General features: G+C 31.7%; 36 protein-coding genes (1 of these 36 running past the window's edge). 11 read left to right on the top strand and 25 right to left on the bottom strand.

Annotated elements, in window-relative coordinates:
* The 19 genes from Q1A15_RS14930 to Q1A15_RS15020 all read right to left on the bottom strand — a co-directional run.
* Window positions 1-774: the 5' portion of an ATP-binding protein gene (locus tag Q1A15_RS14930; protein WP_299625638.1), read on the bottom strand. 576 nt of this gene lie to the left of the window's left edge; the window shows 774 of its 1,350 coding nt (coding positions 1-774); it begins with the start codon at window positions 772-774; the stop codon falls past the left edge of the window.
* Window positions 762-4,538: a contractile injection system tape measure protein gene (locus Q1A15_RS14935; RefSeq protein ID WP_299625641.1), complete on the bottom strand. Its 3,777-nt coding sequence runs from the start codon at window positions 4,536-4,538 to the stop codon at window positions 762-764. The genes Q1A15_RS14930 and Q1A15_RS14935 overlap by 13 nt, the downstream gene beginning before the upstream one ends.
* Window positions 4,535-7,408 (bottom strand): hypothetical protein, encoded by a 2,874-nt coding sequence (locus tag Q1A15_RS14940; RefSeq protein ID WP_299625644.1) that lies wholly within the window; start codon window positions 7,406-7,408, stop codon window positions 4,535-4,537. The genes Q1A15_RS14935 and Q1A15_RS14940 overlap by 4 nt, the downstream gene beginning before the upstream one ends.
* 65 nt (window positions 7,409-7,473) lie before the next feature.
* On the bottom strand, window positions 7,474-8,232 hold the full coding sequence (locus tag Q1A15_RS14945; protein WP_299625647.1) for a hypothetical protein: 759 nt from the start codon (window positions 8,230-8,232) through the stop codon (window positions 7,474-7,476).
* A 24-nt stretch (window positions 8,233-8,256) separates the two neighbouring features.
* On the bottom strand, window positions 8,257-11,895 hold the full coding sequence (locus Q1A15_RS14950) for a hypothetical protein (protein ID WP_299625650.1): 3,639 nt from the start codon (window positions 11,893-11,895) through the stop codon (window positions 8,257-8,259).
* A 25-nt stretch (window positions 11,896-11,920) separates the two neighbouring features.
* Window positions 11,921-12,436, bottom strand: coding sequence for a GPW/gp25 family protein (locus Q1A15_RS14955; protein ID WP_299625653.1), 516 nt, complete (start codon window positions 12,434-12,436; stop codon window positions 11,921-11,923).
* Window positions 12,437-12,439: 3 nt separating this feature from the next.
* Entirely contained in the window at window positions 12,440-14,236 is a 1,797-nt protein-coding gene (gene vgrG / locus Q1A15_RS14960) for a type VI secretion system tip protein VgrG (protein WP_299625656.1), read from the bottom strand.
* 7 nt (window positions 14,237-14,243) lie between these two features.
* A complete protein-coding gene (locus Q1A15_RS14965) occupies window positions 14,244-14,924 on the bottom strand; it encodes a LysM peptidoglycan-binding domain-containing protein (protein WP_299625659.1) in 681 nt (226 codons plus the stop codon).
* Window positions 14,925-15,083: a DUF5908 family protein gene (locus tag Q1A15_RS14970; protein ID WP_299625662.1), complete on the bottom strand. Its 159-nt coding sequence runs from the start codon at window positions 15,081-15,083 to the stop codon at window positions 14,925-14,927.
* Window positions 15,084-15,085: 2 nt separating this feature from the next.
* Window positions 15,086-15,532 (bottom strand): phage tail protein, encoded by a 447-nt coding sequence (locus Q1A15_RS14975; RefSeq protein WP_299625665.1) that lies wholly within the window; start codon window positions 15,530-15,532, stop codon window positions 15,086-15,088.
* A gap of 3 nt (window positions 15,533-15,535) precedes the next feature.
* Entirely contained in the window at window positions 15,536-15,997 is a 462-nt protein-coding gene (locus tag Q1A15_RS14980; protein WP_299625668.1) for a phage tail protein, read from the bottom strand.
* Between the two features lie 89 nt (window positions 15,998-16,086).
* Window positions 16,087-17,745: a phage tail sheath C-terminal domain-containing protein gene (locus Q1A15_RS14985; RefSeq protein ID WP_299625671.1), complete on the bottom strand. Its 1,659-nt coding sequence runs from the start codon at window positions 17,743-17,745 to the stop codon at window positions 16,087-16,089.
* An 18-nt stretch (window positions 17,746-17,763) separates the two neighbouring features.
* Complete coding sequence (locus tag Q1A15_RS14990; protein ID WP_299625674.1) at window positions 17,764-18,792, bottom strand: hypothetical protein; 1,029 nt, start codon at window positions 18,790-18,792, stop codon at window positions 17,764-17,766.
* Window positions 18,793-18,794: 2 nt separating this feature from the next.
* Window positions 18,795-19,373, bottom strand: coding sequence for a DUF4255 domain-containing protein (locus Q1A15_RS14995; RefSeq protein WP_299625677.1), 579 nt, complete (start codon window positions 19,371-19,373; stop codon window positions 18,795-18,797).
* A gap of 6 nt (window positions 19,374-19,379) precedes the next feature.
* Window positions 19,380-19,703, bottom strand: a complete 324-nt coding sequence (locus Q1A15_RS15000; protein WP_299625679.1) for a hypothetical protein — start codon at window positions 19,701-19,703, stop codon at window positions 19,380-19,382.
* 14 nt (window positions 19,704-19,717) lie between these two features.
* A complete protein-coding gene (locus tag Q1A15_RS15005) occupies window positions 19,718-21,562 on the bottom strand; it encodes a glycosyl hydrolase family 18 protein (RefSeq protein WP_299625682.1) in 1,845 nt (614 codons plus the stop codon).
* 395 nt (window positions 21,563-21,957) lie between these two features.
* Entirely contained in the window at window positions 21,958-22,572 is a 615-nt protein-coding gene (locus Q1A15_RS15010; protein WP_299625684.1) for a thioredoxin family protein, read from the bottom strand.
* Between the two features lie 5 nt (window positions 22,573-22,577).
* On the bottom strand, window positions 22,578-23,099 hold the full coding sequence (locus Q1A15_RS15015) for a TlpA disulfide reductase family protein (protein ID WP_299625686.1): 522 nt from the start codon (window positions 23,097-23,099) through the stop codon (window positions 22,578-22,580).
* Between the two features lie 105 nt (window positions 23,100-23,204).
* Complete coding sequence (locus tag Q1A15_RS15020; protein ID WP_299625688.1) at window positions 23,205-23,987, bottom strand: S1/P1 nuclease; 783 nt, start codon at window positions 23,985-23,987, stop codon at window positions 23,205-23,207.
* Between the two features lie 116 nt (window positions 23,988-24,103).
* On the opposite strand from Q1A15_RS15020, the gene Q1A15_RS15025 reads away from it, so the two are divergent.
* The 5 genes from Q1A15_RS15025 to Q1A15_RS15045 all read left to right on the top strand — a co-directional run bounded on the left by Q1A15_RS15025 (window position 24,104) and on the right by Q1A15_RS15045 (window position 26,069).
* Window positions 24,104-24,964 carry an SPFH domain-containing protein gene (locus Q1A15_RS15025; RefSeq protein WP_299625691.1) on the top strand — a complete coding sequence of 287 codons (861 nt, stop codon included), beginning with the start codon at window positions 24,104-24,106 and terminating at the stop codon, window positions 24,962-24,964.
* Window positions 24,965-24,975: 11 nt separating this feature from the next.
* Window positions 24,976-25,134, top strand: coding sequence for a DUF4177 domain-containing protein (locus tag Q1A15_RS15030; protein ID WP_299625693.1), 159 nt, complete (start codon window positions 24,976-24,978; stop codon window positions 25,132-25,134).
* Between the two features lie 2 nt (window positions 25,135-25,136).
* The gene (locus Q1A15_RS15035) at window positions 25,137-25,307 is read left to right on the top strand and encodes a DUF4177 domain-containing protein (RefSeq protein ID WP_299625695.1); all 171 of its coding nucleotides are present in this window, start codon (window positions 25,137-25,139) and stop codon (window positions 25,305-25,307) included.
* 2 nt (window positions 25,308-25,309) lie between these two features.
* Window positions 25,310-25,804, top strand: coding sequence for a hypothetical protein (locus Q1A15_RS15040; RefSeq protein ID WP_299625697.1), 495 nt, complete (start codon window positions 25,310-25,312; stop codon window positions 25,802-25,804).
* A gap of 97 nt (window positions 25,805-25,901) precedes the next feature.
* Complete coding sequence (locus Q1A15_RS15045) at window positions 25,902-26,069, top strand: Arc family DNA binding domain-containing protein (RefSeq protein WP_299625699.1); 168 nt, start codon at window positions 25,902-25,904, stop codon at window positions 26,067-26,069.
* A gap of 14 nt (window positions 26,070-26,083) precedes the next feature.
* On the opposite strand, the gene Q1A15_RS15050 is transcribed toward Q1A15_RS15045, so the two are convergent.
* Window positions 26,084-27,856 (bottom strand): CocE/NonD family hydrolase, encoded by a 1,773-nt coding sequence (locus Q1A15_RS15050; RefSeq protein ID WP_299625702.1) that lies wholly within the window; start codon window positions 27,854-27,856, stop codon window positions 26,084-26,086.
* Between the two features lie 138 nt (window positions 27,857-27,994).
* Here Q1A15_RS15050 and Q1A15_RS15055 point away from each other — a divergent pair, with 138 nt between their 5' ends.
* The 6 genes from Q1A15_RS15055 (at window position 27,995) to Q1A15_RS15080 (ending at window position 39,616) form a co-directional block, all read left to right on the top strand.
* The gene (locus Q1A15_RS15055; protein ID WP_299625705.1) at window positions 27,995-31,204 is read left to right on the top strand and encodes a hypothetical protein; all 3,210 of its coding nucleotides are present in this window, start codon (window positions 27,995-27,997) and stop codon (window positions 31,202-31,204) included.
* 609 nt (window positions 31,205-31,813) lie between these two features.
* Entirely contained in the window at window positions 31,814-35,464 is a 3,651-nt protein-coding gene (locus tag Q1A15_RS15060; protein WP_299625708.1) for a T9SS type A sorting domain-containing protein, read from the top strand.
* Window positions 35,465-35,605: 141 nt separating this feature from the next.
* A complete protein-coding gene (locus Q1A15_RS15065) occupies window positions 35,606-36,283 on the top strand; it encodes a DUF2490 domain-containing protein (RefSeq protein ID WP_299625710.1) in 678 nt (225 codons plus the stop codon).
* A gap of 63 nt (window positions 36,284-36,346) precedes the next feature.
* Entirely contained in the window at window positions 36,347-37,615 is a 1,269-nt protein-coding gene (locus Q1A15_RS15070; protein WP_299625713.1) for a DUF819 family protein, read from the top strand.
* Window positions 37,616-37,650: 35 nt separating this feature from the next.
* A complete protein-coding gene (locus Q1A15_RS15075) occupies window positions 37,651-38,370 on the top strand; it encodes a DUF4369 domain-containing protein (protein WP_299625716.1) in 720 nt (239 codons plus the stop codon).
* Window positions 38,371-38,494: 124 nt separating this feature from the next.
* A complete protein-coding gene (locus Q1A15_RS15080) occupies window positions 38,495-39,616 on the top strand; it encodes a hypothetical protein (RefSeq protein WP_299625719.1) in 1,122 nt (373 codons plus the stop codon).
* 54 nt (window positions 39,617-39,670) lie between these two features.
* Here the strand turns inward: Q1A15_RS15080 and Q1A15_RS15085 are convergent, their stop codons facing one another.
* From Q1A15_RS15085 to Q1A15_RS15105, 5 genes are all read right to left on the bottom strand, one after another.
* Window positions 39,671-40,318, bottom strand: a complete 648-nt coding sequence (locus Q1A15_RS15085; RefSeq protein WP_299625722.1) for a peroxiredoxin-like family protein — start codon at window positions 40,316-40,318, stop codon at window positions 39,671-39,673.
* A gap of 108 nt (window positions 40,319-40,426) precedes the next feature.
* A complete protein-coding gene (locus tag Q1A15_RS15090) occupies window positions 40,427-42,259 on the bottom strand; it encodes a DUF885 domain-containing protein (protein WP_299625724.1) in 1,833 nt (610 codons plus the stop codon).
* A 92-nt stretch (window positions 42,260-42,351) separates the two neighbouring features.
* On the bottom strand, window positions 42,352-44,316 hold the full coding sequence (locus tag Q1A15_RS15095) for an OmpA family protein (RefSeq protein WP_299625727.1): 1,965 nt from the start codon (window positions 44,314-44,316) through the stop codon (window positions 42,352-42,354).
* A gap of 11 nt (window positions 44,317-44,327) precedes the next feature.
* A complete protein-coding gene (locus Q1A15_RS15100; protein ID WP_299625729.1) occupies window positions 44,328-45,269 on the bottom strand; it encodes a type IX secretion system membrane protein PorP/SprF in 942 nt (313 codons plus the stop codon).
* Between the two features lie 21 nt (window positions 45,270-45,290).
* Window positions 45,291-52,142: Ig-like domain-containing protein (locus Q1A15_RS15105; RefSeq protein WP_299625732.1), on the bottom strand; the 6,852-nt coding region annotated here is incomplete at its 5' end.

The following is a 52,142-nucleotide window of genomic DNA, read 5'->3' on the forward strand; positions in this document are numbered from 1 at the left end:
TAATGTTGCTGCTAAAGTTTTTCCAGTTCCTGGAGGTCCATAAAATAAAACTCGATATCCTGGTTTCAGGTTTTTATTTAACTTCCAATCGTTTAAAATTAAATTACTGTGCTTTAACCATTGTTTTACTTCTCCTAGTTGAGTTTTAGTACTAATTTCTAACACTAAATCTTCCCATTCTAAATTGGTTGTAATCTCTTCTGCCGGAAACTTAGAATTATATTTTGGCACAAACTTCTTGTGCGTTATAATCAGATTCAAATATTCTTCAGACAAAACTAAAGGTTCATTCAATAAAATCGGATGGTTTTGAGCTTTAAGAATTCTTTCTTTATACAATAAACTACTGTCATAAATCATGTGCATAAATTGCATACGAATATTGAGATTATCAGCTCCTCCTAGTATAAAACTAACCGTTTCTAAAGTTGGTAAAAATCCTATTTGTTTCTCATCTTTAATCCCTCCAAACTCAGAAAAATTTGCATCGATTGATTTATTTTTCAGTAGAAACAAGTCTAAACTTTGCGGTTTTATATATCGCGCTAAAGTCATAATCAATATCAAACGTTCTTCGAACACTAAATTATAAGTTCTTAGCAACTGAGCATATCCAGAAGTATCATTCTCTTCTACAAGAGGCATAGCGACTTCTTTTACACTACGAAAAACGGTATCGTTCTCAAAATATAAAGCTAAGCCTGTTTCAATAACAGTTTCTAACCACGCTATATCTTGTTGAAGTGTCGATTGAGTTTGTGTTATTGTCTCCATATTGTTTCTAATAGTTTAGGCATCCAGTTTAATTTTAATTGTCCGATCGTCCATGGAATATGATCTAATAACATGTCAAAAGTTTGTTGCTCTACCATGAGTATAAACTTTTTTTCTTCTTCAATAACACTTCCCGATCTAGCAAGAAAAGATACTCGAAGTCCTTCTACAGAAGTGTTTCCTAATGTACTCCATTGTTGAATAATTGCTTGCAACATACTATCGATGAGTTCTTTTTCTTCATCTGCTAGTGTTACTTCTTGACGTAGTGGTTCATAAATATCTACTCCACAAATAATCTTATTCAGTAACAGAATATGTTCATCAACTTTAGTTGTTCCCGTCACAGTATACTGTAAAGCAAACATTCCTTTTTGTCTAGAAAAATCATCTTTAAATTCTCTGTTCTCAGTTAATCCCATACGCGAGAATAACATCGGAATATATGGACCTAAAATTATCATTCCAGCATTTTCAATAAAAACAGCTTCATCCATATTAAACTGTCTTTCTACCTCAAATGGAGTATATGATCTAGCTTCTTTTTCTAAAATTTCATCTTCAGCTTTTGATAGCACTAATAACTCTTCGTTTATTTTTTTTGAAAAATCACTGTTGGTTATAATTACTTGTCTTATGATTTCTACTTTTGAAACTGTAGCACTTTTTTGAATTGAAGAGAAACTATTGAAAACAAGTAAACTCCAATCTTTCACACTCCAATTTATAGTTCCTTTAATAGCTATTTGTAATAAAACACTGTTTACAAAACGATTCCAAATCGTTAGATAATTACTCGTATCTAATAACTTTCTAATCTTTTTAAATGTTTCAAAAACAACCTGTAATTCTTGATGACTTACTGTAGAAAATAATATGGTAATTAATTCTTTATGTAGTTTTATTGTTAGCTTTTCTAACAATGCTTCTCTAAAAGAAACCTTCTTTAAATAAAACTTTAACTCTTGCGGCTGATTTTTATAAACATTAGTTACCAACTGAATTAAAACTTCATTTTCAGTAGTATCTACAACACTTTTCCAAGATGTAGATTGCATTATCTTTTGAAACTCTTTTGTATAGACTTCACTTGGAATTGAAACCTTTTTCGCTATCTGTTTTTCAAGTTGTTGAAGTAAACTAAAAGTAGTTGTGTCATTTTTTATTCTTTCTAAAACAAAATGATATACATCTGATTTAGCTATGCTAAAATTATTTGAAAACGTTTCTACAAAATATGCTGTAAATGCTTCGATTTTTATCGTTGGATTTTTCAACACATAAGAAAGAAACAATAGTTTTAATTCTTTCTTTTGCTGAAGTGTGATCGTGCTAATGCTTGCAATATCTTTATATAAAATCGTATGGAATACTTTTTCTAATTGAAAAACTGTATTTGAAACTGATGTGTTTAACACCTTGATCAAGGTAACAAATGTTTCTTCTGAAATTGTATGTACAATTGTACTTTGATATTGAGATCGTTTAAACCAAACTTCTAACTTTTTTGGTTGAGTATGTAATACTAAATCTATAAACTCTTGGAGAGAACTTGTTGTCGTACTTTTAAACCACCAAGGTAATTTGACTGAGTTGAAATAAAATTCTACTACATCTAAAGCATACTGTTCTTTTAACTCTTCTTCGTAAAGAGTATTAGATTGATTTTTATTGAACTGTATTCTCTTTAATATTTCGAGAACAAATTGTGGAATCTTTGCTGTAGCAATATGTTTTTGAACTTCAAATAAAATAGCTTCTTCTTTAATTGTGTATTTCTTTGAAAAAATCTGAAGTATTTTTTTTACTTCTGCTTCTAAACTATTATTTGTTCTATTAAAAAGCGCTTTTTTAATACTCAATAGTAATTCGTTATATGCATAACTCGGTATTTGAACAAGAGCTTTTTCTTCAGTAATTGCAATATTCTCAGCCTTATTAATAGTAGTGTTCCCCTCTTGGTTTTTGAATATATTTTCAACTCTAACTAATACCTCCTCAAGTTTTTTATCGGTATCAATAAATTGAATTAAGTCTAATAATTCAGTGATAATACTATTGGAATTTTCACCTTTTATTTGAATTTCAGACAGACGTTGTTCTAACCAATTTTCTAAAGTAAACTTACTTACACTTCTATTTTTTGAATAGACTTCTAAAAGAGTAATTATTAACTTTAAAGATGTCATCTTAACATCTTTCTTTAAAATTCCTTCTTGAAATGCTTCGAAAGAAATTACATTTCGCTTTGTATAATATGCATATAATTTTGTTGCTACTGTTGTGAAACTAATTTCACTGGTTTGAGTTGTTTGCCTAGTTATATTTTCTGTACGAATTTCTTCTAAAAAAATATGTATTGCGGTTTGCTGTTGTATTGAACTCGACTTCGAATTATATAATTCAAGTATCTCTATAAAAGCTGCATCTAGAGTAAATACTTGTGCTATTTGATAAAGAAACTCTTCAATTGTATTCGAAGTATATTGCTTAGTAGCTACATATGTTCTAAAAATAATTCTTCCGATATTATTTTCTAACAATGCTATAATTTCAGATGGTTTACTCTTGGTTACTGAGATATTTTTTAATGTTTTAAAAAAAGCTAATGTAGTATGAACTACCTCATTCGTTGCTTCTTCTACTATAGCGTTTAGTAATTTTTCTCCAAAGAACTTTTCAAAGAAATTAATATGTCGATCATCTCGCTCTATAAACGCATAAAAGTTAATGTAGAAAAAATTAGGTTGTTCTTTTATCAACACTTTTAGTTCTTTTGCAAAAAGAGTTAGCGATGTAATTTTAGCATGTATTGGTAAACTTTTATGAGCTAAAAAATATAGAAAAACATCTGTAAACACTATTGATTCTTGTGAATCAACAATTACAGTTTGACCTGTAATTTCTTCTTGTAATTCGAAAATAATACGATCAAAATTCGGAATCGTACTTACTTGTTTGGTTTGTAAACCTGCACTCAACTTTTCTAATAATACTTTGTAACTCAAATTGTACTTTGCAGCAACTTTTCTGGTTAAGTATTTTAAGAAATGTTTTTGATTGGTATAACCTGTAACTTCAGTAAAAACATAAGCTAAAATGATTTCCCATAGTGCATCTCTAAAGTAACTCTGATGTGTATCTACTAAATGATATTGCTTCTGATAATTGGTAATATCGTTTCGTGACTGATTGATAAAAACACCTTCGTCATTTTTTATCGCTAGAACTATCTCCTCTAAATAAGGATCTTCTAATTGCGATATCATTCTCCTTCGAATATATTCTTTTTTTCCTTCGTTTTTTAAAGCTTCAGTTAATGCTTCACGATCTTCTTTTAAAGCTTCTGAAAGTAATAAAACTGGATTTTTAGATGATGGTACATCCCATTGTAAATATCCGTTTCTAAGAAAATATAAAAACTGATTGGCATAACTTTTATCAATAGATTTTCGCTTTCCTTTTACCAAATTTCCTCCATGAATATTCTTCTTAAAAAAGCTTTCTAAAGCTTCTTCAATCTTATATCCTAATTCTCGATCGAAATTTCCTGCTGTAATCGTTCCTAAATCTAAAGTGATTTCATCATATTGATCTAAGTATTTTGGTGAATGAAATTTATCCATCACCTTTTCTAGAATATGTTGAATACTATGTTCTTGAAGTTTACTTATTCGCGATTGATAAGCATAACTTTTAGAAGCATCATCTAATTCTATTTGATATTGCTGACTTTTAATGATATGTGTTTGTTCATTTTTCAAGCTTCAGCATTTAGTTTTTGTACTATGGTAATAAGTTCGTACGCATATTCATTAATTTCTTCTTGAATTGCTGTATCAGGATTTTTAATCTTTAAGAGTTCTAGCCATTTGAAATAATAGCTTTCGAAAATTTGTACATCGTTAAATGACAACCAAAATAAATCTGATCTAATATGTATCGGAAGTTCTTCGTAAACGGTATTTTCGAAAAACTTTCGAAAATTTTCATTCTGAAAACGAACCGACCAAGATGGCATCATTAGACTCATTCTGAAAGAGAAAAATGTTTCATCAACAGGAATAGTTCCGTAAAAAACAAAACATTTTACAATCTCTTCAATAGTTTCTTTTTCAAAATTTACTATTGATTTTTTAAGTTTTTCAATACTATTACGTAATGGAAACTCTGTAAGTGAATCGTTTTTAGAAATGGCTAAAACCTCTCCCCTTTCATTTCGTATCGATAATCGATAAGCTCCAGTAATTGATTCAACTGAATACAAAACAATATTGTTAAGCATGCCTTCAATTAAATCATCAATGTTCTTATCTCTTGCTTTTAAACTTTTTTGATTCGGGTGAACTAAAACAAGATCTAAATCTGAATCTAACTCAGCTAAATCGAGTTCAAATCCAAAATAATCTTCAGAAAAAGATGGCAATAACATTGTATGTTCTAACACAAAAAATGTTTCACTTTTCTGATTTACAATTAATAGAAAATCAATTACCTTTTTTACGACTTCTATTGCCTCTTCTCTTCTTTCAGAAATATGAACTATTGTAGATTTTTCGGTCTCTCCTCTATGTAAAATGTAGTATAAATCTTCTTCTCTATTTCTTTTGATTGAATAATTATCAGCATTAATTCCGTGTTTCAATACATGGTTTAAAACTGTATATTCTTTTCCAACAAAATGAACTGCTTCAAAAAGATTTTCTTTAGTATTATCATCTTCAACAACCACACTTACCTCTTCAATTTCAATATGTAATTCAGGAGTATCAATTTCAATTTCCTGAATGATAATATCTAATTCGATAGATTGTGGATGAATTAAAATTCCTAATTCTTCGATAATCTCTGTTACCGATATGTAAGATAACTCACTAATTCCTGTAAGCAATGCGATCTTTTTAAATACTCCAGGAATTTCAGCGTAATTCTCGAGCGTAAAATCTGTTTCTTCTATTTTATAGTTAAACGATTTTGCTCTGTTGTAACTAATTCCTCCATAAGCGCGAATAAATTCTTGCTTTACTGCTAATAGATATTCTTTAAAAACTTGTTCGGAAATTACACCTTGGTAACTCGTTGTGTTTATTTTTAATAAAGAATAGGTTTGAAAAGATTCGTTGTATCTCACTAATAATTGATCGGCAACTTTATTTAATCGTTGCGATGCTTTGTTATCGAAAAATCCATTAAGATCATTCGTTACAATATCCCAATATCTTTTCGTTTCTTCAATACTAAAATTAGCATCTTGAGGTTCTATTAACTCTAGTATTTCTTGAATATCTGGAAGACTATTGGTGAAGTATGAAGTATCTAAATTTCCATGAACATCATAGAGTTTATATATGTTTGAAAGCTGCGCTAAAAAATTTATAATTAACTGATCGAAAGGTAACAAATACGCTTTCAATTGTTTCGCTTGTGCTTGTCGTAACGGACTTGCAGATGCACTTATTCCTCTATCACCAACACCATAAAGTTCTGGTAATTGTTTTCGAATTGGATAATGATAATTAATATCTTGAACTTTTCCTTCTGGAATAGCTATTTGATTTTGAGAATTTGAAGCGGCTTTAAACTTACTTGCATCTAACGCTTGAATAAAAGACAATTGTTTTTTGGTTTGCGTTAAATTTGGATGAAAAGAAACTTCTGAATTTTCAAAAATTATATTCGTGTTATTTGAAGGAAAAGCAGCTCGTGCCGTCATATTTTTAGGCACTTTAAAGTTTTCTTCAATTACCTGTTCTTTCTTCGTTTCAGGATTTATATAACTCAAACTAAAATAATTGATGTTAACAACACCTTTTATTTTAGAAATTACTTTAATAATATCTGATAAGTTAATTACCTCTAAAGGATCTTTTAAACTTTCATCTTTTATAAATCCGTTTTCTAAAGAAGGGCCATTAAAAATTTCATTTGTAGATAATCCTTCTTTTCTAAGTTGATCTAAAGAATGGTAATTTATTTCTGGTGCTAAAAAATTATTTACTGTATGTAAAATATTTGCTAGCGCTTCTTCTCCATCAATTTCATTAGTTAACACAATTCTAAATTGCATTGCTAACGATAATGGTTTAAAAATTTCTATTCCATATAAATCTTCACACAAATTTCTGTTTTCGTGATATATGTTTGTAATCTGTGCTTTTATATTTTCATTTTCAGCAACCTCTTTTTCAGGATCTGAATGATAATTATATTTCTCTACAAATACATGAAGTAAGCCTTTTAAATTTTGTAGCTCTTGCTCGTAATCATCTACAGGATAAATCCATACATTTTTCACATTTGGAATTAAATCTATCCAAAGTTTTCTGTAATCGTTAAATGTAATAGGACTCGTAGTTAAAATATCTGAAGCAACAAAAAAACCATTATCTCCTGAAGTTAATACCTCACCTTTAGATGAATGTAATAAATCTTGTATTGGTAATTTTGCCTTATGTGCAACTTCTGTAATTGCATATGAGATATTTTCCAAGAGTGTTACACCAGGATCGTGTTCGTTATAATCTGTCCATACTTCACCACTTAGTTTTTGAAGAATTTCTAAAGCTTCCTTATGTAATTCTTCATATAAACTAGTTCCCTTCTTTCTTTTAGAAATGTATCCTTTGTTATCCATACAATACGCGCTACGTCACCTTTTCAAAAATTAAATTTGATTGGGTTTCGTTACAGGTTCTTAAATCAATCTTTATTAAATAAGTTCTCCATTTCGTTGCCCCACAACTTGGTAATATGATATTTGATATCTATATCTTTACCGTAATTAGATTTTGTTTTTAATTGTAATGCATAGTTATATGTTGATCCTGTAAAACGGATCGCTATTTTATTCCAAAACCAACCGTAATGTGCTTGAGTTTTACGAATCTTATGACGTGATCTTCCGAAAGTACTTAGTGCGTGTGCATGTAATAAAGCATATCTTCCAGTTTTCTCTTTCCCTACTTGTGCCATAATTTCGAAAGCCATACAACCATCTAAATCTGTAACGATATTATGCCATTCTCCATCGGCAGGAACAGTTCCTATTTTGTAAGTTCCGATACGAGTATTTGTTCCTAAAACACCATCGACTTCTAAAGTAGTTCTTGGTTTTTTCGTTCCTACTCCAACTTCTCCTGATTTTTGAAATGTAATTACGGGAGTTTCTTCTGTTTTTGTTACTGGTGCAGCAATAGAAAGTGATTTATCTTCTTGCTGATCTAATCCAATGCTCCACTGTGGTAATTCATCTTCAACATTTTGATAAAAGCTCATTACTCGGTTTGATTCTTTTCCTTCAGGAGAAAGAATTAATCCGTCTTCTTCAGTCTTAGAAATACCATCATCTACTTTATTAACCATGGCATCAATTAAACTAAAGAAATTGCTTTCTTTAGGTCTTGCGCCTGCTGCAAAAAGTACTTTTAGACTTTGTCTGTTTAATAACTTTATTTTCAATGTTTTTATATTTAGTTGTTTTGGCTACTTTATCTTAAAACTCAAAATAGAATTTGATTTTTGTTCTTCTTGAGTATTTATTTTATCCTCTGTTTCTTCAGTAAGGTTTTCTTTAGGTTTTACTTGCTCTTCTTCATAGATATATTCATCATCTCCAGCAATTATGTAATCTATTCCTATTCTGAAATTCTGACTCTCGATTTCTTCTATAGTTTCTTCTTCTAAAATTGAAGACACATAAATATTATGTTTCAATTTTGGAACCAACATCGACCAAGGTTTGGTTGGTTTTATTTCTTGGTTTTCTTTATAAATTTTCAATGAAAAATCATCTAATCCCTTTTTTACAACATGCTCTATTTCTAGTTTTTTAATATTTTGTATGTAAGGCAAATTTTCTAAATGACTTTTAAGCATTCTTGGTACAACTGTTCCTCCAATTCCTTCTACATTAGTTTCTTGATTGTGAGAAACCGGACATAAATATTGATTTAACTCTTCATTTAATTCTTGTATGTAATATCCGCCTTGATCTTCAAGTTCAAATTCTACGATACAGGTTACCAAAAGCCATTCAATTGTTGGATTTTGAACTTTAATTTTTATAAATGAATTGGCTTTACTTTTTACAAATTGTGCAATAACATTTAATTCGTTAGCATTAAAATAATGATGCTTATCGTACTTCCATTTTTGTGATAAAACAACTAAGGTTAGTTTTCCTGGTTGTTGTTTAAAATGCTGATTTAGATTGGTACACTTTACTGCAGTTACTTCGTGAAAATATTGCAATATTAAATGTTCGTAATCCCAAATAGTTACTGCTCTATCTTTATGGCGTAATCGTTCACTTACTTCGGTATAAAACAATTCTGGTTTTGTTGGAATTTTACCTCCGTAAGAATGCTGTGGCTGAACAACAGCTTTTATTTCTGGTATCTTTTTTCCTAATTTAACAATACTTTCAGCAGGTACTTTTTTACCAACAACAATATCTTCGGTACTTATACAACTTGCCATAATAGCATTCGGATAAATACCTTTTAGCGTAGGATATTTATATGCATTGTGAGTCGCTACAAATCGTATTTCAAGTTCCTTTATTTTATCGTTGCTATTAATCGCTGGTAAAAGAACTTCTATAATTCCTGATTTAGTTAATTGATTTGTTCCATCTGAAACTAAATTCTTTGCTGGTAATCGTAACCAACGATCGGCATTTTTGTATTCTACTCGTACCTCATGTTCTTCTTCAAAAAACGATGGTATGTTATTCATTAAATCAAAAAACAATGAAATTGTACTTTCCGATTCAACATTTTTAAGTTTCACATACAAATAACCTTCTCCTTCTAAATCGCATACAATTGTGTCTTTATATACTTTACTGTCAATTACAGTTCTCTCCAAACCGAAAGGTGTGATATGAATAAAATCACCTTTTAAAGTATCTGTATTTCCATCGAAAGCATTATTAAAATAAATAACGTCTTTAGCAGTATAATCTAAAGTTAGTTCTTTAACTGTGGGAACAAAAGGCGGATTAGGAAGCGGTTGTGATTCGTTATTTCTAGCATTATTTGTTGCTATTTCTGCATAATCTTTCCTGTATAAATCTTGTCCGAATACATTTTCAGGTGCTATTAAAGTAAACTTAAAAAATCCGTTATTACTGTTAATTGTATACGGAATTGGATCTTTTAATTTATAATCTCTTGTAAGTCTATATTGATCTAAATTCGTAAGTTGTATCGTAGTTTTCTTAGCTAACTTTTCACTTGCATAACCTTCTGGTGTTCTAGTTGGATATGTTGTAAAAAGAGAAAATTGCTCTCGTTTACGTTCTTCTCTCGGAAACCAATATCCATCCGATAATGCAGCTGCATCAATTTTAAAAGATGAATTATAAAATTTCTCAGAATACTCTTTATAGTAAGTTTCAAAGCCTCCATAATTATTCGGTACACTTTCCCATTCAATCTGTAAATTAATATCAGTCAGTTCTTTTTGATATAATTCACTTTTACCCACTAACAAATTACTACCAAGTTTTGGAGAATTTCCGAATAAATGAAATGGTTTTACTAACGAAACCTTTCCGTTGTTGTTATACACTGATAAGTTCTTAATTCCAGAAACAGCAACATCTATCGTTAATCTCTCTAGTTTTAAACTCTTAAAAAATGAATACACATAAATTGGTGAAACTTCAGATAATAATATCTTAATCATTGGCCAACTATATTGTTTCTCTGTTGAAGAAATCGTTACAGATGGCATTGTTGTAGCCAATCGAATACCAATACTGAATGTATTTAAAGCTTCATCGAATTGAATATAATAACCATCGACTGTTTTCCATTTATCTTTTGTTGTATAAGAAATAAGAAAAGCTTCTTCAAATACAGAATTAAAAACAACATCTAATGGTAAACCTCTATTGGTTGCCATTTCTCGTAATAGTTTCCAAAAAGAATTATCTGCCGATGCTGCTTCCAATTCGAATGTTATTGTAATTTCTCGTTCGCCTTCTTCTAGGAATAACACCTGAGAACCAATTATAAAACCAATATCAGTTCCGTTACTTTTAGAAACTTCAGAACCTATAATTGTATTTTCATCTGCTCCGAATAATCCATAAACCTTTGTTTTATTTGGTTTTCCATTTGCTACAATTGAATTGCGGATAATATTGGAAATTATAGGTTTATTAGTTCCTATTTTTATAAACGGACTTTTACTTAAATAGAAGTTTTGTATCGTTGGTATTTCAACAGGAACAGCCAATAATGGCTTTATCGTTTCAAATAAAACATTCTTTTTACTATCGAATAATTTACCTGCAATTAATGTTGTTTTTTCTGGAATTAAAGCTCCTTTAGATTTCGGAGAAAGTTCAAAACATACTACTGTTTGAGTAGGAATTCCTTTGCTTGGTGTTTGCTGTAAAACCGTTTGGTAATAAAAATCTAAATGTTTTCTTCCTAAGTCGTTTATTAAATCTTGAATCTTTTTGAATAAGATTGAAAAAGTAATATACATTGCATTATTAGGAAGATGATTTTTCTTAGAAAAAATAGTCGTATTCAAATAATTCCTAGTGAAATTCTGAATGTACAATACCATTTTTCTAAATGTATGCGCTGTTTCTTCTATATCAAAATCTTGATTTGAAGATTTTTCAGCATATTGCTGTAATACAGATGCAAATGAATTTTCTGTAGTATTTTCAATTTCTATTTTATGAAGCTGGCGATGTAACTCTTCCTTTTTTTCTAAGAGTACATTTAATAACACGTTTCTAATTTTATCTGCTAAAACCTCTTCCTTAAAATGAACTAATGTATGATACCATTGCTCTATTTTAACATACCAACTTAATAGAATATTAATAATTTCGATCGGATATTTTCCTTCTGTTTTAAAACTATCAATAGGTTCTTTAATAATTCCAATAATGTAAATTACAGGATCTTGTTCTATTAAAGCTTTCCAATTTCCATCAATGATATTTTCTGTTGAATAAAAATTGATATGTTCTACATAAGATACGATATAAGCTAATAAATCTTCAAAAGTACGCTCATCAATTTCAAACCCAGGATTGAGTAATTGTTGATGTATTCGTTGACTTTGTATGGTCCCTTTTCTCCTTTCTCTCATTTGATCTCTTAACTAAATATATCCTCTACTTTTTATTTTTCGAGTTATGAAGTGCTACTAAATCAGCCAAAGTTGTTGGCTGTTTCGCTGGTCTTTTATATAATTCTGGTATATCAGTTCCTTCAACTTTATAGTATGGAAACACTAAATTGAATCTTGTATTTGTTGATGGAATTTTATAATCTAGGTTAATTTTAATTACTCCATCTAAATATTGAGATTCATCTACATATACTTTGATTAATTTGATTCTTGGCTCAAATCTTAATATCGCTGTACGAATCATCTCAGTAATTAAGTGCATTCTAGAATTAGAAATCGAATCGAAAAGATAAGTGTAAATATCACAACCATATCTCGGATTCATAATTCGTTCTCCAATCTTAGTATTCAACAATATTTTTAATGATTGTCGGATATCTTGTTCGTTAGAAACCATTTCTACACCTAAAGAACTTTCTTTATGAAACGTTGGAGGAAAACTCCAACCCGTACCTAAAAACAAATTATGTTTCTTAATATCTTCTTTTAAAAACTTCATATCTTAATTAAGATTTACTGTTGAACCACTTACGCTTGTTGTTCCACTACTACTTAATGTTGCACTACTTCCGCTTAATTCTAATGAGTTTGAAGCAGAACCTGTAATTCCGCCAGAGCTTGTGATTGTAATATCGTCACTATCTGATTGTATTGTTACAGAAGCTCCTTCAAGTGTAAGTGCATCGGCTGCTTTTATAGTCATTGCAGATTGACTTTCTATAGTAATTCCATCTCCATTCATTTGTATCTGATTACTATTTTGATCGGTAATCGTAATACCTTCATCTTGATCACTAAGTATTATTGTATTTCCATTCGGAGTTAAGATTGTCATTACAATATTTTCATCATCAAACTGCATTTGCATTTGACTTCTCGTAATTAATCCTTTTAGATTATTATCACTATCTCCCGGAATTAATGTTTCAGCAGGTGGCAATGCGCTACTGTACATACTTCCTAACACTACTGGATATGCTGGATTTCCATCAATGAAACCTAAAATAACCTCATCATTAACTTCTGGATAGAAATATGCTCCGAAAGAATTACTCGCATAAAAAGAAGCTAAACGTGCCCAAACAAATTCTGTAGTATCGTTTAACATTGGTATTTCAACTTGTACTCTATATTCTCCTCCGTCTTCATCATAAACATCTTGTACAATACCAACTTGTAATCCTTTTACATCTATTAAACTTTCTTTGATTTCTGGTTCTGAAGGAGCTGCTTTTACTTTTTGATCATGAAATTCTGGAGCAACTCCAATTTGAACTTCGGTTGTCCATTTCCCACCACTTAAACTATGATGAACATTAGACACATAGGCATCTCCGTTAAATGCATCTCCTAATCCTGTTAATGAAATAAGTGTATTTGGTTTTACTTCAGCCGAACCTGGAAATGTTATACTTCCTCGAAACTTAGACATTCGCAGTCGTAATAACAACGCGTCTGAAGTTTCTTGAGTTTCTTCTTGCGTGTAAGGAACCGAAGTAAAAATAGTGCTGTCGGTATCTGTTACTGCTTCTAAAGTTGATTCATCTGCATCACCTTGTTCATTCACACTAGGTTCACTTGCTTCTGAACTAACTGTTTCTTGATCTGATAACGACCAAGAATTATATGTTATAGAGTTTAATTGTTCTGTAGCTTCTAGCTCGATATCCATTTCCATAATATCTCTACCGTACTCTAATTCTAGTACAGCTTCGCTATCTACAGTAATTTCACTCACTGTTAATGTTCCGTTATCGGTAACAACTGCCATTCCGTTACGTTGAGCTCTACTAACTATAAAGTCCCAATCACTGGCTTGGTATTGTATAATTTTTTCTTTGGTAACAGAAGTATCACTTATCTCTGCTGTTACTCCAGTTGTATCAACTATTTGTTGTATAGCATCGCTATCTAACGAATCTGATAGCACAACCTGACTTTTACTTTTTACTAAAGAAACTAACGAATCTTTACAAGTTATTTGAAATGTTGTTCCCGAATCATCTACTTTAATTGACTGTTTCGTTACTTCCCCAGAAAAAATCGTTGTAGTATCGTTCGCATAACCCAACGATATTTCAATAGCATTTCCGATTTCAAATGTAGAAGTATCTGATATTTCAAACATTTGAGTTGAAGGATTACCATCTCTAACTGTAATTTGTGCTTGAGCTATAGTATCTATCGCTTGTGTTATACTTACACTCATAACACCATAAGAATCTGGTATTGCATCACCTTCTGAGGTAATGGTAAATGAAACTAAATTGTTTCCGCTTATGATTGGTGAACTTGCCATTTTAGGTTTACTTTAAAGGAGGTAAATACAATTTTGTTCCTGGACTTAAATCTCTAAAATTTAAAATATTATTATACTCAGCCACTTCTGTATAATAACTACTGTCACCATAAATTTGATAACAAATTAATGGCAAAGTATCTCCTTCTTTAATCTCTATAAAGTGAGTAAGATCGGGAGATTGATTGTCTGCTTCTGAAGCAATATCATCTGCAGAAATTGAACTTTCAAACGCAACACTTAATTTAGCTCTTAACGGAGTTCCATCGCTCTGGAAAAGTGTGTATGAAATATTCAATGAGGTTAGTTTACATTTAAAAACTAATGTTCCCCAAGAAAGAATTAAATAATTAGGTTCGTGAATACTTCCATTATAAGTAAAACACGTACTTTTAAAAGTATCTATTTGATCTGAAACTGAAGTTGAAGAAGATAACAAACTACTTAAACTACTAGTACTTATTGCTCCTGTTCCATCAAAATAAATATCGAAAGATACTTTCTCTGGCGGAGTTCCCTTATACCAAGTTGATGTGCCTGGCGAACCTACTGGTTGAAATTTATTGTATTCAATAGTATGCTCGTGTGTATAAGAAGCAGGATTAATTTGTACCGTACAACTATCTCCTGTTTCACTTGAAAATTCATTATCTGAATAAGCCGTGATCGTCATTAAATCCTTAGACATCTATCGTTCCTTAAGTTTTTGTAGTTGTTTTTTAACTTCTTTTTTACACAAATTACTTAGTGTTTCTTTAATAGCATCCATATCTAAATTATTAGATGTTGAGGCTATAGTTTCTTCGACCTTAACTTTAATTATTAATTCTCTTATTTCTATAGGCATAGTTATATTACTAATGAATAATCGTAAGACAATTCTAAACTTTCAATTAAGATTTCATTCTTCATTGAATCTAAAGGAGAAAATTCCCACTTCACTGGCCATGCATTAACTAAACTCCAGTTTTTTATAGGAAAACTATCTTCATCTAATAAACTCACAATTACTGTTTGTGTAATTATACTAGAAGATAAACCACCTGCAATTGTAGCTTCGCACCATAATGACAAAGCAGAGATACTAGATGTAACTCCGCGTTTTAAAACTAAGTTTTGATATTTTGCTCCTGTGGGCACACGATGTTTATATCGGTTTTCTCCACCTTCAGCAATTTCTTCAATCCCCATTTCCATAGACAAACCCGATACCTCCTTAAAAGAAGTATCGGCTAAGCCTAATTCTAATGGAAATGTTAGTCTGAAGTAAAAACCTGGTAATGGGTAATCACTCATATATTAACTATTCGCTATCGTTAAACCTTCGTGAGCTAACTCTAAAGTTTCAACTGCTACTTCGTTTGCTTCAGACTTTAAATCTGTTCCTGTAATTTTTGTTGGCCATGCATTTGTTAATGTCCAAGTCATTGTAGGAGAACCTGTTTCATCTAATAATTTGATAACTACAGTTTCTCTTTTGATGGTATTCATTTTTATAGCATCGTACCATTTCCAGAAATTATTATCTTTTACAAAAACCCCCTTCTTTAAAGTAACGTTACCAAACTTTGCTAATCCAGGCATTTTAATAGTACTAAAAGTTTTACTATCTCCATGTCTGTACTCTACAACTTGAGTTTCTGTATCTAACCCTGAAACTTCTTGAAAAGAAGCTGTACTATCTTGTGACCCTAAACTAACTGTAAAATAAAATTTAGTTAACGGCCAAATTGAGCCTTGTACTGATCCATCATCTGCCATAATATTTAGTTTTTAAGTGGTTAATTATATTTTTAGATATACTTTTTAGTTAGAACTTAAGTATATCGAATTCGTCTTTATTGATTAATTTATTTCTGCATTTCTTGTTGGAACGTAATCTCGATAAATTCAGCAGGATGTGAAACTGCTACTTTAACAGCTACAATCATACGTCCGTTTAAAATATCATCTGGAGTCATCGTGCTTCCTAAACCAACTGTTACAGAAAAAGCATCTGCAGGTTTAGTTCCTACTAATCCACCTTGATTCCATAATCCTAATAAGAAATTAGAAATCATACTCTTTACAGAAACCCAAGTTTTAGCATCGTTTGGAGCAAAAACATAAGCACTAGCAGCTTCTTTTACAGATTGCTCGATGTAAATTAATGTTCTTCTTACGTTGATATATCTCCAATCGTTAGAATTTCCGTCTAACGTTCTTGCACCCCAAACTAAAACTCCTTTACCAGGGAAAGAACGAATTGCACAAACAGATTTACCATCTAAAGGCATATTTAAATCTTCTTGAGCTTTTAAATCAATCTTAATTGCTGGTGAAACAACGCCTTGAACACCAACGTTTGCTGGCGCAATCCAAACACCTTCGTTATTATCAACAGTAGTGTAAATTCCTGCCATTGCAGCACTTGGTGTCATTAAGTTTAACTTCTCTAACATATGCTTTAATAAAAGCTTGTATGAAGAACTTAAATTTTTAAGAACTGTATCTGCTTTATCTCTTGTAATACCATCTGCTCCTGGCTTAGTTGCGAATAAAGCATTGATATATTTTACGATTGGATTTGGAGAACTTGTTCCTGTTTTAGAATCTACAACATTTGGAAATTCAGCATTAAGCATTGCTTTAACAGCTGCATAACTTCCTGCTGCAATATTATTATAAGAAATATCTGTTAATTGATTTACTGTAGTATGTAACCAAGGATAGTAAACCGCAGCATAACTATTAAATTTAGGTAACGTAGGCTCAACTGCATTTCTAAATGCTTCTACACTTGTAGTTCCTACTAATGGTTCTTGATATCCTCCTGGAACATCTAAAAGAGCTACTCTAGTTGCTAAATCTCCACAGTGGTTAATTAATTCCCCTTGTAAAGTGTAACATAAAGCATATTTTTTAGCCATTTCTGTTTCTGTAGGATCCATTAACTCAACAGCATCTGGAATTACAATCATTGTTGGCTCAGTTTCTTTTTCTAAAACTGTTAATGCATTTGTGAAAGGATCTGTAGAAGTTAATCCTGTTAAAGAATAATCGTATCCTCCAGTAGAAACTATATAACAAGTACCTCCTCCATTTTCATAGAAAAACTTAATTGCACTGTATAATCTATAGTTTACTGTGCTTGTTGCTAAACTATATCCGTTAGCTCCAACAAAAAAGTCTGGAGTAGCTGCTGGTTTTGCATCTGCTGCTGCTGATTTAGATGCATCTCCTTTCTTTTTTGAATCTGTAGCCGCTGCTGCTGGTTTTGCTGCTGCAGTCGCTGCAATTTGATTTACACTAAATTGAATTTGTGGAGGCTTACTTCCAAAAATAGCATTAAACTCAGCTAAAGATGTAATTCTTACAGCTTTATTCACTAAGTCTTTACCGTTGTAGCTAGTATTGGCTGTATACCCTATAAATGCGGGAATAGCCGTTGGAACTGGCACAACAGCATTACCAAATGCATCCAACTCTTGGATATACACTCCTGGTGTCTTCATTTCTGTTACTGACATTCTTATAATTTTTAAAGGTTAGACATAAATTATAGATTGAGAATAGTAACTACTCTCGTTATCTTGATTGTTTTTAATTTTAATAGATGAGGTATTAGGAACAGGTAACTTCATCTCTTCCTCTAGTAAAGTATCGGAAAACTGATTTACATATTCAATTTTTAAAACAGAATGTTTTAGTTGTTTTTGACTAAATGCAATTGGATTTGTTGACGTAAATACATACGATTCTCCTAAGCTTTCGATCACTTCTTTTTTCTCTGCTGCATTATACTTTTCTTCATCAATTCCTTCTATTTTAATGTTCTTAATTTCTATTTTTTTATAATCGGGCACAACAACTACATATTCTCTGTATGTTGCTCTGGCTTTAAAATTCACTTTTAGTACTGGAGTTCTGTTTTCTTTAATAGACTCAACTGCGTTTTTCATATTAATATGAACCATAGCGTAAAGATTCTGTTTCGGAATCTCAGTTGTTCCGTAAAAAGTATTCGACAAAACGTTATCTATCCATAACTCATACACACCATTTCCGTAAGCTTCAATATCGATACTAGTTGTTCTTTGATTCTCTGGTGAGATTATTTTGTAAATCTCTTTTCCTTTATTTCTTACTGAAAGAACAACTTCTTTTTCTTTAATAGTTTCTACTGCAAAGCGTAAAGAATATGTTTCTAATATTTTTGGTGATACCGATGAAGTCTCATTAAATCGATTAATTACATCGTCGTTTGTGATATACTGAACTGTATTTTCTTTTTTGGGTAATAAAACATCTGTGTAATTATCAAAATTCACATCAGCATTCAATAGTTGAAAAAACAGATCTTCAGCATTATTTAACTCTTCCCACACCTGTTTTGTATCTCGTGTATTAACATGGAAAAGAAACTTATTTGCAATTTTCTGAATCTTGATACCATAATTTTTCAATATTCGAGCAGTATACTGAGTAGGAAACAAATCGAAAACAGTGCACTCGTTATTTTGAAAATAAGAATGTACTATTTCTAATGTAAACCAATGTTTATACATACTACTCATAATTATCTTTTTTGTGTATTAGTATCTAAATTTCCTACACCAGCAATTTGCTCTTTAATTTGTCCTTTTTGTATATTAATCATTCGTATTTTGTATACAATTGAAGGCACATATTTAGCTCCAATTCCGCTCCAAACATGACTCAGTTCTTGAACTGGTATATTGTAAATCTCTAGGATTAATCGTTCTATTGAATTATCTAATTCTGGGTGACTTTGAGATGTAAATACTTTTGAAGTTTGGAACGTACCAATTACCGCAGATAACATTTTTAACGCTTCTATATAATTGTTAGAGTTATAATTTGCTGAAACCAATAAATGCATATTAAGATATATTGGCGGATTTACTTTATTGAATGATCCATTGCTTGTACCCACATATTCTTGTCGGTATTTTATATTTTTTTCTTGCTCTAGATTGATTACAGACAAAATGATTTTATTCTCTATATTTTGAGTAATACTTCCATCTAGATTAATAAGACTACTAACCTTTACAATTTCTTCAGTAAGACCAAAGGACATCTTTAGTTCTTTGTTCAACAGATTACTTATAAATACTAATACCTTATCTAACATTTAAAATTATTTTTTATCCTCTAATGAATTTTTTATTGCTGAAACCACCATTCTTGAGAAATAGAGTCCGACTACACAAATACCAAACACAACTCTAAACAATGGTTGTTCATGCGTTATGATTTCTGAAACCTCTTCTATATCTCGAGAAACTTCTTCGTTCAGAATGTGCGCATCTGAACTTATTACATATGATATTATTAATGCTGTAGGTATACTTATTAGTAATACAAACAACGACCACAGTAATTCTTTAGAGGCTATTTTTTTAACTGCCTTTACTATTTTTTGCGCTTTACCAAAATCTTGTTTTACAGCTTTTTCGTTCATTTTATTATCTGTAATTATGGTAAATCTTTTTGTTTTTTATCTATCAATTTATTCACTAAATAATATGTGTATACACCTAGTACAAATCCAATAATTAATATGACACTTCCATCATTTAAATATCCTTGCATTCTAAAAACAACAATTGCAATCAACAAAACTGTTGCTGTGTAATATTTCTTTAAACTTGAATTATTGAAAAAGTTATTTCTTGTATTTGGTGAAATAATTGCAATGATAAATCCGACACAAGCAAAGAATAAAACGAAACACATTACGTACAATAGAATTGTTTTGTAATTGGTGATATGCACTAATTTCTTCTCAACTTTATTTATCTTACTATTTGGATCTGTAAGTCCTAATGTATTTACAACTTTTGAAACCATTGACGGACTACTACTTTGTGCACCAGAACCAGTACCATTTGATCCGTTTGAAGTACCATCGTTTCCCGAAGTATTAGAAGATCCAGAAGAAAACCATCCGCCAGATCCTGAGTTAAAATTGGAACCTGAAGAACTTGTTCCGCCTGAAGAAGACAAATCATTTCCGTTTGATGAAGCTGGAATTGGTTTCGCAAACTCATCACGTATTATCTCCCAAAAATCATTGTAACCTCTGTCGTAACCTAAAGCCCATAATCCTAAACCTCTAAGTTTTTGATCTTTGATTAACTTGGTTTTTATCTTAAAACTCTCATCGTTTTCAAACCAACATTGTCTGTATACATTTTTACTTCCTTTGATTTTATATACACTGTAAGCACTCTTACTTATAGGCTCTATGTAAACAGCTTCATTCTTTTCTATATTGGTTTTTATATAACTAAATGTTCTGCTTCCTATATACTTTTTTACTTTAGATTTTATATCTAAGTTTTTAGTTTCCCATAAACTTCCGTAAGTCGGTAAGGCAAGAATTATTTTAGAACTCGGAATATGTTCAGTGTAGTATTTTACAGAATTTGTTAAGTTAAAAGGTTCCCAAGTTTTACCACTAGTTAAAGGAGCAACCGGACCAGCAACTTTACTTCCTTTTCCGTAATAATCGTATCCCATGATAACAAAGCAATCTATGGCTTGATTTATCGCTTTAAAATCTATGGCTTTACTCCAATTTACATTAGGCACCGTAACGTAAACCTTGTACTTATCGTTTGCACTTTTTAAACGGTTAGAAAGATTTAATAAAAAACTAGTGTATTCGCTTTTTTCATTTTTAGAAACTCCCTCAAAATCAATACAAACTCCATCAGCATTTCTTTTAGCTAATAATACAATAAGGTTTGTTACTAGCTTATCTATCGCATCAGAATTCTTAAGAAATCTTCTGTTATTTCTAATTCCGAAATTACTGACGGTTAGTAATACTTTTTTTCCTTGTTGTGCTTGAATTGAATCTATTAATCCTGTTGTTTCCCAATCGTGGGTTGTAATTGGATCTCCAGTTTTGGGATTTACTTCGTAGGAAAAATAAGCAACTGTTGAAAGTAATGAGAAATTAATATGTTTATAATAGTCTTTTTCCCAATATGGATACCAACCAAAAACCTCGTAGTTTAAAGCAAAATTCTTCGAAGTTTTTAAAAAAGTGTTTTTTACTTTACCTGTTTCAAAAGCAAAGGTTGGTGACTTTTTATCTTTTAATACTTTATGATGTTGATGTATGAATTTTCGAGCTTGTTTAGCTGAATCGTTATGATGGAAGATACTTTGTATGAATTTCCCAATCTTACTTTTTTTCTTTTTAAGCTTAGAAACTTCTTTTGTTGGAATAGTATCAATACGAACTGACGCTTGTAATACTTGCACTTGTATTACAAAAAATAAAATTAAGAAAGTAAACTTTCTAGTCATATTGATTAACCCTGTTTTAAACTAATTCTATTTTACTATAATATCACGCAGCTAACAACAATGGATATTCCATTATTATTTTGCACGTAATACAATAACATAAGAACCATTCATTTTTATGAATGAGATCTTACTAATACTAATTATGTTCTAGATAGATGAATTATTTTAAAATAGATTCAAGAGGTATTGAAGTCTTAAATTTATTTGGTTGTTTTTTCGGGGCAATTCTATATATCTAGGAATTGTTGGGTAAATATAATTAAATTTTGAAAAGTCTAACAAATTATTACTACTAGTTCACATTTATATTTTATCATATTATAAATACTTCATTTTAACCATAAAAAAATCCCACACATTGTGCAGGATTCTTTATTTGTTTATGGTAAGAATTACTTCTTTGTTTTAATAGAACAACCGATAGCTTTAGTTTCTGTTTTTGTAGGCATATCACCATCTATTAAACTTAAAATCGCTTCTTCTACATACTTAACGCTAGCATTACTCGCATCTCTTGCATTGTTATCAATTGCTCCAATGTAAGATAAAATAAAGTCTTTCTTTTTTCTTTTTAAAATAAAAGTATGAGGTGTTTTGGTAGCTCCAAATTTTGGATACACTTTTTGTCCATCATCGAATAGATATGGAAAAGTAAATCCTTTTTCTTTAGCTCTTACTTTCATAGATTCATAATCATCCCCTTGAGAAACACTAGGGTCATTTGGATTTATTGCTACAACTGGAAATCCTATTTCCTTATAAGTTTTGTCTAAGGCTATAATTCTATCTTCATACATTTTAGAATACGGACAATGATTACACGTGAATATCACTACTACTCCACTAACATCGTTATAATCACTTAAAGAAACCATTTTTCCATCGATGTTCTTTAATGTGAAATTATCTACTTTATCTCCTATTTTGTATGCACCTTTATCTTTTGTTGTAAAAGCAACAGTAGCCACTAAAACTAGTACGGCAAATATTGATTTAAAAGTTTTCATAATATTTAATTTAAAAATTGTTGTAATTCTTGGGTTAATAAATCGTAGTTAAATGATTGTTCGAAAAAAGCTCTTTTTCCGTTTTTATATATAATTGTCGCTGGTATTGCTCCAGACCAATCTTTTGAAATTCCATTAATCCATTTATCTTGATCAGGGTCATCTAAAACTACAACTTCTGGTTTTAAATTTCTTTCTTTTATAAATGGTAATAATTCACTTTTTATCTGATTTGGAAAATCTAAACTCACTAATAACAACTCAACGTTCTTATCTTTATATTCTCTATCTAACTTTTCAAAAGCAGGCAACTCTTCTACACATGGTTTACACCAAGTTGCCCAAAAGTTAACAACATGAATTTTATCATCTTCTTGTTCTAATAAAGGTTTTAGTTGATCGTAGTTTAAAATCCTGATTGCCCCGTCGGTAACTTTTAAATCAGTAGCATCTGATTTTTTATTTTTAGTATTACATGAAACGAATACTACTGAACTTATTAAGAGTAAAATAAATTTAATTTTCATCACCTTAAAATTAAGTAAACAAAAATGTTTGTTCTAAATATTAACTTTTTTTAACTAAAAAAACTCCTGTAAAAAAGGAGTTTTAAATTAATCTAATTTTTTAGCTTATCCAAAGATTTCGTTTAACAATTTTGCCAAACGTAAACCGCCTTTTTGCAATTGTTCTCTTACTACAGGAAAATAATCATATGAATATCTATAACGTAATTTTTCTCCTGTTTTAGCAGATCCATAAACTCTTTTTGTTAAAGTATGAGAGTCTTTTACCCAATCTAAAACCGTTCCTTTCTGGATGTTTTTAATTTCAGTTTTACTAAGATCTTTAGCATTAGCAGCTAACTCAATATAACTCATATTCCAACTATCAATTAAGCCACTATCCCAAACTCTATGTAAATTAGAACCTCTTCCGTGCCATTGTACTTGAACTTTATTTCCTCCTTTGTCTTCTTTTCTTCCAATATGTAATGGTTGATGTAAATCTCCTACTAAATGCACTAACATTTTTAAAGAAAACCTTTTCTCTTCAACACTAGAAACATCATTCTTTAACACCTCTATACATTTATTAATCCCAGTAATTAAATCTCCTTTCGGATTTTTCTCACAGTGTTCGTAATCTTTATCTAACGGCATGTTCACATAATGCCATGGACTGTATTTTCTATAACTTCTATCTGATTTTATTTCATCTGCATACGTTGAAACAAATGCTAAACTTTCACCTTGAAGTAATTTTTCGATTTTTCTTTTTGCTCTTTTAGATAAATGCTTCTCAGCTATTTGTCCAGTTGTTCTATGTCCTGTTGGTCCCCATTCCTCTTTTGAACCGAAAACAAATAATGTACTTGATAAAAAAATTACAGTTACAATTGATTTTAATTTCATCCTTTTTTGAAGTTTTCAGCAAAAGTATAACATAAATCATTCTAAATATTTGCATAATTCAAAAATATTTTTATATCTTTATGATATCAAAATAATATCATTATAAAATAAAACTTATGGAATCAGAAAAAATCATCAAACCTGCTAGTGGATACTTAATGTTGTTAGTATTCTTCATTTTATTTATTGGGAGCATTGTAGCTATGGTAAAATTAGAAAGCCCTGTGTTTATAATTTCATTAGTTGCATCAATCATAATGTTGTTTGGATTCATCTTGGTAAATCCGAATACATCTAAAGTTGTACTGCTATTTGGAAAATATATCGGTACGATAAAACAAAACGGTTTGTATTGGGCAAATCCTTTTTATTCTAAAAAGAAAATCTCTTTAAGAGCAAGTAACTTCGATAGTGAACGTTTAAAAGTGAACGATAAATTAGGAAATCCTGTAATGATTAGTACCATTTTAGTATGGCGTGTTACAGATACATATAAAGCTGCTTTTGATGTTGATAATTACGAGAACTTTGTTCGTGTACAAACTGATGCTGCGGTAAGAAAATTAGCTAGTATGTATCCTTACGATAATTTTGCTGATGAAGGTCATGAAGAAGATATTACATTACGTTCTAGTGTAAATGAAGTAAGTGAAACTTTAGAAAAAGAGCTTGAAGAGCGTTTATCTATTGCAGGTATTGAAGTTTTAGAAGCTAGAATTGGTTACTTAGCTTATGCACAAGAAATTGCTAATGCTATGTTAAAAAGACAACAAGCAACTGCTATTGTTGCTGCAAGACATAAGATTGTAGAAGGTGCTGTAAGTATGGTAGAAATGGCTCTTGAAGAATTAAATAAAAAAGAAATTGTTGAATTAGACGAAGAGCGTAAAGCTGCTATGGTTAGTAATTTAATGATAGTTCTTTGTGGTGATAAAGATGCTTCTCCGGTAGTAAATACAGGAACATTAAATCATTAAAAAATAAAATTATGAAAGAATATAAAGTTGTTAGACCAAAATTGGGATTAAATAATAGATATCAAAAAATGGAAGATCTATTAAACCAGTACGCACGAGAAGGATGGACTGTAAAACACATTGCTGAAAGTTGGATTCATATTGTTCTAGAAAGAGATAAAAACAGATAATAATGAAAGAATATAAATTAATATCTCCAAAATTTAGCTGGAGAAAAAGTAGAGAGAAATTCGAAGCTGAATTAAATAATTATGCTCGTGAAGGTTGGAGAGTAGTTAATGTTTATTCTGAAGCAAATACAGGAGCTGTTACCGCTGTTTTAGAACGCGATAAAAACAGATAATTATGAGAATATTTAAAGAAGAACAACGTTTTAAACAACAATGGTTAATTGCACTTTTAGTAATAGGGTTAATTGTTCCTATTGTCGTTTTTTCAAAAGCTTATGCTGATGGTAAAATGGACTTAACCGATTATGTTATCGCTATGAGTTTAGTGATTCTTCCAACAGGATTTATCTTCTTCTTTAAATTAAAAACTCGAATTGACGAACAAGGTATTCATTATCGTTTTATTCCTTTTCATTTTAAGTACAAAACAATTCCTTGGAATGATATTGAAAACATATATATAAGGAAATACGATGCCATCTCTGAATATGGTGGATGGGGAATGAAAGGCGGTTTACTTTGGAAGAAAGAAAATGGTGTTGCTTATAATGTTTCTGGTGAAATTGGAATTCAAATGGAATTGAAAAATTCAAAACGTATTCTTATTGGAACTCAACAAGAAGAAAAAGCGTTAACTACAATTACACATTACAAAAAGGTAGCATCATGATACGATTAATAGTACTTTTTATTTTGTATTTCATTTCAATTTTATGGTCTTTTGTACAACTATAAAAATTGTAGAAAATTAATAATTGAAAATTCACATGGCTAAAAAGAAAGCATTTGCGTTACGAATAAATGAAGACATGCTTAAGGCTATTGAAAAATGGGCTTCAGATGAGTTTCGTTCTACGAACGGACAAATTGAATGGATGCTTATGAAAGCTCTTAAAGAAGCAAAAAGAGAACCTAAAAAGAAAGAAGAGGAGTAAAAACTCCTCTTTTCTTATTTTTTAATCGGTAAGATAATTTTACTCGGATACTTCTCGTTATGAAACAACTTTATAATAGCTGTTTTCGCATTCTTGGCTTTCTGCCTCGAAGGATCTTCCTTGTAGTTATAATTCTTTTGAATATTAGGATTGTCTATAGCTGAAAAAACTAATCGTAATTTACTTCCTTTTCGAATTACTCTACTAAACATGTTTTCTCCTTCAAAAACATACTTTTCAATAACATTCTTTTTTACAAGTTCTGGTTTTTCTAAGCCATTTCTATATCGAGCTCTTAGTTGGTCTTTTTGTAAGAAAATAGATTCATTTGCTTTGGTTACTTCGTAAAGTGTAACTTCAAAATCAGTATCTACAACATTTAAAGAAATAAAAGCTTCGAAAGTTATTTTTCCATTAACCTGCATATCTTCTTCTAATGGTTTAGAATGATAAACAAGAATATCTTGATCATTCACATAACTTTGATCTTTGTAAAACTCACTATTCGAACTTGTATAACTAGGTTTAGTAATTCCTTCATTTTTTAAAGGATCATAAACTACAACATCAGGTTCTTTATCATTAGTAATTACTGTATTTGAAAGTAATCCAGAATTAAATATTGTTTTGGCATCATTCTGTTTAGAACTTAAAAAGAATTCTTTATTTGCATTTGTGATGTTATTAATGTCTGCTTCATAATTCCAAACGTTATCACCCATTGTATAATAAGCTACTCTACTTTTTAAAAATTCTGGTTTTTTTCCATTTTTTAAAATCCAATTAAACCAATCTAAATGCAAAGCGTTCATATTCAAAACAGCATTTTCTTTAAACTGTAAACCTCCTAATTCTTTAGTTGGTCTTCTAGTTCCACCATGACTCCATGGACCAACTATTAAATAATGATTCAATCGAGCAGCATTTGCTCCATTTTTCATGTGATCTGAATAATATTTCATTGCTCCTGGTTGATCAGAATCAAAATGCCCAGTAATACTTAAAATAGGAATATTGATTTTTTTTGATTCTTCTTCAGTAAAATAAAACTGCTGCCAAAATTCATCATGACTCGGATGTGAAATCCAATTTTGAAAAACTTCTTTCGGATAACCAATTAACTCATCGTAAATATGAAACGGTTTATTTTCTTTGTACAGTTGTTCTTGCTTTTGAGTCCAAAAATCAGCACCAAATAATTTCTGATTAATTGTTTTTCCGCTTGTTAACATTAACCAGCGCATTACATACGGATAAAAGATATTATTATACTTTGGAAAATCTAAACCCGGACCTACAGATGCTGTTGGTACTATTGTTTTTAAATATTTTGGAAATTCTTTTAAAACAAACCATTGATTCATTCCTCTGTAAGAACCGCCCATCATACCAACTTTTCCGTCACTCCATTCTTGTTTTCCAATCCATTCAACAACCTCTGCCCCATCTTTTGCATCATCTTGAAAGGGAATAAATTTTCCTTCGGAATTTCCTCTACCTCTACAATCTACAGTAATAAAAACAAAACCGTTTCTAGAAAAGAATAAACCTCTTTCATGATTTTCATCAGAAACATAAGGTGTAATTACAAGAATTGTTGGGTATTTTTTATCTGATGTATATGCTTCAGGAAGATAAATATTGGAGGATAATTTTGTTCCATCAGATAATTTGATTTTTTGGTAAAACTTTATTTTGATATTTAATGAATCTGAGGTTTCAAGAGCATTGATTTTTGAGACAAAAGAACACATCAAAACAAAGAAAAACATCGTTACATGTTTCATAGTTTTTAAGCTTTGTTTCAAATGTAAATTTACTTTTTGTACCAACAAAGGGAATATGATCCGTTAACAGTTTTTTAAGAAATTCCAAATGATTTAACTGTATTTTTATCAATCTTAATCAACTAATTTATTTTTCTAATGAAAAAATACATTATACCTCTACTTTTATTCATTTCCTGCATTGTTTCCGCTCAGGAACTTTCTATGGATATTTTGAAAAATATGAAACCTAGAAATATAGGTCCTGGTGGAATGAGTGGAAGAGTTACTGCAATAGATGTAGTACACAAAAATCCAGATGTTATGTACGTAGGAACAGCTTCTGGTGGTTTATGGAAATCTACTTCTGGTGGAATTAAATGGGAACCAATTTTCGAAAAAGAAGTTACTGCATCTGTAGGTGCTGTGGCCATACAACAATCTAACCCAAGTGTTATTTGGGTAGGAACTGGAGAAGGAAATCCGAGAAACAGTTTAAATGGTGGATATGGAATTTATAAGTCTTTAGATGCTGGTAAAACTTGGAAATCTATGGGATTAGAAAAAACTCGTCATATTCATAGAGTTATTATCGATCCTACAAATTCTGATATTGTGTATGCTGCTGCTATCGGATCTCCTTGGGGTGAACATCCTGAAAGAGGAATTTTTAAAACTGTAGATGGCGGTAAAACTTGGAAAAAAGTTTTATACAATAATATTAAAACTGGTGCTGCAGATTTAGTTATGGATCCTTCTAATCCTAACAAATTAATCGCTGCGATGTGGGAACACAAACGTGATCCTTGGTTTTTTAAATCTGGTGGAAAAGGAAGTGGATTATACATTACTCATGATGGTGGTGAAAACTGGAAAAAAATTACTCATAAAGAAGGTTTTCCTAAAGGTGATTTAGGAAGAATCGGAGTTGCTATTTCTAGAAGTAATCCGAATACAATTTACGCTTTAGTAGAATCTAAAAAGAATGCTTTATACAAAAGTGAAGATGGCGGATTTAAATGGAAGAAAATTAATGGTAAAGCCGGAATAGGTAATCGTCCGTTCTACTATTCTGAAATCTATGCTGATCCTCAAAACGAAAATAGATTATATACCATTTTCACGTATGTAAATGTTTCTCAAGATGGTGGAAAAAGTTTTAATCAATTAATGCCAGCTTATGGTGCTAATAATGGAGTTCACCCAGATCACCACGCTTGGTGGATTCATCCTGAGAATGGAAAATTCATGATTGATGGTAATGACGGTGGTTTAAATATTACTCGTGATGGTGGTAAAACTTGGCGTTTTATTGGTAATTTACCTGTTGCTCAATTTTATCATATTAATGTAGATAATGAATACCCGTACAATGTTTACGGAGGAATGCAAGATAATGGTTCTTGGAGAGGTCCGGCTTATGTATGGAAAGCTCAAGGAATTCGTAATTCATACTGGCAAGAAATAAGTTTTGGAGACGGTTTTGATGTTGTTCCAGACAAAGATGATTCTCGTTATGGATGGTCTATGAGTCAGCAAGGTTTTGTTTCTCGTTACGATTATAAAACAGGAAACAATTATACAGTAAAACCAACACACCCAGATCCAAATGTAAAATTACGTTTCAACTGGAATTCAGCAATTAATATTGATCCTTTTGATAATTCTACAATTTACTTCGGAAGTCAATTTGTACACAAATCAACGGATAAAGGATTAACTTGGGAAGTTATTTCTCCAGATTTAACTACTGATGATAAAAGCAAACAAAAACAACACGAAAGTGGTGGATTAACTATAGATGCAACTGGTGCAGAAAATCACTGTACAGTTTTAGTTATTGAGCCTTCACCTGTTGAAAAAGATATGCTTTGGGCTGCAACAGATGACGGACAAGTTCATATTACTCAAAATGGAGGTTCTACTTGGACTAATGTTTCTAAAAATATTAAAGGATTACCTGCAAATAGTTGGATTGTTCAAATTAAAGCTTCAAACAAAAATAAAGGAGAAGCTTTATTAGTTGCAAATGATTATCGTCGTTTTAACTATACACCTTATGCGTATAGAACTAAAAACTATGGTAAAACTTGGGAACGTATCGTTGATGAAAATGATGTAAAGAGTTACACGTTAAGTATTGTTGAAGACCCTATCGAATCTAACTTATTATTCTTAGGTACAGATGATGGATTATATGTTTCTATTGATGCTGGTAATAAGTGGACAAAATGGACTGCTGGGTTCCCAACAGTTTCTGTAAAAGATTTAGTAATTCACCCAAGAGAACACGATTTAGTTATTGGTACTTTTGGTAGAGCTGCTTGGGTATTAGATGATATTCGTCCTTTACGTGCTATTGCTGCGAACAAAAACATCTTAACTAAAAAATTCGATTTATTTACACCTCCAACTGCTTATCAAGCAAGTTACCAACAACCAACAGGAAGTCGTTTTGGAGCAGATGCTTTATTTAATGGTGAAAACAGACCTTTCGGAGCTCAAATTAAGTTTTATGTAAACAAGCCTAAAATGGCTAAGAAAACTGAAAAAGCTGGTAAGAAGTCTAAAGACGATCTTAAGAAGAAAGAAGAAGGTAAAAAGAAAATTAAATGGGACTCTATTAAGTTTGAAATATATGACGGAACCCGTTTGATTAGAACTATCAAGAGAAAAACACCTAAAGAAAACGGAATTCATAGAGGAACTTGGTTTATGGATGAAAAAGGTGTTGCTCGTCCATCTAGACGTATTAGAAAATCTAAATCGGAACCTAGTGGAGTAACTGTAAAACCAGGAACTTATAGAATCAAGGCTACTTTTGGTGATCAAACTGCTGAAACGAATATTACTGTAAAATACGATCCGAGATTACAAATGTCTCAAGCTGCAATTGATGAAAAATACAATACTGCTAAAATGCTTAAAGTTGATCAAAAAGTAATGTTAGACGCAGTAAATCAATTAGTAGAAAGTAAGAAAATAGCGGAAGGTTATAAGAAAGAGTTATCTACTAAAGATAAAAAGAAGTATGAAGCTCAAATTAAATCTTCAAAAGAGATTATAAAAAAGATAGATACATTATTAAATATTTACTTAGGTAGAGTTGACAAGCGTCAAGGAATTATTAGAAGTCCAGAAGTAAATATAAATCAACGTTTAGGTACTACAAATTGGTATGTAAACAGTAGATATGGTAAACAAACTGCTACTGAAAAACGTTTGATAGAACAATTTAAAACTTCATTAAAGAAAGTATTAGCTAAAACAAATACATTCTTTAATAAGGAATGGCCTACCTACAAAAATGAAGTAGAGAAAATCACAATCTCACCTTTTAAAGAGACTAAAATCTTCTCTATAAAATAAAAACAAAAACGAGGTTATTTACTAACCTCGTTTTCTTTTTTATCAAAAAAACTTTATTGATACTTGCACATTGCATTACATGTGTCTATCATCCACTTATGATCTTTATTACTAGGGTCTACTTTTTTAAATTCCATAATACATGGAATTAGACAATTGTCACCACCATTAATTTTTGATGCTTGTTCCTTACTAATTTTGTAGTTGGTTAAAAACTCTAATTTACTTTTCATGATTTTTTAAATTTATAATTAATCTGTCATAAAATTATATTTTCAAAAACACTTTAGACTCATCCAAAACGGGTGATTTTCATTTTTTGTGGTAAAGCTATTCTGAACAGAAATAAGAAAAACATTATAAAAACTCTTTTGTTAAATATTTTTGATTTTATTCAGTTCTTTTGTTTAAAAAGAACTCTATCCAAAGAAAACTATGGAGATTTTGAGGAAATTAATAACAGAGAAGAATAGATAAAAAATTAAAGATTATAAAATATTCCCATTCATTTATTAGTAAAGAAAAATAAAAAAATCACCCATCTTGGGTGATTTTTTATTTTTTGTAGCAACCTATTTTTGTAGGAGATCAACCTATAAAAAACAAGAAATGAAACACAAACTTATGCTACTAAGCATCTTCGGCTTAGTACTAAATTTTTATGCCCAAAACATTAACTTTTCTGATCCTATTTTTAAACAGTTTATACTTCAAGGAACTAGAATTGATGCTGATAAAAACGGAGAAATCAGTACACAAGAAGCAGCTGCTGTTAATGATATGTATATTTTACATGCACCTATTACTAACGCTTCAGATTTACAATTTTTTCCGAATTTAAAATCTTTAGTTATTCAAGTAACTTCTCTTACTTCTATTGATTTAAGTAACAATACTACACTAGAAACTTTAGAAATTAACTACAATAATTCTCTTACGTCAATAGATTTGTCAAATAATGTATTACTTAAAAATGCTTACATACATGAGAATAATTTAGCTTCAATTGATGTATCGAATAATACAGAATTAACTAATCTAAAAATTAATAGAAATAAGCTAACTACTCTTGATGTAAGTAATAATTTAAAACTAAAAGAATTAGATGCTGGTGAAAATTTAATTACAAGTCTTAATTTACCTGCAAACAACATATTAGAAAACATTATTTTATATTCTAATGCAATAACTACAATTGATTTAAGTAACTCTCCTCTAGTTAAAAGAGTACTTCTTTCTAACAATCAAATAACAAGTTTAAATACTACTAGTAACATAGATCTTGAAAGTTTAGTTATTAATGATAATCTTATTTCCACATTAGATCTATCATTGAATACAAAACTAAACACACTAAATCTTGAAAATAACAAACTTACTTCGATAGATATCTCTAATAATAGTAACATAAAATATTTATCTATCGGAGGAAATTTAATCTCCTCATTAGATTTAAGAATATTCAACATCAGTATTTTATCATTCGATAACAATCCAAATCTAACTCATGCATTTTTGGCTGGAGCAAACACATTTCAAGGAGCCTTTAAATATGTAACTTTTAAAGATTGTCCTAATTTGGTAAATCTATGTGTATCTCCTCAGTTTAAACAAGCTGCAGAAGAAAGAAAAACTGAAACTGGGTATTTTAATTATAATGTAGGAAACTGTGGGGATGATATTAATTTTACTGATTCAGTTTTTAAAACAGCAATCTTAAATCAAGATCAGGTAATCGATATAAATGGAAATGGTGAGGTTTCTTTATCAGAAGCTACATTGGTTTCTAAATTATCTCTTGTTGGAAAAGGCATTCAGGACATGTCCGAAATTAAGTATTTCACTAATTTAAAAGAATTAACTATTCATGAATCAGGATTAACATCATTAAACTTAGATGACAATATTCTTTTAGAAAATTTACATGTCCACTCTAATCTTTCAATAATTAACCTTGAGAAAAACACAAAACTAAAGTCATTATATATCAATAACGAAGAGCTTACAAACATTGACTTAAGTACTAACACAGCTCTTACTGAAATTCGTTTTTTAACTAAAAAGTTAGCTACTTTAGATTTACAAAATAATGTATTGTTAGAGCGTTTTACCTTACATTACGACGATCAAATTACAGCTATAGATTTCAGTAACAATATCAATTTGAATTATGTTAGTTTAAGAGATAACCCAGAATTAGCTAGTATTAATGTAACCAATAACACCAATCTAGATCATCTTATAATTTACACTAGTAAAATATCAAACATAGATGTAACTAATAATACAGAATTAACTTATTTAGGAGTTTTAGATACTGATATTTCTTCTTTAAATGTAAGCAATAATTTAAAACTAAAAGATCTAGTAATTAATGCTCCTTTATTAACATCAATAGATATTTCTAATAATACTGCTTTAGAAACTTTTGATTTAGCTGCTAGTCAAGTTACTAATATAGATCTGAGCAATAATACATTATTGAAAACTGCTTTTTTAAATAATAATAAACTTACTAATATTGATATTTCTAATAATACACTATTAGATAGATTTTATATTTCAAATAATGAAATTACTTCAATTGATTTTACAAATAATACTAACTTAAGAGAGCTTGAAATTAGATCTAATAAAATAAAGGAATTAGATGTAAGAAACTGTTCTTTAGAAGTTTTAAACTTTGATGGAAATGAAGATCTAACTAAAGCGTATCTATCAAATCAATTATTTGGAAATAATTTCGATAATGTTTCATACCTATTTTGTCCAAACTTAGAAAGTATATGTATTGATACTCAATTTGTAAATCTTGCCAAAGAGAGAAGAAATCTTTCAGATTATTCAGACTACAAAGTAACAACAAACTGCGATAGTAACTTTATATCTGGACAAATACGTTTTGATATTGACAAAAATGGTTGTGATACAAATGACAGAGGTTTTGCATCTGGTTTGCGCTTTAATATTTTCCCGTTAACTGGTGGAATTCCTGTTACCGTTTTTCCAGATGAAAATGGTTTTTATGAAGTCGAAGTTGGCAGCGGCACATATATTATGCTTGCAAATTTTGATCGTCCTAGTGATTTTCAATTAAGTCCAGAATTAATATTTCAACCTGGAAATCCTAATTCACAAATACCAATTAACTTTCCTGCAAACGGACCTGTAGTTACAAAAGATTTTTGTGTGAAAAGTTTAGTTGATTTTAACGATCTTGAAATTACTATGATTCCTGACGGTGATCCTGCACGACCTGGTTTCGATGCATCTTATACAATCACTTATACCAACAGAGGAACAACAACACAATCGGGAACAATTTCATTAGATTACACAGAAAATATTTTGACATTAGTAAGTGCTAATCCTGTAGTAGAAACTACAACTACCGACAATTTCGCTTGGTCTTTTACAGATTTAAAACCTTATGAAAGTAGAGAAATTCAAATAACTCTAAATGTAAATACACCTACAGCATCTCCTGCTGTAAACGATGGTGATATTTTAGATTATACCGCTACTATTACTGGTACAGTAGATGAATCTCCAGAAGATAACACTATGAATTTAAAACAAACTGTAGTGAACTCTTTTGATCCGAATGACAAAACTTGTTTAGAAGGAAATCGATTAGATCCAGACGATGTTGGTCAGTATTTACACTACTTAATACGCTTTGAAAATTTAGGAACAGCATCAGCAATAAACGTTCGTATTGAAGATGAAATTGATATTAATGTTTTTGATTTAACAACTCTAGAACCTTTACAAGCCAGTCATCATTTTGTTACTACAATTACAGATACTACAGTTCAATTCATATTCGAAGATATTAATCTTCCTTTCGATGATGCAAATAACGATGGTTATGTTTTATTTAAAATTAAAACTTTAGATACTTTAGTTGAAGGTGATAATATTGATAATAAAGCAGGAATTTACTTCGATTTTAATCATCCTGTTATTACAAATACAGAACGTGTAGAAGTAAAGAAAGAAGTACAAATTCCTACAACTTTTGATGACTTTTTTACACTATATCCAAATCCAACTTCAGGTGTAGTAAATTTAACTCAGAAAATTACTGATGTTCAAATACAATACATTAGTGTTCATGATCTTTCAGACAGAATGGTTGGATTCTTTTTTGGTTATGTACCAACTTTTGATATTGGATATCTTTTCCCTAATGTTTACGTAATAAAAATACACACAGATAAAGGAGTATTGACTAAAAAGTTTGTGAAAACAAATTAATCTTTTTCACTTATTGATATAAAAAAACACTCGTTCTATGTAACGAGTGTTTTTCATTTATAAAGATGATTTATGACTCAGATAAGGCTTAATTTGAATTCATTACTTTTACATGCCTATTTTTTTAAAACCAAATTTCTAATGAAAAGATATATTCTTATTTTAAGTTTTATTTTCAGTATACAAATTAATGCACAAACTACTATTCCTGAGGATCCAGAAAAAGAATTAGGAGTTTGGTACATGTACAATGGATCTCATCAAATATCAGATAAGTTCAGTATAAAATCGATGGCCCATTTTCGCTTTTTTGAAATTGGTGAAGACATGCAACAATTTATAGGTCGTTTCGGAGCAAATTACAAATTCAATAAAACATTTAGTGCTACTTTAGGATATGCTTATTTAAATACAGATACTTCTTATGAAGTAGATGGCGGTACTTTTGGAGATCATCGTATTTATGAAGATTTATTAGCAAATTATAAAATTTCATCTTTAAAATTTTCGCACCGTTTACGTGCAGAACAACGTTTTTTTAGATCACAAACCGGGCATTTTATTCGTTATCAATTGGCATTAAGTTATCCTTTAAGCGAGAAATGGTCTACCTATTTGTATGATGAAGTATTCTTTGATTTTGACGGACAATCGTACAATCAAAATTGGTTAGGAGCTGGAGTTCGTTATCAGCTTTCAAAAGTAGTTCGATTACAATTAGGATACATGAGTATTAATACAGATGCTAGTCAAAACTTCGATCGAATTCAAATAGGAATTGCTATAAATACCGATCATAGAAAAAAGACTAAACAATAATTTTTTATTTAGTTTCCTTTAAATATCATATTTTGTGATCCAATCAAACCTTAATCTAATTACATGGAAAGTCAACCAATATTTACAAACGATGCCATAGTATTCGGAATTTTAATGATTTCGCTTGGTTTTGTTTTTTACACAGAAAGTATCAAACAAGGTTTTTGGAAAAAGTTTTATAAAATAGTACCTGGTGTATTAATGTGTTATTTAATTCCTGCTATTTTTAATTCACTCGGAATTATATCAGCAGATACATCGAAAACATATTATATCGCAAGTCGTTATTTACTTCCTGCTTCATTAGTTTTAATGACGTTAAGTATCGATTTAAAAGCTATTTTCAATCTTGGTCCAAAAGCTCTAATCATATTCTTCACCGGAACCATAGGAATTGTTCTCGGTGGACCTTTAGCTATTTTACTAATTTCTATTGTTTCTCCTGAAACTGTTGGCGGTGTAGGATTCGATGCGGTTTGGAGAGGTTTATCTACTCTTGCTGGTAGTTGGATTGGTGGTGGTGCAAATCAAGCAGCAATGCTAGAAATCTACCAATATAACCCACAAAAATATGGAGGAATGGTACTTGTTGATATTGTAGTTGCTAATGTTTGGATGGCTATATTATTAATAGGAATCGGAAAATCTGATAAAATTGACAAATGGTTAAAAGCAGATAATTCTGCCATAGAAAATTTAAAGCAAAAAGTAAGTTCATTCTCAGAAAGCGTTACTAGAAATCCTACCTTAACAGATTTAATGGTAATTCTTGCGTTAGCATTTGGTGCTGTAGGAATTGCTCATTTCGGAGCTGAAGGTATTTCTTCTTTCTTGAAAAATAGTTTTGAAGTTGTTGCAGATAAAACCTCTGCCCTATCTTCTTTTTCATCTAAGTTTTTCTGGATGGTAACTATTGCTACAATTATTGGAATTTCACTTTCTTTTACTAAAGCTAAAAATTATGAAGGTGCTGGTGCTAGTAAAATCGGAAGTGTTTTTATTTACATTTTAGTTGCTACAATCGGTATGAAAATGGATTTATCTAAGATTATTGAAAACCCAGGATTAATTGCTATTGGATTTGTTTGGATGGCAATTCATGCTGGACTTTTAATTCTAGTAGCTAAACTTATTAGAGCTCCGTACTTCTTTTTAGCTGTTGGTAGTCAAGCAAATGTTGGTGGTGCAGCCAGTGCTCCTGTAGTTGCTGCGGCGTTCCATCCTTCTTTAGCAACAGTTGGAGTTTTATTAGCTGTGTTTGGTTATGTAGTAGGAACCTATGGTGCCATTTTGTGTACAATTTTAATGGAAATAGCCTCTAAAGTTTCATAGAATTCTGCATATTTGCAATCGAAAATAACGATACAATGAAAAAAATTATCATAGCTTGTGTTGTTTCTTTAATCGCTTTTTCTTGTAGTGGTAAGAAGAAAGGAAACATGGTAGTAAAAGGTGAAATTAAAGGTTTAAAGAAAGGAACCTTATACTTACAAAAGATGGTAGATACAGTATTAGTGTCTGCAGATTCTGTAAAATTATTTGATGAGAATAAGTTTGAACTTTCTGATGATGTTAATTCTCCGGTAATGTACTACCTAACTTTTAAGAACGGAACAAACGAACCTAAACGTTTAATGTTCTTTGGAGAAAAAGGAGAAATTACAATCAACGATAATATTGAAGAGTTTGGTTTTAAACCAACGATTACTGGATCTGAAAACCAAAAAGTGATGGATAATTTTAATAAAATTAATCATCAGTTTAAAATGAAGAGATTAGATTTTATTGCTAAAGATATTGAAGCTAGAGCTAAAAAAGATTCAGTAATGATGGATAGCTTAGATAAAGCATACAAAAAAATGATTCGTAAACGTTTTTTATACACTACGAACTTTGCAGTATCGAATGCAGACACAGAAGCTGCTCCTTATATAGCTTTATCTGAACTTTTTGATGCTAACTTATATTTATTAGATACGATAAATAACAGCTTAACTGATAAAATTAAAAGCTCTGATTACGGTAAACGTCTTCAAAAATTTGTAGATGAAATAAAGAAATCGGATTCAGAAACTGAACAGAAATAATACTAAAAAATCCCGCTCATTAAGCGGGATTTTTTATTTTAGAAGAATTAAACAAACAAATTGCTATTGATAATCTATACTAATAGAATGGATTCTTCTATAGAAAATAAACCATATAAAAACTATGAATAAGACTCAACAACCACCTACTGCAATTGTTTTACCTACTTTAGATATTAATATTGAAGATCAATGGGAAAAAACAAGAGGAATTGCTACACCACGCTTTTCAACAGTTTCAGAATTATATCCGAATCAAGATTTTCAAGTCATTATTGTACTTGGTAAATATCAAATTCAGCAAGGGAAAGTCCGCGTTAAAATCACCTGTGATATTGAAAGTTCAGAAGGAAACATCACATTATCGAATGGATTCAATATCATGTTAGAAGCAGATTTAGAAAAATATATCGGTTTAATTCTATTACCAAAACTTCCTTCGTTTAGATTTGGATCTGAACATCCAGCAGGAGAATACAAAGTAATTGTAAAAGTAGATGACACAAATTCTGACGAAAAAGAAGAATCGATTGTTAATACAATAACACTTCGCAAAGAAAACCCTAATCAGCCGATTGAATTAGAAAATGAATTAGAAGCTTGGAGGCAAAACTATTATTTAGATCCAAAACCTAATGAATTAATTGCAGCTTACTGTAAATCTTTAGATGAAATAGGAATTAATAACGATGCCAATATTCTTTTCTATGTAGAAGCTTTAAACAATTCGTTATTCTTAGCTGATGATATTAATAGACTTTTAGGAGAAGGAAGTTTACCACAATTACAACGTAATGGTTTAAATATACTTTTAGCCAGATCGAATTACGAAAATGTTGATTTAGAAAATTTTTCTGAACAGGAATTAAAAATACTTCATGAAATAAGAGACGAAGGATTTTATAATCCTTTACTTTTAGAAGAACAAGTATCGCATCCTTCAGGATTAGATATGCTTTGGAGTTTATTTTTTGCTAATGGTAAATACGAAAACATTGATAAAATCATTGAAGCTCTTGAACTACGAGTAGGAAAAGATCCTGAAAAACTTAAAGATTTACCACAAGAAGAAGCTATTGCTTATGCAATTGGATCGGCTAGTGCTTGGTCTTTAGGTTTAAATGCAAAACATCATTCATTAGTAAGAACGTATTTGATTTATAAAGTGAATCAACCAAATATTTCGGAATATATTAAAGAATCTTTAATTGCTATTCTAACAGAAATAGATACAGAAGAAAATTAACTGTATTAAAAATCCCGCTCATTAAGCGGGATTTTTAATTTATCTCAACAAAAATTAAATACTTTCTAAAGCTTTTTTAATTGCTGGAATATCTGCTCTTTTTGTATAATCTTCTTTTACAAAAGCATATTTAATTTCGTTATTAGCGTCAATCACATAAGTTGCAGCCATTGGTAACTCACCAGTTGTATTTTGATTATGTTTTTCTAAATCGATTTTGAATTGTTCGCTATAGATTTTTTCTAATTCTTCATCTAGTTTAAAAACCAAACCTAATTCTTTCCCTAACTTATTATCAATATCACTTAAAACTTCAAACGATAATCCGTTTTTTTCTTCTGTTGTTAATGTGCTATCAGGAGTTTCAGGAGAAATTGCTATCAAATTCGCTCCTAAAGATGTAAACTCTGGTAATGCTTGCTGAAGAGCTTGTAATTCTAAATTACAATAAGGACACCAACCACCTCTATAAAAAGAAATTACTGTTGCTTTTTCTCCTTTAATCGTATCTAAACTTACTTTTTCTGATTTTACATTTGGTAATTCAAATGCTGGAAAAACATCACCTTCTTTAAATGCTTGTTCAGCTATTTTTCTTGTAATTAAATCGTTTGTAGTTTTATCCATAACCTCTAAAATAGGTGCTGGTATTTTTTCTCTTCCTAAAGCTACTCTCGCGGCTAAAGCTTCTGTTAAACTCATATTATTTAGATTTATCGTATGCACTTATAGTCTGAAAAACTAAACTATAATTACAAAAAAATCCGTCAAGTAAACTTAACGGATTTTAATTTTCTATGAATTGTGATCTTACTTCGCTGAAGCGATATATTTATCTACTAAATTCTCTAAAACATTAAGTGGTAACGGACCATTTGTTAATACAACATCATGGAATTTTCTAATATCAAATTTCTCACCTAAAGCCTTTTTAGCTTTTTCACGTAACTCGATAATTTTTATCATTCCGATTTTATAAGCTGTAGCCTGACTAGGCATTACAATATGACGTTCTACCATTTTTACAGCATCTGCTTCAGCATTAGGTGTATTGTCTGTGTAATATTTAATTCCTTCTTCTCTAGTCCATTTTTTAGCATGAATTCCTGTATCTACAACTAAACGACAAGCTCTCCAAAGTTCCATCGCTAAACGACCAAAATCTGAATACGGATCTGAATAGAATCCCATTTCTTTAGGAATAAATTCAGAATATAATCCCCAACCTTCAACATAAGCAGTATAACGACCTAACTTTCTAAACATTGGCACGTCTTGTAATTCTTGAGCAATTGCAATTTGCATATGATGTCCTGGAATTCCTTCATGATATGCTAAAGCTTCCATTTGATACGATGGCATACTTGCCATATCGTACATGTTTGCATAATAGGTTCCTGGTCGAGATCCGTCTAAAGCTGGTTGCTGATAAAAAGCTTTTCCTGCAGATTTCTCTCTAAACGCTTCAACAGCTTTTACTTGTAAATCAGCTTTTGGTTTTGTGATGAATAATTCATCTAAACGAGTTTTCATACTATCAATAATAAACTCAGCTTTATCCATATACTCTTTTCTACCTTTATCACTATCAGCATAATAGAATTGCTTATCAGTTTTCATGAACTTAAAGAACTCTTGTAAATTTCCTTTGAAACCAACTTTCTCCATGATTTTTTTCATTTCAGCATGAATTCTAGCTACCTCTTTTAATCCGATTTCATGAATTTCATTGGCAGTTAAAGTTGTAGTAGTCGTTCTTTGTAAAGCATTGTTATAAAATGTTTCTCCGTTAGGAAATTTCCAAGCACCGTCATCTGTACTTGCAACTTTTTCTTGAGCTTCTAACGTATTTATTAAGTTTGTGTACCCAGCTAAAACATTCTCTTTTAAAGCTTTTTTGGCTTCAGCAATTAATGCTTCTTTTTCAGTTGCATCAATTTCTAATTTTGAAACTTTATTTTCAAAATCGTTTAATAAAGTACTTTTCTTACTTGAAGTATCGAAAGGTTGACCAGTAATTAAATTTTTAGAATCATCTAAAACTCTAGCAAAAACAAATTTTGGAATCATAATTCCTGCTTCTTGTCTTTTCTTTAAACCTGCTACTAATTGAGCAAACATTGGTTCAATTCCTTTTAATCTACTGATATAATTCTCGGCATCTTTTTTCGATTTGATTTGATGCATATTAATTAAAAACGCTGGAATTTCAGCTTGTGCTCCATGCATTTGATTTACAGGATACGAATACAATCTATATTTATCATCTGCAATTGTGTTTTCTAAACTTTGCTTGTATAAATCGTAACTTAGTTTTGTTGCTTCATCTAAAGCTTTCACATTAACAGAATCGTTAATCCATTGTAAAGCTTGCTTTGTTAACTCTAGTTCTTTATTTTGGAATTCTTCAGAACTATCATCCCATTTATCTGCATCTTTCGTGATTCCAATATAAGTTTGATACATTGGATGACGATCTAAAGTTTCTTGGAATTGTTGCTTAAAGAAATCGTTTACCTTTTTAGATTCTTTTTGAATAGTATCTTGGGAGATGGTTACTTCTTTATTTTCTGCATTTTTACATGCTCCAAAAAGAAATAGAGAAGCTACAATTAAAGTAGCCTTACTATAATTTAATTTCATTGAATATAAATTGAATTGATTTTGAAAGTAAATATAGGTAATAATAAAAAAACGCTCCTTTTTAGGAGCGTTTCGAGTTATCAAACATTTTTCTATTGATTTTTCGAGGTAATGTTTTTCCCTCCCCTAACTATATAGAAATATGATCTTCTATTTCGTTGATGTTCTTCTTTTGAACAGTTTTTTTGATTTGCATCGTTACAATTATTTAACAACATATCTTCTCCAAAACCTTTAGCACTTTTAATACGTTCTGCAGCTATTCCTCTTGAAATAATATAATCTCTTGTAGATTTTGCTCTGTTTGTTGATAAAATTCTGTTGTAAGCTTTTGTTCCTCTACTATCGGTATGTGATTCAATACGAATTACCATATCTGGATGATTTTTCATCACTGAAACAATATGTTCTAGTTCATACTCTGCATCTTTTCTGATATTATATAAATCGAAATCGAAGTAAATTGGTTTAATCACAATTTGTGGTTCTTCTTGTGGAGTTTCTACAATTAATGATTCGAGTACTAAATCTGCTTTAATAATTTTCTTATCGATATCTTCTGTAGCTGTATCTTTTTTATCGTTTCTATAATCATCTTTTGAAGCTGTAACTGTATAGTTATTTTCACAAGCGATATCTTCAAAAACATAGCGACCGTTACTTTCTGTTATTTTCTGACTTACAGGTTCTCCTTTTTCATTAACCAAAAGAACTGTTGCTCCGTTTATAGGTTCACCTGTTCTAGAGTCTGTTACTACTCCAGAAATATCTTCTTTACATTTATAAATCACGAAACTATAAATATCATCATCTCCTTTACCTCCTTCTCTATTTGATGAAAAATATCCATACGATTTATCGTCACTAATTACAAAACTGAAATCATCTAAAGGGCTATTAACCGGGCTTCCTAAATTTACTGGATCAGTAAAATTTGTACCAGATATTTTCGATTCAAAAACATCTAACGCTCCTAAACCTAAATGACCGTCTGAAGCAAAATACATAGTATTCTCTTCATCAACATAAGGAAACATTTCTCTACTTTCTGTATTTATTGTTTTTCCTAAATTTTTTGGTGTTCCGTAACTTCCATCACTATCTATAGAAACACTATAAATATCTGTTGCTCCGAAACCTCCTGGCATATCTGAAACAAAGTATAAGGTTTTCCCATCTGAACTTAATGCCGGATGCCCACAAGAATAATCGTCGTTATTAAATGGCAATTCTTTAAAGTTTTTCCATTCGCCATCAACTTTATCTGCTTTATAAATCTTTAAATGTGTTACTCTATCATCATCTCCTTTTAGTTTTTCACCATCGTAATTATCTCTAGTGAAATACATTGTATTTCCATCTTTACTAAGAATCGCATTAGATTCATGATAACGAGTATTTACAATATCAAGTTTTATTGCATTTGACACCTGTAAACCTTCTTCTACATCTCCTATATCTTCATCTGCAACATATACATTCAAAAAAGGTTGATCGTTCCATTTGTATATTTTTTTATCGAACTTCGAACCTACAGGTTTGGTAGAAGCGAAATATAATTGATTATTATAAATGAAACCTCCAAAATCTGAATATTCGGTGTTTATAGATAAATTTTTAACATTTACATATGTCTTTTTTCGGTTAGAGTATTCTACGAAATAATCCAGATTATTTTCCAACTCTAAAGCACGAGAATCATCACTATCTAACTCTTTCAATTTAGTTAGCCAAAGATCTGATTCTTTTACCTTTCCGTTACTTTTTAATGATTGTGCATAACGAAACAAATATTCAGGAGCAACTTCTCCAGAGTATTTTTCCAGTAGTATTTTATACCATTTTTCGGCTTCTTTGGGTTGTGTATTAAAATAATATGAGTCTCCTAAACGACTAAGTACTAATTGAGAGTCGTCTCCTTTTTCGTATATGACTTCATATAATTCTGCGGATTTCTTGTAAGCAAATTCATTAAAATAACGATCTGCAGCATATTTACGCTGAGCGTTACACAAGATGCTTATCAATACAAAACAAATAAATAAAATTCTTTTCATAATTATCTTGTTTAAAAGAATCTAGGAGATTTCATTACGCGTTGTCTAAATATATCCCATCGAAGCATAAGCTCGTAAGTTCCTGAATTGTAATTACTATAATTTGACGTAGTTAAATCGTAAGCAAAACCTATATTAAAATTTTCTGTTGCTTGAAAACCTAATAATGCACTTAAAGAATCTCCCCAACGCCAAGCTACTCCTGCGGCAAACTTCTCGTTAAATAAAAAGTTTGCAGAAACGTCTAAAGAAACTGGAGCTCCGCTTACTACTTTAGCTAAAGCTGCGGGTTTAAATTTAATGGTCTCACTAAGATCAAAAACATAACCTACGATTCCGAAAAAGTGCAATCTTTCTTCAGCAACATCTCCAAATCCTGAAGTTGAAGTTGCTATGGTATCATCGTAATGATCTGTTCTTAAAAAGTTAGGAATAGCAACTCCCGCATACCAATTTGATTCGTAATAATAAATTCCTGCTCCTATTGTAGGAAGAAAACGACTTACAGTTCCTTCAAATATTCTTTCTTGTTGTAAGGCTGTTCCTTTACTCCAATCTATAGATAAATGACGTCCTCCTAATTTTAATCCAAATGCTAAATTACCCTTATCACTTGTCCTTACTGTGTAAGAAATGTTAGCATCTAAATAAATTTCGTTTGATGGACCAATTCTATCGTTAGTTAAATTTATTCCTAAACCTACTCCTGTGTAACCCAAAACAGTATCGTAACTTAAGGTTTGAGAATCTGGCGCTCCATCTAAACCAACCCATTGTGTTCTTCCTAAAGCAGTTATTACAGTATGACCATTAGATCCTGCATAAGCTGGATTTACGCTCATCGTGTTATACATATATTGAGTATACTGGGGATCTTGTTGAGCATGAACAAAATTTGTTAGTACTAAAACCAAAATAGGTAATACTCTTTTTAAATGTACTATCGTATTCATATTGTGAATTAAAGTTTTTAATTATCTATTTATATATAACCATCCTGCTTTTGGTTTTTTACTTTCATCTCCATAATCAATTACGTAGTAATATGTTCCTACAGGTAATTTTGAATCTACACTAATCGTTACTCTTCCATTAGAAATTCCTCTAAAAGCAACTGTCTCGTTATTATATCCACTCGCTTTATAAACTGTATTTCCCCATCTATTAAAGATCTCAACTGTGTTATTTGGGAAGTTTTGAATTCCTGCAATGAAGAAAACTCCGTTTGTTCCATTTCCATCATCAGAAATTAAATTGAAAACATCATTTTCTGGACCGTTAACTGTAATAGTAACAACAGCTGTTCTACAATTTGGTGGTGTATCGTTATCACAAACTTCATAGGTGAATGTGTCTGTTCCTGTGAAACCTGGATTTGGGGTATAAGTTACAGTATCGTCACTTGGATCATTAGGTGTACCTCCATCATTTACTGTAACTGTTCCATTACTCGGATTAGTTACTATATCTAACGTTCCTATGTTTGGTACATCAATATCATTATCTATTATATCTATATCAACAGGTGTATCAAAATCTGTAGCTTCAGCATCATCTACTAATGTAAAATCAGAATTGGTAATCGTAATTATTGCAGTATCACTATTACCTTCTGCATCTTCTATTTCGTAAGTGATTGGTGTTGGATCGCCTGTGAAACTTCCATCTGGGGTAAATATAACTTCTCCTGTGGCCGTATCGACAGTCCAAACTCCTTCGCCTGGAACTGTGACTTCTATACAATCACCATCAGTATCTATATTGGTACAACTTGAACCTGCTGGTAAACCTGTAGTATCTAAACTAACTGTGGTTGGATCAACTGTATCTCCTGACGTATCATTTCCTACAACATCAATAGGATCACTTGGACTTCCTGTTATAAAATCACCAAAATCATCTGTTGCTATTGGTAGTGGATCGGAAACTACAACAATTATGGCTGAGTCACTATTTCCTTGTGCATCTTCTATATCATAAGAGATTGGAGTTGGATCGCCTGTGAAACTTCCGTCTGGAGTAAACACAACTTCACCTGTCGTTGGATTAACTGTCCAAACTCCTTCGCCCGGAACTGTAATCTCTATACAATCACCATCGGTATCTGTATTAGTACAACTTGAGCCTGCTGGTAAACCTGTAGTATCTAGACTAACTGTGGTTGGATCAACTGTGTCTCCCGTAGTATCATTTCCTGCAACATCAATTGGATTACTTGGATTTCCTGGTGTATAATCTCCGTTATCATCAGAAGCTATTGGTAGTGGATCAGAGACAACTGTGATCGTTGCTGAATCACTATTTCCTTGAGCATCTTCAATATTGTAAGTGATTGGCGTTGGATCACCTGTGAAACTTCCGTCTGGAGTAAATATAACTTCACCTGTCATTGGATTAACTGTCCAAACTCCTTCTCCTGGAACCGTAACTTCTATACAATCGCCATCCATATCTGTATTGGTACAACTTGAGCCTGCTGGTAAACCTGTAGTATCTAAACTAACGGTAGTTGGATCAACTACATCACCAGTCGTATCATTTCCTGCAACATCAATTGGATCGCTTGGATTTCCTGGTGTGTAATCTCCGTTATCATCTGAAGCTATTGGTAATAGATCGGAAACAACTGTGATCGTTGCTGAATCACTATTTCCTTGAGCGTCTTCTATATCATAGGTAATCGGTGTTGGATCACCTGTGAAACTTCCGTCTGGAGTAAACACAACTTCTCCTGTCGTTGGATTAACTGTCCAAACTCCTTCTCCTGGAACTGTAACTTCTATACAATCACCATCGGTATCTGTATTGGTACAACTTGAACCTGATGGTAAACCTGTAGTATCTAAACTAACTGTGGTTGGATCAACTGTATCTCCCGTAGTATCATTTCCTACAACATCAATAGGATCACTTGGATTTCCTGGTGTGTAATCTCCGTTATCATCTGAAGCTATTGGTAATGGATCAGAGACAACTGTGATCGTTGCTGAATCACTATTTCCTTGAGCATCTTCTATATCATAAGTGATTGGTGTTGGATCGCCAGTAAAACTTCCATCTGGGGTGAATACAACTTCTCCTGTCGTTGGATTTACTGTCCAAATTCCTTCGCCTGGAACTGTAACTTCTATACAATCACCATCCGTATCGGTATTTGTACAACTTGAACCTGCTGGTAAACCTGTAGTATCTAGACTAACTGTGGTTGGATCAACTGTGTCTCCTGACGTATCATTTCCTGCGACATCAATAGGATCACTTGGACTTCCTGGTGTATAATCTCCGTTATCATCTGAAGCTATTGGTAATGGATCTGCAACAACGGTAATATTTCCCGAATCACTATTTCCTTGAGCGTCTTCTATATCATAAGTAATCGGTGTCGGATCGCCTGTGAAACTTCCATCTGGAGTAAATATAACTTCACCTGTCGTTGGATTAACTGTCCAAACTCCTTCTCCTGGAACTGTAACCTCTATACAATCACCATCGGTATCTGTACTTGTACAACTTGAACCTGCTGGTAAACCTGTAGTATCTAGACTAACTGTGGTTGGATCAACTGTGTCTCCCGTAGTATCATTTCCTGCAACATCAATCGGATCACTTGGATTTCCTGGTGTGTAATCTCCGTTATCATCTGAAGCTATTGGTAATGGATCTGCAACAACGGTAATAGTTCCTGAGTCACTATTTCCTTGAGCATCTTCTATATTGTAAGTAATCGGTGTTGGATCACTTGTGAAACTTCCATCTGGAGTGAATACAACTTCTCCTGTAGTAGGATTAACCGTCCAAACTCCTTCTCCCGGAACTGTAACTTCTATACAATCACCATCGGTATCTGTACTTGTACAACTTGAACCTGCTGGTAATCCTGTAGTATCTAAACTAACTGTACTTGGATCAACTGTATCTCCTGATGTATCATTTCCTGCAACATCAATCGGATCACTTGGATTGCCTGGTGTATAATCTCCGTTATCATCTGAAACTATTGGTAATGGATCAGAACTTAATGTGATGGTTGCTTCATTTGAAACATTTCCTTGTCCATCTTCAACTGTGTAACTAACAACCGTTGGTGTACCTGTAAAACTTCCATCTGGGGTAAATATTACATTACCACTGTTATCAACTGTCCAAACTCCTTCGCCTGAAACTGTAAGTGTTTTGCCATCTGGACTTACACTTGATCCCGCTGGTAAACCTGTTAAAGTGAAAATAACCGTACTTGGATCAACTGTGTCTCCTGTGGTATCGTTTGTTGTAACATTTAAAGGTGAACTTGCACTTCCTGGAGTGTAAACTCCAACATCATCTGAAGCTATTGGTAATGGATCTGCAACAACGGTAATATTTCCCGAATCACTATTTCCTTGAGCGTCTTCTATATCATAAGTAATCGGTGTCGGATCGCCTGTGAAACTTCCATCTGGAGTAAATATAACTTCACCTGTCGTTGGATTAACTGTCCAAACTCCTTCTCCTGGAACTGTAACCTCTATACAATCACCATCGGTATCTGTACTTGTACAACTTGAACCTGCTGGTAAACCTGTAGTATCTAGACTAACTGTGGTTGGATCAACTGTGTCTCCCGTAGTATCATTTCCTGCAACATCAATCGGATCACTTGGATTTCCTGGTGTGTAATCTCCGTTATCATCAGAAGCTATTGGTAATGGATCTGCAAGAACTGTAATAGTTCCTGAATCACTATTTCCTTGAGCATCTTCTATATCGTAAGTAATCGGTGTTGGATCACCTGTGAAACTTCCATCTGGAGTGAATACAACTTCTCCTGTTGTTGGATTAACTGTCCAAACTCCTTCTCCCGGAACTGTAACTTCTATACAATCACCATCAGTATCTGTATTGGTACAACTTGAACCTGCTGGTAAACCTGTAGTATCTAAACTAACAGTACTTGGATCAACTGAATCTCCTGTAGTATCATTTCCTGCGACATCAATAGGATCACTTGGATTGCCTGGTGTATAATCTCCGTTATCATCTGAAACTATTGGTAATGGATCAGAACTTAATGTGATGGTTGCTTCATTTGAAACATTTCCTTGTCCATCTTCAACTGTGTAACTAACAACCGTTGGTGTACCTGTAAAACTTCCATCTGGGGTAAATATTACATTACCACTGTTATCAACTGTCCAAACTCCTTCGCCTGAAACTGTAAGTGTTTTGCCATCTGGACTTACACTTGATCCCGCTGGTAAACCTGTTAAAGTGAAAATAACCGTACTTGGATCAACTGTGTCTCCTGTGGTATCGTTTGTTGTAACATTTAAAGGTGAACTTGCACTTCCTGGAGTGTAAACTCCAACATCATTTGTCGCTATTGGTAATGGATCTGCAACAACAGTAATAATTCCTGAATCACTATTTCCTTGAGCATCTTCTATATCATAAGTAATCGGTGTCGGATCGCCTGTGAAACTTCCGTCTGGAGTAAACACAACTTCACCTGTCGTTGGATTAACCGTCCAAACTCCTTCGCCCGGAACCGTAACTTCTATACAATCACCATCCGTATCTGTACTTGTACAACTTGAACCTGCTGGTAAGCCTGTAATATCTAAACTAACGGTACTTGGATCAACTGTGTCTCCCGTAGTATCATTTCCTGCAACATCAATTGGATCACTTGGATTTCCTGGTGTATAATCTCCATTATCATCTGAAGCTATTGGTAATGGATCGGCAACAACTGTAATAGTTCCTGAATCACTATTTCCTTGAGCATCTTCTATATCGTAAGTAATCGGTGTTGGATCGCCAGTAAAACTTCCATCTGGGGTGAACACAACTTCTCCTGTCGTTGGATTAACCGTCCAAACTCCTTCTCCTGGAACCGTAACTTCTACACAATCACCATCCATATCTGTATTAGTACAGCTTGAGCCTGCTGGTAAACCTGTAGTATCTAGACTAACTGTAGTTGGATCAACTGTGTCTCCTGTTGTATCATTTCCTGCAACATCAATAGGATCACTTGGATTTCCCGGTGTATAATCTCCGTTATCATCTGAAGCTATTGGCAATGGATCCGCTACAACTGTAATAGTTCCTGAATCACTATTTCCTTGGGCATCTTCAATATCGTAAGTGATTGGCGTTGGGTCGCCTGTGAAACTTCCTTCTGGAGTAAACACAACTTCTCCTGTCGTTGGATTTACTGTCCAAACTCCTTCGCCTGGAACCGTAACTTCTATACAATCTCCATCGGTATCTGTATTGGTACAACTTGATCCTCCTGGTAAACCTGTAATATCTAGACTAACTGTAGTTGGATCAACTGTATCTCCTGACGTATCATTTGCTGCAACATTAATTGGATCACTTGGACTTCCTGGAGTATAATCTCCGTTATCATCTGAAGCTATTGGATTTGTATCTAAAGTAACTGTAGCTTCATTAGAAACATTACCTTCCGCATCTTCAACTGTATAACTAACAGGAGTTGGATCACCAGTGAAACTTCCATTTGGAGTGAATATTACATTACCACTATTATCTACTCCCCAAGTTCCCTCTCCAGAAACTGTAAGTGTCTTACCATCTGGACCTACACTTGATCCTGCTGGCAAACCTGTTAAAGTAAAAATAACTGTACTTGGATCAACTGTATCTCCTGTCGTATCATTTGTAGTCACATTTAGTGGAGAACTTGAACTACCTGAAGTATAATTGCCTACATCGTTTGTCGCTATTGGTAATTCATCTATTGTAATTGTAAAAGGATCGGTAGCACTACATCCATTACTATCTATATAAGTTATTATTCCATTGTAGATTCCTGCTGTAGCACTTGCAGGAATTACATAAGTAGCCGATGTTAAATTTGTTGGGGTAATTACATCACTAAAACCTTCTGCTTCTGCAACTGCATCATAATCTATCGTATAGTGTGTAGGTGTTCCACTGGTTGCCGTAAGTACTAAATTTGCTGAAGTTGTTCCGGAAACCACCACCACATCATTCACTGTAGCTACTGGGTTTTCGTCAATTGTAATTGTAAAAATATTGCTTCCACTACATCCATTATCATCTACATACGTGATTGTTCCACCATAAGTATTTGCTGAAGCTGATGCTGGAATCGTAAAGGTAGCACCTGTTAAACTTGTATTTGTCGTTACATCACTAAACCCTGCTGCTTCTGATGCGGCATCATAATCTATTGTGTACTGAGTAGGATTTCCAGTACTTGGTGTTAAAGTTAGTGAAGCCGAAGTTGTACCTGCACAAACTCTTGGATTATCTAAAATTGCCACTGGATTGGCATTAATCGTTACTGTAAAAGCATCTGTACCACTACAACCGTTCGCATCAATATAAGTAATCGTACCGCCATAAGTATTTGCAGCAGCTGCACCTGGAATTGTAAAAGTAGCTCCCGTTAAACTTGTATTTGTCGTAACATCACTAAAGCCTGCTGCTTCTGCCGCTGCATTATAATCTATCGTATACTGAGTAGGTGTTCCTGTTGTAGCTGTTACTGTTAGTGTAGCTGAAGTATCTCCAACACAAACTGATGGATCGTTTACTGTAGCTACTGGATTCGCATTGATCGTTACTGTAAAAGCGTCCGTACCACTACAACCGTTCGCATCAATATAAGTAATCGTTCCGCTATAAGTATTTGCGGCTGCTGCTCCTGGAATTGTAAAGGTAGCTCCTGTTAAACTTGTATTGGTCGTAACATCACTAAAACCTGCTGCTTCTGCTGCTGCATTATAATCTATCGTATACTGAGTAGGTGTTCCTGTTGTAGCTGTTACTGTTAGTGTAGCTGAAGTATCTCC

It is taken from the genome of uncultured Tenacibaculum sp., assembly GCF_947495995.1.
Taxonomy (GTDB): domain Bacteria; phylum Bacteroidota; class Bacteroidia; order Flavobacteriales; family Flavobacteriaceae; genus Polaribacter.

Bases quoted from the DNA above. Each gene is read 5' to 3' on its own strand.
- Q1A15_RS15100 (WP_299625729.1), bottom strand. From the start codon at position 45,269: ATGAATACGATAGTACATTTAAAAAGAGTATTACCTATTTTGGTTTTA.
- Q1A15_RS15050 (WP_299625702.1), bottom strand. From the start codon at position 27,856: ATGAAACATGTAACGATGTTTTTCTTTGTTTTGATGTGTTCTTTTGTC.
- Q1A15_RS14995 (WP_299625677.1), bottom strand. From the start codon at position 19,373: ATGTTAGATAAGGTATTAGTATTTATAAGTAATCTGTTGAACAAAGAA.
- Q1A15_RS15090 (WP_299625724.1), bottom strand. From the start codon at position 42,259: ATGAAATTAAATTATAGTAAGGCTACTTTAATTGTAGCTTCTCTATTT.
- Q1A15_RS15030 (WP_299625693.1), top strand. From the start codon at position 24,976: ATGAAAGAATATAAAGTTGTTAGACCAAAATTGGGATTAAATAATAGA.
- Q1A15_RS15025 (WP_299625691.1), top strand. From the start codon at position 24,104: ATGGAATCAGAAAAAATCATCAAACCTGCTAGTGGATACTTAATGTTG.
- Q1A15_RS14980 (WP_299625668.1), bottom strand. From the start codon at position 15,997: ATGGCAGATGATGGATCAGTACAAGGCTCAATTTGGCCGTTAACTAAA.
- Q1A15_RS15060 (WP_299625708.1), top strand. From the start codon at position 31,814: ATGAAACACAAACTTATGCTACTAAGCATCTTCGGCTTAGTACTAAAT.
- Q1A15_RS15065 (WP_299625710.1), top strand. From the start codon at position 35,606: ATGAAAAGATATATTCTTATTTTAAGTTTTATTTTCAGTATACAAATT.
- Q1A15_RS15080 (WP_299625719.1), top strand. From the start codon at position 38,495: ATGAATAAGACTCAACAACCACCTACTGCAATTGTTTTACCTACTTTA.
- Q1A15_RS14965 (WP_299625659.1), bottom strand. From the start codon at position 14,924: ATGTCTAAGGATTTAATGACGATCACGGCTTATTCAGATAATGAATTT.
- Q1A15_RS14940 (WP_299625644.1), bottom strand. From the start codon at position 7,408: ATGGATAACAAAGGATACATTTCTAAAAGAAAGAAGGGAACTAGTTTA.
- Q1A15_RS14985 (WP_299625671.1), bottom strand. From the start codon at position 17,745: ATGTCAGTAACAGAAATGAAGACACCAGGAGTGTATATCCAAGAGTTG.
- Q1A15_RS15020 (WP_299625688.1), bottom strand. From the start codon at position 23,987: ATGAAATTAAAATCAATTGTAACTGTAATTTTTTTATCAAGTACATTA.
- Q1A15_RS15040 (WP_299625697.1), top strand. From the start codon at position 25,310: ATGAGAATATTTAAAGAAGAACAACGTTTTAAACAACAATGGTTAATT.
- Q1A15_RS14955 (WP_299625653.1), bottom strand. From the start codon at position 12,436: ATGAAGTTTTTAAAAGAAGATATTAAGAAACATAATTTGTTTTTAGGT.
- Q1A15_RS14990 (WP_299625674.1), bottom strand. From the start codon at position 18,792: ATGAGTAGTATGTATAAACATTGGTTTACATTAGAAATAGTACATTCT.
- vgrG (WP_299625656.1), bottom strand. From the start codon at position 14,236: ATGGCAAGTTCACCAATCATAAGCGGAAACAATTTAGTTTCATTTACC.
- Q1A15_RS15035 (WP_299625695.1), top strand. From the start codon at position 25,137: ATGAAAGAATATAAATTAATATCTCCAAAATTTAGCTGGAGAAAAAGT.
- Q1A15_RS14975 (WP_299625665.1), bottom strand. From the start codon at position 15,532: ATGAGTGATTACCCATTACCAGGTTTTTACTTCAGACTAACATTTCCA.
- Q1A15_RS15075 (WP_299625716.1), top strand. From the start codon at position 37,651: ATGAAAAAAATTATCATAGCTTGTGTTGTTTCTTTAATCGCTTTTTCT.
- Q1A15_RS15055 (WP_299625705.1), top strand. From the start codon at position 27,995: ATGAAAAAATACATTATACCTCTACTTTTATTCATTTCCTGCATTGTT.
- Q1A15_RS15000 (WP_299625679.1), bottom strand. From the start codon at position 19,703: ATGAACGAAAAAGCTGTAAAACAAGATTTTGGTAAAGCGCAAAAAATA.
- Q1A15_RS15005 (WP_299625682.1), bottom strand. From the start codon at position 21,562: ATGACTAGAAAGTTTACTTTCTTAATTTTATTTTTTGTAATACAAGTG.
- Q1A15_RS15095 (WP_299625727.1), bottom strand. From the start codon at position 44,316: ATGAAAAGAATTTTATTTATTTGTTTTGTATTGATAAGCATCTTGTGT.
- Q1A15_RS14950 (WP_299625650.1), bottom strand. From the start codon at position 11,895: ATGAGAGAAAGGAGAAAAGGGACCATACAAAGTCAACGAATACATCAA.
- Q1A15_RS15070 (WP_299625713.1), top strand. From the start codon at position 36,347: ATGGAAAGTCAACCAATATTTACAAACGATGCCATAGTATTCGGAATT.
- Q1A15_RS15045 (WP_299625699.1), top strand. From the start codon at position 25,902: ATGGCTAAAAAGAAAGCATTTGCGTTACGAATAAATGAAGACATGCTT.
- Q1A15_RS15085 (WP_299625722.1), bottom strand. From the start codon at position 40,318: ATGAGTTTAACAGAAGCTTTAGCCGCGAGAGTAGCTTTAGGAAGAGAA.
- Q1A15_RS15015 (WP_299625686.1), bottom strand. From the start codon at position 23,099: ATGAAAATTAAATTTATTTTACTCTTAATAAGTTCAGTAGTATTCGTT.
- Q1A15_RS14970 (WP_299625662.1), bottom strand. From the start codon at position 15,083: ATGCCTATAGAAATAAGAGAATTAATAATTAAAGTTAAGGTCGAAGAA.
- Q1A15_RS15010 (WP_299625684.1), bottom strand. From the start codon at position 22,572: ATGAAAACTTTTAAATCAATATTTGCCGTACTAGTTTTAGTGGCTACT.